Annotated in this window: 58 protein-coding genes and 4 pseudogenes (2 of these 62 only partly in view); 29 read left to right on the top strand and 33 right to left on the bottom strand. The window is 62.5% G+C overall.

Annotated elements, in window-relative coordinates; genetic code table 11:
* The 3 genes from hemW to DEIPE_RS08545 form a co-directional block, all read right to left on the bottom strand.
* Positions 1-249, bottom strand: partial view of a radical SAM family heme chaperone HemW gene (gene hemW, locus DEIPE_RS08555; protein WP_015235573.1) — the beginning only. It extends 927 nt beyond the left edge of the window; only the first 249 of its 1176 coding nucleotides appear in the window; it begins with the start codon at positions 247-249; its stop codon lies off the left edge, out of view.
* Positions 246-737, bottom strand: a complete 492-nt coding sequence (locus DEIPE_RS24915; RefSeq protein ID WP_015235572.1) for a hypothetical protein — start codon at positions 735-737, stop codon at positions 246-248. The genes hemW and DEIPE_RS24915 overlap by 4 nt, the downstream gene beginning before the upstream one ends.
* 88 nt (positions 738-825) lie before the next feature.
* Positions 826-1512 carry a gamma-glutamyl-gamma-aminobutyrate hydrolase family protein gene (locus DEIPE_RS08545; RefSeq protein WP_015235571.1) on the bottom strand — a complete coding sequence of 229 codons (687 nt, stop codon included), beginning with the start codon at positions 1510-1512 and terminating at the stop codon, positions 826-828.
* A gap of 135 nt (positions 1513-1647) precedes the next feature.
* Between DEIPE_RS08545 and DEIPE_RS08540 the strand changes: the two genes are divergently transcribed.
* Together DEIPE_RS08540 and DEIPE_RS08535 are read left to right on the top strand one after the other, a co-directional pair.
* Positions 1648-2409: a metallophosphoesterase family protein gene (locus tag DEIPE_RS08540; protein WP_041231325.1), complete on the top strand. Its 762-nt coding sequence runs from the start codon at positions 1648-1650 to the stop codon at positions 2407-2409.
* Positions 2406-3338 carry an ATP-binding protein gene (locus DEIPE_RS08535; protein WP_015235569.1) on the top strand — a complete coding sequence of 311 codons (933 nt, stop codon included), beginning with the start codon at positions 2406-2408 and terminating at the stop codon, positions 3336-3338. Before DEIPE_RS08540 ends, DEIPE_RS08535 begins: the two co-directional genes overlap by 4 nt.
* Before the next feature lie 67 nt (positions 3339-3405).
* Here the strand turns inward: DEIPE_RS08535 and DEIPE_RS25375 are convergent, their stop codons facing one another.
* Positions 3406-4869 (bottom strand): PRC and DUF2382 domain-containing protein, encoded by a 1464-nt coding sequence (locus DEIPE_RS25375; RefSeq protein WP_015235568.1) that lies wholly within the window; start codon positions 4867-4869, stop codon positions 3406-3408.
* A 440-nt stretch (positions 4870-5309) separates the two neighbouring features.
* Between DEIPE_RS25375 and DEIPE_RS23050 the strand changes: the two genes are divergently transcribed.
* The 5 genes from DEIPE_RS23050 (at position 5310) to DEIPE_RS08505 (ending at position 9615) form a co-directional block, all read left to right on the top strand.
* Positions 5310-6434, top strand: coding sequence for a PRC and DUF2382 domain-containing protein (locus DEIPE_RS23050; RefSeq protein ID WP_015235567.1), 1125 nt, complete (start codon positions 5310-5312; stop codon positions 6432-6434).
* Between the two features lie 86 nt (positions 6435-6520).
* Positions 6521-7063 (top strand): YsnF/AvaK domain-containing protein, encoded by a 543-nt coding sequence (locus DEIPE_RS22145; RefSeq protein ID WP_015235566.1) that lies wholly within the window; start codon positions 6521-6523, stop codon positions 7061-7063.
* The gene (locus tag DEIPE_RS08515) at positions 7060-7854 is read left to right on the top strand and encodes a hypothetical protein (protein ID WP_015235565.1); all 795 of its coding nucleotides are present in this window, start codon (positions 7060-7062) and stop codon (positions 7852-7854) included. Before DEIPE_RS22145 ends, DEIPE_RS08515 begins: the two co-directional genes overlap by 4 nt.
* Positions 7855-7907: 53 nt before the next feature.
* Positions 7908-8852, top strand: coding sequence for a TIGR04086 family membrane protein (locus DEIPE_RS08510; RefSeq protein ID WP_015235564.1), 945 nt, complete (start codon positions 7908-7910; stop codon positions 8850-8852).
* 127 nt (positions 8853-8979) lie between these two features.
* Entirely contained in the window at positions 8980-9615 is a 636-nt protein-coding gene (locus DEIPE_RS08505) for a phosphoribosylanthranilate isomerase (RefSeq protein ID WP_015235563.1), read from the top strand.
* A 489-nt stretch (positions 9616-10104) separates the two neighbouring features.
* Here the strand turns inward: DEIPE_RS08505 and DEIPE_RS08500 are convergent, their stop codons facing one another.
* The 6 genes from DEIPE_RS08500 to DEIPE_RS08475 form a co-directional block, all read right to left on the bottom strand.
* On the bottom strand, positions 10105-10683 hold the full coding sequence (locus DEIPE_RS08500) for a biotin transporter BioY (protein ID WP_015235561.1): 579 nt from the start codon (positions 10681-10683) through the stop codon (positions 10105-10107).
* 28 nt (positions 10684-10711) lie between these two features.
* The gene (locus DEIPE_RS08495) at positions 10712-11605 is read right to left on the bottom strand and encodes a biotin--[acetyl-CoA-carboxylase] ligase (RefSeq protein WP_015235560.1); all 894 of its coding nucleotides are present in this window, start codon (positions 11603-11605) and stop codon (positions 10712-10714) included.
* A gap of 196 nt (positions 11606-11801) precedes the next feature.
* Positions 11802-13916 (bottom strand): glycoside hydrolase family 52 protein, encoded by a 2115-nt coding sequence (locus DEIPE_RS08490; protein WP_015235559.1) that lies wholly within the window; start codon positions 13914-13916, stop codon positions 11802-11804.
* A 166-nt stretch (positions 13917-14082) separates the two neighbouring features.
* Entirely contained in the window at positions 14083-15327 is a 1245-nt protein-coding gene (locus DEIPE_RS08485; RefSeq protein WP_015235558.1) for an ABC transporter substrate-binding protein, read from the bottom strand.
* A 413-nt stretch (positions 15328-15740) separates the two neighbouring features.
* Positions 15741-16229: a hypothetical protein gene (locus DEIPE_RS08480; RefSeq protein ID WP_015235557.1), complete on the bottom strand. Its 489-nt coding sequence runs from the start codon at positions 16227-16229 to the stop codon at positions 15741-15743.
* A 418-nt stretch (positions 16230-16647) separates the two neighbouring features.
* Positions 16648-17190, bottom strand: coding sequence for a hypothetical protein (locus DEIPE_RS08475; protein ID WP_041230793.1), 543 nt, complete (start codon positions 17188-17190; stop codon positions 16648-16650).
* Between the two features lie 214 nt (positions 17191-17404).
* On the opposite strand from DEIPE_RS08475, the gene DEIPE_RS08470 reads away from it, so the two are divergent.
* A complete protein-coding gene (locus DEIPE_RS08470; protein ID WP_015235555.1) occupies positions 17405-17944 on the top strand; it encodes a DinB family protein in 540 nt (179 codons plus the stop codon).
* Between the two features lie 479 nt (positions 17945-18423).
* Here DEIPE_RS08470 and DEIPE_RS08465 read toward each other — a convergent pair whose 3' ends face one another.
* Entirely contained in the window at positions 18424-19044 is a 621-nt protein-coding gene (locus DEIPE_RS08465; RefSeq protein ID WP_157448818.1) for a histidine phosphatase family protein, read from the bottom strand.
* A 339-nt stretch (positions 19045-19383) separates the two neighbouring features.
* Here DEIPE_RS08465 and DEIPE_RS08460 point away from each other — a divergent pair, with 339 nt between their 5' ends.
* Positions 19384-20124 (top strand): glycerophosphodiester phosphodiesterase family protein, encoded by a 741-nt coding sequence (locus DEIPE_RS08460; protein WP_015235553.1) that lies wholly within the window; start codon positions 19384-19386, stop codon positions 20122-20124.
* A 222-nt stretch (positions 20125-20346) separates the two neighbouring features.
* Here DEIPE_RS08460 and DEIPE_RS08455 read toward each other — a convergent pair whose 3' ends face one another.
* From DEIPE_RS08455 to dinB, 7 genes are all read right to left on the bottom strand, one after another.
* Positions 20347-21303, bottom strand: a complete 957-nt coding sequence (locus DEIPE_RS08455) for an aldo/keto reductase (RefSeq protein ID WP_015235552.1) — start codon at positions 21301-21303, stop codon at positions 20347-20349.
* 64 nt (positions 21304-21367) lie between these two features.
* Positions 21368-21688, bottom strand: a complete 321-nt coding sequence (locus DEIPE_RS08450) for an SDR family NAD(P)-dependent oxidoreductase (protein WP_245557614.1) — start codon at positions 21686-21688, stop codon at positions 21368-21370.
* 72 nt (positions 21689-21760) lie between these two features.
* Positions 21761-22387: an SGNH/GDSL hydrolase family protein gene (locus tag DEIPE_RS08445; protein WP_085931710.1), complete on the bottom strand. Its 627-nt coding sequence runs from the start codon at positions 22385-22387 to the stop codon at positions 21761-21763.
* Positions 22388-22491: 104 nt separating this feature from the next.
* On the bottom strand, positions 22492-22893 hold the full coding sequence (locus tag DEIPE_RS25500; protein ID WP_157448817.1) for a transposase: 402 nt from the start codon (positions 22891-22893) through the stop codon (positions 22492-22494).
* A 182-nt stretch (positions 22894-23075) separates the two neighbouring features.
* Positions 23076-23690, bottom strand: coding sequence for an HD domain-containing protein (locus DEIPE_RS08435; RefSeq protein WP_015235549.1), 615 nt, complete (start codon positions 23688-23690; stop codon positions 23076-23078).
* A 166-nt stretch (positions 23691-23856) separates the two neighbouring features.
* Positions 23857-26373, bottom strand: a complete 2517-nt coding sequence (locus DEIPE_RS08430) for an excinuclease ABC subunit UvrA (RefSeq protein WP_015235548.1) — start codon at positions 26371-26373, stop codon at positions 23857-23859.
* Positions 26374-26872: 499 nt separating this feature from the next.
* Positions 26873-27988 carry a DNA polymerase IV gene (dinB, locus tag DEIPE_RS08425; RefSeq protein WP_015235547.1) on the bottom strand — a complete coding sequence of 372 codons (1116 nt, stop codon included), beginning with the start codon at positions 27986-27988 and terminating at the stop codon, positions 26873-26875.
* Between the two features lie 412 nt (positions 27989-28400).
* On the opposite strand from dinB, the gene DEIPE_RS22140 reads away from it, so the two are divergent.
* The 3 genes from DEIPE_RS22140 (at position 28401) to DEIPE_RS08410 (ending at position 30296) form a co-directional block, all read left to right on the top strand.
* Positions 28401-29303, top strand: coding sequence for an alpha/beta fold hydrolase (locus DEIPE_RS22140; RefSeq protein WP_015235546.1), 903 nt, complete (start codon positions 28401-28403; stop codon positions 29301-29303).
* Positions 29304-29532: 229 nt separating this feature from the next.
* Positions 29533-29892 carry an IS6 family transposase gene (locus DEIPE_RS23895; protein ID WP_052326665.1) on the top strand — a complete coding sequence of 120 codons (360 nt, stop codon included), beginning with the start codon at positions 29533-29535 and terminating at the stop codon, positions 29890-29892.
* Entirely contained in the window at positions 29889-30296 is a 408-nt protein-coding gene (locus DEIPE_RS08410; protein WP_041230792.1) for a DDE-type integrase/transposase/recombinase, read from the top strand. Before DEIPE_RS23895 ends, DEIPE_RS08410 begins: the two co-directional genes overlap by 4 nt.
* A gap of 263 nt (positions 30297-30559) precedes the next feature.
* Here the strand turns inward: DEIPE_RS08410 and DEIPE_RS08405 are convergent, their stop codons facing one another.
* The 3 genes from DEIPE_RS08405 to DEIPE_RS22135 form a co-directional block, all read right to left on the bottom strand.
* Positions 30560-31327 carry a DUF5602 domain-containing protein gene (locus tag DEIPE_RS08405; RefSeq protein WP_015235545.1) on the bottom strand — a complete coding sequence of 256 codons (768 nt, stop codon included), beginning with the start codon at positions 31325-31327 and terminating at the stop codon, positions 30560-30562.
* 176 nt (positions 31328-31503) lie between these two features.
* Complete coding sequence (locus DEIPE_RS25495; RefSeq protein WP_015235544.1) at positions 31504-31950, bottom strand: cupin domain-containing protein; 447 nt, start codon at positions 31948-31950, stop codon at positions 31504-31506.
* A 135-nt stretch (positions 31951-32085) separates the two neighbouring features.
* The gene (locus DEIPE_RS22135) at positions 32086-32526 is read right to left on the bottom strand and encodes a cupin domain-containing protein (RefSeq protein WP_015235543.1); all 441 of its coding nucleotides are present in this window, start codon (positions 32524-32526) and stop codon (positions 32086-32088) included.
* A 124-nt stretch (positions 32527-32650) separates the two neighbouring features.
* Here DEIPE_RS22135 and DEIPE_RS23045 point away from each other — a divergent pair, with 124 nt between their 5' ends.
* Positions 32651-33277 (top strand): TetR/AcrR family transcriptional regulator, encoded by a 627-nt coding sequence (locus DEIPE_RS23045; RefSeq protein WP_015235542.1) that lies wholly within the window; start codon positions 32651-32653, stop codon positions 33275-33277.
* A 603-nt stretch (positions 33278-33880) separates the two neighbouring features.
* Here the strand turns inward: DEIPE_RS23045 and DEIPE_RS08385 are convergent.
* The 4 genes and pseudogenes from DEIPE_RS08385 to DEIPE_RS08360 all read right to left on the bottom strand — a co-directional run bounded on the left by DEIPE_RS08385 (position 33881) and on the right by DEIPE_RS08360 (position 36900).
* Complete coding sequence (locus DEIPE_RS08385; protein ID WP_015235540.1) at positions 33881-34138, bottom strand: hypothetical protein; 258 nt, start codon at positions 34136-34138, stop codon at positions 33881-33883.
* Positions 34139-34645: 507 nt separating this feature from the next.
* Positions 34646-34975, bottom strand: a complete 330-nt coding sequence (locus DEIPE_RS08375) for a cupin domain-containing protein (protein WP_015235538.1) — start codon at positions 34973-34975, stop codon at positions 34646-34648.
* Positions 34976-35085: 110 nt separating this feature from the next.
* A pseudogene (locus DEIPE_RS08370) lies at positions 35086-36286 on the bottom strand (IS3 family transposase).
* 284 nt (positions 36287-36570) lie between these two features.
* Positions 36571-36900 (bottom strand): sensor histidine kinase, encoded by a 330-nt coding sequence (locus DEIPE_RS08360; protein WP_157448815.1) that lies wholly within the window; start codon positions 36898-36900, stop codon positions 36571-36573.
* 98 nt (positions 36901-36998) lie between these two features.
* Between DEIPE_RS08360 and DEIPE_RS08355 the strand changes: the two genes are divergently transcribed.
* Positions 36999-37199 carry a hypothetical protein gene (locus DEIPE_RS08355; RefSeq protein WP_041230790.1) on the top strand — a complete coding sequence of 67 codons (201 nt, stop codon included), beginning with the start codon at positions 36999-37001 and terminating at the stop codon, positions 37197-37199.
* Here DEIPE_RS08355 and DEIPE_RS25490 read toward each other — a convergent pair.
* A pseudogene (locus DEIPE_RS25490) lies at positions 37185-37274 on the bottom strand (hypothetical protein); the annotation flags it as partial. The gene DEIPE_RS08355 and the pseudogene DEIPE_RS25490 overlap by 15 nt on opposite strands.
* Before the next feature lie 15 nt (positions 37275-37289).
* Here DEIPE_RS25490 and DEIPE_RS24900 point away from each other — a divergent pair.
* Together DEIPE_RS24900 and DEIPE_RS08345 are read left to right on the top strand one after the other, a co-directional pair.
* The gene (locus DEIPE_RS24900; protein ID WP_041230789.1) at positions 37290-37808 is read left to right on the top strand and encodes a hypothetical protein; all 519 of its coding nucleotides are present in this window, start codon (positions 37290-37292) and stop codon (positions 37806-37808) included.
* Positions 37809-37866: 58 nt separating this feature from the next.
* Entirely contained in the window at positions 37867-38967 is a 1101-nt protein-coding gene (locus DEIPE_RS08345) for an IS4 family transposase (RefSeq protein ID WP_015231253.1), read from the top strand.
* Here the strand turns inward: DEIPE_RS08345 and DEIPE_RS08340 are convergent.
* From DEIPE_RS08340 to DEIPE_RS08330, 3 genes and pseudogenes are all read right to left on the bottom strand, one after another.
* On the bottom strand, positions 38944-39276 hold the full coding sequence (locus DEIPE_RS08340) for a hypothetical protein (protein WP_041230788.1): 333 nt from the start codon (positions 39274-39276) through the stop codon (positions 38944-38946). The genes DEIPE_RS08345 and DEIPE_RS08340 overlap by 24 nt on opposite strands.
* Positions 39245-39847, bottom strand: coding sequence for an MHYT domain-containing protein (locus tag DEIPE_RS08335; RefSeq protein WP_015235536.1), 603 nt, complete (start codon positions 39845-39847; stop codon positions 39245-39247). The genes DEIPE_RS08340 and DEIPE_RS08335 overlap by 32 nt, the downstream gene beginning before the upstream one ends.
* A gap of 616 nt (positions 39848-40463) precedes the next feature.
* A pseudogene (locus DEIPE_RS08330) lies at positions 40464-42160 on the bottom strand (bifunctional diguanylate cyclase/phosphodiesterase).
* Positions 42161-42285: 125 nt separating this feature from the next.
* Between DEIPE_RS08330 and DEIPE_RS08325 the strand changes: the two are divergent.
* Positions 42286-42474, top strand: a complete 189-nt coding sequence (locus DEIPE_RS08325) for a hypothetical protein (RefSeq protein ID WP_041230787.1) — start codon at positions 42286-42288, stop codon at positions 42472-42474.
* A 24-nt stretch (positions 42475-42498) separates the two neighbouring features.
* Here the strand turns inward: DEIPE_RS08325 and DEIPE_RS08320 are convergent, their stop codons facing one another.
* Positions 42499-42744: a hypothetical protein gene (locus DEIPE_RS08320; RefSeq protein ID WP_041230786.1), complete on the bottom strand. Its 246-nt coding sequence runs from the start codon at positions 42742-42744 to the stop codon at positions 42499-42501.
* Between the two features lie 317 nt (positions 42745-43061).
* Between DEIPE_RS08320 and DEIPE_RS08315 the strand changes: the two genes are divergently transcribed.
* Together DEIPE_RS08315 and DEIPE_RS08310 are read left to right on the top strand one after the other, a co-directional pair.
* Positions 43062-43334, top strand: a complete 273-nt coding sequence (locus tag DEIPE_RS08315) for a hypothetical protein (RefSeq protein ID WP_245557612.1) — start codon at positions 43062-43064, stop codon at positions 43332-43334.
* A gap of 123 nt (positions 43335-43457) precedes the next feature.
* Positions 43458-44447 carry a Gfo/Idh/MocA family protein gene (locus DEIPE_RS08310; RefSeq protein WP_015235533.1) on the top strand — a complete coding sequence of 330 codons (990 nt, stop codon included), beginning with the start codon at positions 43458-43460 and terminating at the stop codon, positions 44445-44447.
* 85 nt (positions 44448-44532) lie between these two features.
* On the opposite strand, the pseudogene DEIPE_RS25485 reads toward DEIPE_RS08310, so the two are convergent.
* A pseudogene (locus DEIPE_RS25485) lies at positions 44533-45223 on the bottom strand (DDE-type integrase/transposase/recombinase).
* Between the two features lie 584 nt (positions 45224-45807).
* Positions 45808-47040 (bottom strand): NAD(P)/FAD-dependent oxidoreductase, encoded by a 1233-nt coding sequence (locus DEIPE_RS08290; RefSeq protein ID WP_015235532.1) that lies wholly within the window; start codon positions 47038-47040, stop codon positions 45808-45810.
* Between the two features lie 241 nt (positions 47041-47281).
* Here DEIPE_RS08290 and DEIPE_RS23885 point away from each other — a divergent pair, with 241 nt between their 5' ends.
* Complete coding sequence (locus DEIPE_RS23885; RefSeq protein WP_157448814.1) at positions 47282-47449, top strand: hypothetical protein; 168 nt, start codon at positions 47282-47284, stop codon at positions 47447-47449.
* Positions 47450-47484: 35 nt separating this feature from the next.
* Here DEIPE_RS23885 and DEIPE_RS08285 read toward each other — a convergent pair whose 3' ends face one another.
* On the bottom strand, positions 47485-48807 hold the full coding sequence (locus DEIPE_RS08285) for a carboxypeptidase-like regulatory domain-containing protein (RefSeq protein ID WP_015235531.1): 1323 nt from the start codon (positions 48805-48807) through the stop codon (positions 47485-47487).
* A 987-nt stretch (positions 48808-49794) separates the two neighbouring features.
* Between DEIPE_RS08285 and DEIPE_RS08275 the strand changes: the two genes are divergently transcribed.
* The 9 genes from DEIPE_RS08275 to DEIPE_RS08240 all read left to right on the top strand — a co-directional run.
* On the top strand, positions 49795-50073 hold the full coding sequence (locus DEIPE_RS08275; protein WP_041230781.1) for a hypothetical protein: 279 nt from the start codon (positions 49795-49797) through the stop codon (positions 50071-50073).
* Positions 50074-50642: 569 nt separating this feature from the next.
* On the top strand, positions 50643-51203 hold the full coding sequence (locus tag DEIPE_RS08270; RefSeq protein ID WP_015235528.1) for a histidine phosphatase family protein: 561 nt from the start codon (positions 50643-50645) through the stop codon (positions 51201-51203).
* Between the two features lie 65 nt (positions 51204-51268).
* A complete protein-coding gene (locus DEIPE_RS08265) occupies positions 51269-52111 on the top strand; it encodes an amidohydrolase family protein (protein ID WP_015235527.1) in 843 nt (280 codons plus the stop codon).
* A 101-nt stretch (positions 52112-52212) separates the two neighbouring features.
* Positions 52213-53175: an alpha/beta hydrolase family protein gene (locus DEIPE_RS08260; RefSeq protein ID WP_015235526.1), complete on the top strand. Its 963-nt coding sequence runs from the start codon at positions 52213-52215 to the stop codon at positions 53173-53175.
* A gap of 89 nt (positions 53176-53264) precedes the next feature.
* Positions 53265-53435 (top strand): hypothetical protein, encoded by a 171-nt coding sequence (locus DEIPE_RS24465; RefSeq protein WP_015235525.1) that lies wholly within the window; start codon positions 53265-53267, stop codon positions 53433-53435.
* Entirely contained in the window at positions 53425-53751 is a 327-nt protein-coding gene (locus tag DEIPE_RS25370; RefSeq protein ID WP_041230780.1) for a hypothetical protein, read from the top strand. The genes DEIPE_RS24465 and DEIPE_RS25370 overlap by 11 nt, the downstream gene beginning before the upstream one ends.
* A gap of 441 nt (positions 53752-54192) precedes the next feature.
* On the top strand, positions 54193-54774 hold the full coding sequence (locus tag DEIPE_RS08250; protein WP_174311256.1) for a hypothetical protein: 582 nt from the start codon (positions 54193-54195) through the stop codon (positions 54772-54774).
* Between the two features lie 164 nt (positions 54775-54938).
* Positions 54939-55208 carry a hypothetical protein gene (locus DEIPE_RS24670; protein ID WP_217218467.1) on the top strand — a complete coding sequence of 90 codons (270 nt, stop codon included), beginning with the start codon at positions 54939-54941 and terminating at the stop codon, positions 55206-55208.
* Between the two features lie 38 nt (positions 55209-55246).
* Positions 55247-55573, top strand: the 5' end (the start) of a protein-coding gene (locus tag DEIPE_RS08240; protein ID WP_015231360.1) for an IS4 family transposase. It continues 774 nt past the right edge of the window; 327 of the gene's 1101 nt are visible here — the first part of the coding sequence; it begins with the start codon at positions 55247-55249; the stop codon falls past the right edge of the window.

Raw genomic sequence — 55573 nt, 5'->3', positions numbered from 1 at the left:
GAAGGAAGGCGTGCCCCCGCCCAGGTAGACGGTCTGCAGATCTACGCGGTAGGTTCGCGCGATTTCGGCGGCTTCCTCGCGCAGGCGCTTCAGGTACGCCTCGACCTGCCCGGCGCGGCGCGTCAGCACGTGAAAATCGCAGTACGGGCAGATGGAAGGGCAGAACGGCACGTGCAGGTACAGGTGGCGCACGGCGGACGTGGCCGGATCGGTGACCTGCGCGGCGAGGTTCGTCCGGGGAGTGTTCACACGTGGGCGAGGCTGTGCGGCGTCTGGGCCCACCACATCTGCAGGGTGCGCGCGAGATCTTTCACGTCCGCGCTGACCACCGGGACGCCCTGTCGGGCGCAGGCGCTCGCGGGCGGGCAGGCACCGCGCGCAGCGTCCAGCCGCAAGGCGGACGTCCATTCAGGCAGATCGCCGCCTTCCTGGTAAGAAAAGCCCGGCTGCAGGACGGTGCGTGGAGGAAGCTGCAACGACGGGCCGCCGCTGAGGGTTTCACCGACCACCACAGCGCCACGCGGACTCACTTCCCGCAGCGCGCTTTCCAGGGGAGTGAGGTCCTCGGTGACCAGCAGGTACACCGCGCCCTTGAAGCGCAGCGCGTCGAGGGCGCCGGCCACCTGTCCGACCAGGCGCGGCGGGGCCACCACCAGCCAGGTGTGGCCGCCCGGAAGACCGCTCCACAGTGCCCGTGGGCAGCCGTACAGATCCGACCAGACGCGCTCCGGGCTCATGACCGTTCCTGACGGCACAGGTTCTGGGCGCGCAGGGCGCTCGCCCGAGACGGCCCGCCTGAGCGCTGCGTGAACCTACTGTTTCTTGTCACCGGAAAAGCTCCATGTAGGCCTTGAACGTGCCGTTCGTGTCCGGTGCGCTGTGAAAGGTCGCTTCCGGGTGCCACTGCACGCACACCACCCCGTCGCCTTCCAGGGCTTCGACCAGGCCGTCGTCCGTTCTCGCGGCGACCCGCAGGGTCGGTGCCACGGCCTTGACGGCCTGATGGTGGTGCGAGTTGACGCGGGTGAGCTGCGGATGATGCCGGGCAAGCAGCCCGTCCTCGAAGTGCACGTCGTGCGTCGTGTCGGTGTAGTGGTGTCCGCGCGCACTCTGGCTGTGCCCGTCGAGGTGCTGGTGCAACGATCCGCCTTCGAACACGTTGATGACCTGCAGGCCCCGGCAGATGCCCAGCACCGGCAGGCCGCGTTCACGCGCCGCGCGGTACAGCTCGACTTCGGTGGCGTCGCGCAGTTCGTCCACTTCACCCAGCTGTTCATGAGGCTCCTCGCCGTAAAAGCGGGGATGCAGATCGACCCCGCCGGAAAGCAGCAGGCCGTCGAGGCGTTCCATCAGTTCACCTGCCGCCTCGGGAATGAGCGGCAGCAGCGACGGCGCGGCGCCCGCCGCCCACAACGCCTGCGCGTAGTGCTGCGCGGTGCCTTCGTAAGGACGGGTCACGCCGGGAAGGGTGAGAAGCTGCCCGATGGAAATGCCGATGCGCGGTCGAGTCACCGGAAAAGAATAGGGAAATTGCCCGGCGCGTGGTAGGAGGCAGCTCTCGATTGAGCGCGGAGCAGACCGGGTGAGTGCGGAGCAGACCGGGCCGGGTTTTTGTGCGCCGGGGAGTGGGCTCGCTATCATCTGCTGGTGCGCCTCTTGCTGCTCTCGGACATTCACGCCAACCTGGCCGCCCTGGAAGCCGTGCTGGGGGACGCCGAGCGGCAGGTCTATGACCGGGTGGTGTGTCTGGGCGACGTGCTGGGGTACGGCCCGCAGCCACGCGAGGTGCTCGCGCGCCTGCGTGACCTGAACGCCCGGTGCATTCTGGGCAACCACGACCTCTGGGCGCTGCAACTCGCGCGGGGAGCGAACCGGCAGGCTCAGGACAACGTGGTGATGCAGGTGTTGCACTGGCAGCTTCAGCGTCTCTCGAGCGCCGACCTGAACGGGCTTGCGGCCTGGCCTGAGGTGCACGACGAGGAGCTGGGTGGTTTCACGGTCCGTTTCCGGCACGGTTCGCCGCTTTCGCTGCTGGCGTACGTCAGTTCGCTGGCCCGCGCCCGTGAGGCATTTGCTGCCTGGGAAGGCCAGGTGTGCTTCGTGGGGCATACCCATCTTCCCGGCGTGTACGCCACTGTGGACGCACCTCCGGGAGAGTGGGTCAAGCATCAGTCCCTCAGCGCGGGTGGGCGTTTTTTATGGGCACCCCGCGCGCGCCTGATCCTCAATCCGGGCTCGGTCGGACAACCGCGCGACGGTAATCCGCAGGCCTCGTACGGCCTGTTTGACATCGAGCAGCACACCTTCGAGGTGTTCCGGGTGCCTTATGACGTGGGCTTCACCCAGGCCGCCTTGCGAAGTGCCGGGCTGCCCGCGTCGCTGGGAGCGCGGCTGGCGGTGGGAGAGTGAGCGCCCCCTTCGGTCTGATCGGGCATCAAGAGGTCGTGGATACCGTGCGCGCCTTCGCCGGACACGCCCTGCTGCTCTACGGTCCGGCGCGGGTAGGCAAACGCCCCACGGCGCGCCTGCTGGCCGCGCTGATGAACTGCGAACGTGGCGTGGCCGTGGGGCCGTGCGGAGCGTGCCGTTCCTGCCAGGGCGTCCTGCACGGAGCGCATCCCGACTTGCTGGAGATCGAGCCGAGGACCACTACCGCGACGGGCAAGACCGCCCGTCGCCGCCTGATTCCGGTCGCCGCCATCACCGAGAAGCGTGACGACGGACGGGAGTACGAGCAGCACGTCATCGAGTGGCTGGAAACGGCGCCCACCTATGCCCGCAAGGTGGTGATTGTCGACGGTGCCGAGCACCTCAACGAGGAGAGTGCCAACGCCCTGCTGAAAGTGGTGGAGGAGCCACCTCACCGGGCGCTCTTCGTCTTTCTGGCCGAGGAGGTGCAGGCCGTTCTGCCGACCATCGCGTCGCGTGCCGCCCGCCTGGGAGTCAGCGCCGTGAGCGACGAGGTTCTCGCCCGGGCGCTCGTCACGCTGGGCGAAGAGGACCCTGAACTGCTGGCTTTCGCTGCCGGACGTCCCGGGGTGATCGTCGAGCGCGCGAAGGCCCGCGAAGCGCTGCATGACGCCCGCGTACTGGTCGAGGCACTCTCGCTGGGCATGCTGGGCGCGCTGGAGGCCGCCGAAGGTCTCGAAAAGCGCTTCGATCCCCGCTGGCACCCCGAGGCGCTGCAGTTCGTGCTGCGCGGAGAGGAAATGCATGTGCGCGCCGCCGCCGACCGTGCGTTGCAGCGCACCCTCGCGGCTTTGGAGCAGTACGTCAGTCCCAGCCTGGCCTTTCAGCTGCTGGCACTCGAACTTCGTGAGGCTCTGGGCGCGGCCTGACAGCAGAAAAAAGGAAGGCGCCCACCGTGGGCGCCTTCCTTTTTGCAGTATGTCCAGGGGGTAATGCTCAGGCGCCGTGAAGCTCGCCGCCGTGACGGCGCAGCACTTCGCGGGCCTGGCCCATGTCGACGCCGCTGGTGTTTTCGACGGCAACCAGCGTGCCGCCCTGCTCGACGCGCCCACCGTAGTAGTCGGCTTCTTCACGGCTGTAACCGGCGTCCGCCAGGGCGCTGGTCAGGCCGCCGATGGTCCCGCCGACGAGGGCACCCGCCGTGGCGCCGCCCCCCGCCGCGCCGAGGGTGGTCGCCAAAGCGCCCGCCGTGATGAACGGACCCACACCCGGAATGAAGGCTGCCGCCAGACCGAACAGTGCCCCCAGGCCAGCGCCGGCGGCCACGCCCCCGGCAGTGTTCTTGGCGCGCCGCTCGCCGGAAGTCTCGGTGCCTTCACCGGTCATGCCCGCGCCTTCACCCCGGTGATGGCCGATGAACGACAGGTGCGCGTCCGTGACACCCAGGCGGCGCAATTCGGCCACGGCGGCTTCGGCCTGGCTTTCGGAGTTGAACACGGCCGTCAGGCGCGACGAGGTCTGAGCGCTGTCCAGCCCCTGCCCGCCAAGGCTGCCCACCGAGCGCTGCGGCGTGGTGTCGCGCAGGTCGGAGTCGTTGCTCAGGTTGGTGTCTCCGCGCATGCCCCTGTCGCCGCGCTCCTCGACATCACCGGTGCGGTTGACGTCGAGGACTTCACGGCCCACGGTTTCGTTGAAGGTCCGGGTTTCGGTCTCGGTGCGCTTGCCGATCTCGACTTCCTCGGTGACGTAGGCCTGCTTGCTGACGTCGGCGCGTTCGGCCTCCAGGTCCACCCGCAGGGTCTCGGAGCCCGATCCCAGCGTGACGTTGCCTTCGACCGGACGGGACTCCGTCACGGGACGGCGTTCGATCACGACTTCCTGATGGCTGAGGTTGACGCTGACCTGCTGCTCGCGGTTCTCGACGTGCTTGCTGACCTCGACGCTGCCGGTCCGGTAGCGTTCCTTGTCGACGACCAGACGCTCTTCGAGCAGCCGCAGCCGGTCGGGAGTCTTGAACATCCGGTCTTCGGTGTCCTCGTCACGGTAATTGAAGGTTCCGGCGCTGCTCACACGCGCATCGTTGCCCATGCGCGTATCGCTGCCGCGCAGCACGCGTTCGTCACTCATCTGCGCGTCGTCGTCGTAGGACTCGCCGTAGCGGTATTCGCGCATCTCCTTGACCTGGTCTTTGGTGAGGTTGTCAAGGTACACGGCGTCATCCTCAAGGCGAACCATGCCGACGGGCAGCAGGACTTCCTTGCTGGTGAACCAGCCACCGACGTCGGCGATCAGGTAGCGCAGGCGGCCGGTGGTGGGCTCGACCATTGCGCCGCGCACGGTGCCGATCTTATCGCCGTCGGCGGCATAGACGGCGTCTCCGGTGGGATCGTAGATGCCCTCGCTGCGAAAATCGTAGTTGTGGTCACGCATCAGGTCCGAAAGTGGAATCAGTTGAGCCATGGTGAATGGTCCTTTCCGGCCCAGGGGCCTTCGGTTGCATTGTTGATGCTTTGTTTCCAGCATTTCTGGGAAGTCCACCAAGAAAAGTTGAATAAATTGGTCCAGGAAAGGCTGGTGTTATCAGATGAGTGCCTTAAACATCGGCTGCACATCTCTTCATGGGTTGGTCTGATTTTGATTGCGGGGTGTCGGTCTTCATAAATTTTATGTTCGCGGTCATGATTCGAGGTGCGCGGAAAGCGCGTTTTGTGCTGCGGGGTGGTTCTGCCGGGCAGCTCTGTATTGAAAAAGCGTGATACTCCCTTCATCAGACCGGTTGGCCGTGTGAGAGGGACCTGTCTGTGCGCAAAACGTTTGGTATGTGCGTCTTAGCACCCTACAAACGCTTGAGGACCGTGCGTTTTTTACTGTGGAATCAGCCTTGTGGAGGAGGCACGACCATGACGACACTGATTCCTTTGTCTGACCTGACCCGCGACCGCAACTACGATTTTCGCAGCGAGGGCATCTACGATCCCACCGGAGACGCCGTCTACGGCTCTGACAGCAAGAAAATCGGCACCGTGCGCGGCGCGATGGTCGAGCCCACCACCGGCCGCCTGCGCTACCTGATCATTGACGTCGGTGGCTGGTTCACCAGCAAGGAAGTCCTGCTGCCCGTCGGCATGGCCCGCCTCGAGGATGACGCCGTGTACCTCGACAACCTCACCAAAGACCAGGTCAAGGAGATGCGCGAATACCGCTACGGCGAAGAGTACTCCTATGACGCGCAGACAAGTGACGAACGCGTGCTGCGTGGCGCGGACTACGGTGGAAAAGTCGGCTACCGCAACGACATGGATCAGGACATGATCCCCACCGATTCCGACACCACCACCGACCGCGATCTCAGCGTGATGGGCGGCGATCTGCGCAACGAAGGCACCACCGGCATCGGCTACAACACCGCCTCCTCGGCAACCATGTCAGGGGACCGTGCGGCCGGCGGCGTCAGCGGCATGACCGACAGCCGCATGGATGCCGACATGCGTACGGGCATGAGCGGCAATGCCGGCATGGATACCGCCAGCATGGGCCGCCGCTACGACTACCGCGACGAGGACACCGAAGACCGGATGTTCAAGACTCCCGACCGGCTGCGGCTGCTCGAAGAGCGTCTGGTCGTCGACAAGGAACGCTACCGGACCGACAGCGTCGAGGTCAGCAAACACGTTGAAATGCGTGAGCAGCAGGTCAGCGTCAATCTCAGCCACGAAGAACTGGTGATCGAACGCCGTCCCGTGACGGAGTCCCGTCCGGTCGAAGGCAACGTCACGCTGGGATCGGGCTCCGAGACCCTGCGGGTGGACCTGGAGGCCGAACGCGCCGACGTCAGCAAGCAGGCCTACGTCACCGAGGAAGTCGAGATCGGCAAGCGCACCGAGACCGAAACCCAGACCTTCAACGAAACCGTGGGCCGTGAAGTCCTCGACGTCAACCGCACCGGTGATGTCGAGGAGCGCGGCAGTCGGGTGAACGACGACCTGGACCGCCTTGACGGCAAGACTGACCGCGACCGCCGCTGAGCGCCCGGCGCAACAAACGGTGTGAGACGGCAGGGGCGGTGTCTTCCGCCCCTGCCTGACTGCCAGAGCAGATTCAGGAGGCTGATGTGAACGAACGCCGCGAGCAGGGAGTGCAGGGACAGGTGGGGACCGAGGGCACCGGTCTCGTAGAAGAGGTCGCCCGTTTCGAGCTTCTCGAAGAGCGGGCACTGGTCGAGAAACGCCGTGAGGTGGCAGGCCGGGTACAGATCCGGCGGATGGTGGAGCGTCATACCGAGACGCTGACCGTGGAACTGCTGACCGAAACGCTGGTGATCGAGGTGGCGCCCGGATCGAGCGGTGTGACGATCGACGGCGAGGCGCTGCTGGAAGGCCAGACCCGCGAGATCGTGACGTACCGCGAGGAAGCGGTGGTGACCAAACGCCCGGTGGTGAGCGAGGAAGTACGGCTCTTCAAGCGCGGCGTTACCAACGAAGAGCGCTTCAACGTGGAACTCGGCCGGGAAATCCTGCGTGTTCACGAGGTGGACCTCCAGACGGACGCCGTGATCGGGCGTCACGAGGGAGACAGCACCGAGCGCGACAGTGCCGGGCGGGGCCGTATGAGTGGTGAGCGTTTGACGGGTGATTCGGGAGGTGACTTGAGATGATCAACTTGAAACAGCTGAAAATCGGACGTGAGCAACGCTCCGTACGCCAGACGGTGAAGGGCGCCGCCGGGACGGTGGCCGGGACCGTGCAGGAAGCCTTGGGTGCGCTGGCCGGAAACCTGCAGGGTGTGGTGACCACGGCTGCAAGTGCGGCCGTACCCGTGGCCGGCAGTGTGGCGTCGCTCGCGAGCGGGGCGATCAGCCAGGGCGCGAGCACGGTGCAAGACTGGCAGCACGGCGGGCAACGCCTCCTGAGCGACGGCCTGCAGAGTGTGCGCTCGGCCAAAAAGGACGCGTTGCGGGAAGCCCGTATGGCGCAGAAAACGGCAGAGCTGGCCGAGCGGCGCGCCGATCTGCAGGCTGTGCGGATGTTGGCGCGACATGAGCGGAAACTGCGGCAGCTTGACGCCCGGGTGTCACGCCTGGTGCGCCATACGGGCAGCAGGGGCAGCGGGCGCACCTGGTGGCTGACGGCAGTGCTGGGCGGTGGTTACTACCTGGCCCGCCACCCGCAGGCGCGTGAACGGGTACTCGACTTCGTGGGCAACTACAGTCCGGCCACGCGTGAGCGCCTGCATCAGGCCGGACAGCGCGCCTCGCAGCTGATGGGTCAGGTGTGGATCGAGCGCGAGGCCACCCCCTCGCCGCTCGTACAGCAGGCGCAGCAGGCTGGCCGGGACGCGTCCAGCGGCATCGAGAACACCACCAGGGACATGAAGATCGCCACACAGGACGTGGCGTCAGTTGGCCGTGACCTGCCGCGGGACACCGGCCGCAGCCTGAAAGGCTGAAGCACTCGACGGAGAAACGCGAGCGCCGTGCGTTTCTCGCCCAAGGAGGTTTTATGCTGGTTGAACGGGGAACAGTATTACAGCGTCTCAGCTGGACGGGCATCCTGGCCGGTCTGGTGGTGGGCATCGTGACGCAGCTGGCGCTGACGGCCCTGGGTGTGGCGCTGGGTGCGGCCACCATCGATACCGCACGCGGGCTTGCCATTGGCACCATTGCCTGGCTGGCGGTGTCGCTGGCCATTTCGGCCTTTCTGGCCGGCCTGACGGCGGCGCGTGCGGCGGGTTACCTCACGCCTGCCCAGGGCCGCTTCAACGGGCTGCTGACCGGCATGTTGCTGGCGCTCGGCCTGACCTTGTTTTCCTACAATGCCCTGATGGGCGGCATTCGCAGCGCCATCGGTCTGGCGCAGGGTGCGACGGCGGCGGCGTCCAGTGCGGCCGGTGCGGCCAATCAGGCAGGCGCGGCCCAGAGCGGCCCGGTGCAGCAGCTGCTCAGCGGCCTGACCGACGAGCAGGAACTCAATGCCCTGATCGCCGAGCAGTCACCGGAACTGAGCAACGAGCAGGTCGCGGCGGCCAGCGGCGTGGTGCGTGGTGTGGTCAACCGGGCCGTCAGTCAGGTGGACCTGAGCAACCTCAGCAACCTGAACGAAACCGTTCCGCAGCGTTTTGACGCGATCCAGCAGGCCCTGACGGGTGAGCAGCTCGTGACCCGTCTGCAGCGTCAGGGACTCTCGGAACCCGAGGCGCGCGAAACCGCCACGGTTATCAGCAGCCGTGTGCAGGAAACGCGCCAGCAGGCCGAGCAGAGCTTGCAGCAGGCCGAGCAGGTCGCCCGGCGTACTGCCTCGACCGGCGCGTGGAGCTGGCTGCTGGCCACCGGTCTGATTCTGCTGTTCAGCACCCTCGGCGGTGGCCGCGGTCATGACGTACCGCAGGCTGGTGCGACCCTCACCCCGAACCGCGACGACGAACAACTGCGTGGTCGACGCACCTGAAGCCGTTGTTGGCAGGACTGGTGTGAAGGGCAGGAACCTCAGGTTCTTGCCCTTCACATCATGAGGTGGCCCATGCGTACTTCCTGACACGCTTGGTGCTTTGCTGCGACTGCTATAGCCTGAAGCGGTGAGTCGTACGCGCATCAAGATCTGTGGCACCACCAGCATCAAGGATGCCCTGCTGGCGCGCGACGCTGGCGCTGACGCCATCGGCCTGATCTTCGCACGCAGCCGCCGCCGGGTGGACGGTCCGACGGCCAGGCGTATCAGCCTGGCCGTCGGACCGTCGCTGGCACGGGTGGGCGTCTTTGTGGTGGGGGAGGAGGGGGGCGCGCTCGACGAGGTGCTGCGCACGGCCGACGTCGCACGTCTCAGCGCCTTGCAGTTGCACGGCGTGAGCGGTGCGGCGGGCGACCTTTACTTGCAGGCGGCGCTGCGCTACTATCCCGTTCTGCAGGTGGTGCGTCCGGGAGACGAACTGCCGCAGCCCCACGAGGGTCTGGAGCTGCTGTTCGATGCTGCGCAGCCTGGCAGCGGGATGACGCTGGACTGGCAGGCTTTGCGGACCAGGTTTGCGACCGGCTCCTGGCTGGCGGGTGGTCTGGGTCCTCAGAACGTCGGACAGGCGCTCCGGATCTTGCCTGCCGCTGGAGTGGACGCCGTCAGTGCCCTTGAAGTGTCCCCGGGAATCAAGGATCCGGACCGTGTATATGCCTTTGTACGGGCCGTGTCTGCCGCAGGACCGCGAAATGATCATGAGTAAAATGAGAGAATCCGAGTCGCCGAGACCGAGTTATCCACAGTGAAACGTGGCCCTGTGGATAACTTTTGACTCACGGTACCAGGCTTGCGGGAAGACACCAAAAAGACGCGCCAGGTGGTCTTTTTGCAGTGTGGCCATGGAACGTATCCCTCCTCCGGGAAGATGATTTCCAGAGGGGCCCTGTGGATAACTTTGTGGATAACCCGGCGGTTTGTCGGCCCAGTGTCAGTGAAACATGAGGATGGACAGTAAGCTGTCCATCCTCATGTTTCACGCTGACGATTCAGGGCGCCCGGGAGTGATTTCATCCCAGGGTACGTTGACTGCTTCGCTCAGTTGTCAACGCCCAAGACGCGGGCAGGCGGCTGATGCCGTCCGTTTTGCCCAAGACAGTAAGTGAACTCAACCATCGGGCTGCGGCAAGAAAGGAGCACCTGAGGGGTTCTCAGGTGCTCCGAAATACACGCCAGTTCGTATCAGCTGCTGACTTCAGCGACGCAGCCAGCGCCAGACACCGGGCAGCAGCAGCGCCGCCAGGAGCAGCTTGAGAGCGTCACCCAGCAAAAAGGGAGTCAGGCCTGCGTTCAGCAGCGCCTGGCCCGAAAGCCCGGTCACCCGGCCCAGCCACATCAGCCCCAGCGCGTAAATCACCACGTTCCCCAGTAGCATTGCGCCGGCAGCTCCCAGCACCCGGCGGTCCAGGGCGAAACGCTCGACCAGCCAGCCCACCGTGTACGCCGCCACGGCAAATCCCAGCAGATATCCGCCCGTCGGGCCCAGCAGCTTGGTCAGGCCAGCCGCTCCGCCCGCCAGAACTGGCAGTCCGAGCGCTCCTGCCCCCAGGTAAGCCAGCACGGCCAGCAGCCCACGGCGTGATCCCAGCGCGGCGCCCGCCAGCAAGACTGCCAGCGTCTGCAGTGTGACCGGAACGGGCCACAGCGGTACCTCGATTCGGGCACAGAGCGCGATCAGGGCCGCGCCGCCGAGCACCAGCAGCGTGTCGCGGGCCAGCGAAGCCTCGGGGGAAAGGGCCTGGGCCAGGGTGGGGTAGGTCAACGTCTTGTTCATAACACTCCTTTCAGATTCGGGCAGCACCTTACGGTGCAGACCGCGTGGAAACCAGCTCGACATCACCGGAAGCGATACGCGCGCTCCCGCCTGCCGTGTCGAGCAGCAGGGCGCCGTCGTCGTCGAGGTCGCGGGCGACGCCGTGCACCTCACCTTGCAGCGTCGTGACGCGCACCTCGCGTCCCAATGTGACGTTACGCGCCCGCCAGGCCGACAGCACCTCGGCAGGTGGGGCCGTGAGCCAGCGCTCCAGGCTGTCCAGCAGGTCCCGCAGCACGTCAACTCGCCGTGCCGGACGCAGCTCACTCAGCGCGGCAGCGCCCGGCGGCGCCTCCTGGACGTTCAGGCCGATGCCCAGCACGGCCCTGCGGACCTCCTCGCCGCGCACGTCAGCCTCCAGCAGCACGCCGGCCAGCTTGCGGCCATCGGGGGCCAGCAGGTCGTTGGGCCATTTGACTCCCCCGACACCACAGGCGTCCTGCAGGGCGACTCCGGCGGCCAGTGGAAGAAGCGCCAGATCGGCGAGTGAGCGCCCGTCGGTCAGCAGCAGCGAAAAGGTCAGCGCGCCTCCACGGCTGTGCCAGATCCGCCCGCGCCGTCCGCGCCCGCCGGTCTGCCGCTCGGCCAGCACCACGGCCCCGTGAGGCGCGTCCGACCAGGACCGCATTTCGTCTTGGGTGCTTCCCACCGTTCCCAGGTAGCGGTACGCCCCACCAAAGGTGCCACGTGGCCGCAGTTCCCCCGGCGTGGGCGTGCCACTGGCCAGCGCGTACCCGGCGCGGGCCACCTCGACGGGAAACCCCTGGGCCAGCAGCATCTGGGCACGGTTGTGTACGGTCACGCGCCCCACACCAAGCTGCCGTGCCAGTGCTTCACCGGATTGAGGAAGAAAAGTCAGCAGATTCAGCAGGCGTTCCGGCACGTTCAGCAGTGTGACTCATAACGCTGAACGAATGCAACACGAACGTTCGTTGGCTGACCGAAGTGCACTCGCCCGATCTCGAAAAGGGTTGGAACCCGCGAAGTGACAGGCAGCCAGGGCACGCCTTCGCTGCCTGCTCCGGGAACGACGAGGTCATTTCGAGACACGAGAACTGAAGGCTCTGGAGTTCTCGAGCTCAGGTGGCGCGCTGCAGCTCCTGTGGCGAAGCAGAGGTCCTGTCGTGCGCGCCCCCCCTGCGTGGCAGCCACAGCACGCTCGTCACGAGCCGTGGGTACAGGCGGCTGCCGAGGTCACGCCCGTCGTCGGAGCGCACCTGATCGGTCGGACCGTGTGCGGCCGAACCCAGCTGCTGCCAGCGCACGTGCGCTGCGTCCCAAGCGGGATTCACCGGTACGCCGAAGAGTTCCTCCGCGACGAACTGGCACAAAAAGATCTTGGAAAGCCAGGTGTTGTGACTGGTGCTCGACAGCTTCCAGCCACCCGACTCGGCGTCCAGGCACACGCCCGGCTGCAGGGCGGTGCCCAGGTGACGACGCAGTGAACTGACCAGCGCACCGTACGGCCCCTCCTCGCTGACGGCCTCGTTCAGCCCGAGCAGCAGCGGGTAGGCCAGCGCCTCGATCGCGGGAATGATGCAGGCGTCGCTTCCGCCTTCCAGCAGCGCGGGAATGTATCCGCGCTGCTCGTCGAAGCCCTCGGTGATTCGGCGCGCCGCCCTCCCGGCGCGCTCACCGGCGCGCCGTCCATCCAGCCCGAGGACGCGCAGGGCGTGCTCGAGACACACCAGCGACGCCCAGGTTTTGACGGCCAGATACAGATTGCCGCGCGCCTGCCCCAGGCTCGCGTCGAGGCTGTCATAGGTGGTGATTTCCGCGCCACCTTCCGTGCGGGCACTGTCGGCGTCCATGACGCCGTCACCGTCCACGTCGCGTGCGAGCAGTGAGTCCAGGCAGGCCTGAAGCCGCCCGGTCTGCGCGCGCAGCCACGGGATGTCGGAAAGCAGGCCGTACAGCGTCGCGCTCAGCACCCAGTTGGTGAGTTCCTCGAAGGTCATGTGCGAGAAACAGCCGTCGAGGTTTTCGGTTTCGTAAGCGGACTGACCGGGCGGTGCAAAGACGTTCGCGACGCCCATGTCGTGCGTGAAGCTCAGGCCTCCGGCGCGACGTTCCCCGGAATGTTTGACCTCGTCCGTAAAGGAGTAGCGCTCTACAAACAGGTCCAGCACGTTTCCGGTCGTCCATGGATGGTAGCGCAGCTCCCAGAACAGCTGATCGACGGTCAGATCGAGGGTGTTCATCATGCGGTACTCGCCTTCGTTCACCACCCACAGCGGACTTCCGTCTTCTCGCAAAAGCAGCTGGGTGCTCGCGAGGTAACCGTGCGTGGCGTGCGCCAGCAGGAAACGCCGCTCGCTGCTCAGGCCGCTTGCGGCAAGTTCCGCGTCGCGCAGTCGCGCTTCTTCACGGTACTCCCCGGCGTTCTCCAGTGCGAAGGACATGGCCTCCTCCAGCTTGCCGAAGTACCGGGTGTAGTAAAAGCGCGTGTCCAGGCCGGTCGTAATGATGCCCGCCTGGTACGTGCCAAGGGCCAGCACCAGTCGTCCCACCTCGCCGGCACCGACGGTCAGCATCACGCCCCCGGTGTTGCCGAGACGACGCACGCGCGGCCTGCGTTCTCCAAACGTCGCGCCGATCACGTCGAAGTCCTGCACTTCCTCGACGCCCTTGCCTGGCAGGGCCGCGACGCCCCACGCGCTGCCCGACGCCACCCCGAGAAGCTGGCCCTGCGTGCTGTCCGACAGGGGCCGGTTGATGCCTTCCAGCGCGAAGAGCAGCTCGGCGGGAGCGCCACCGTTGCGGTTGTCGAGCTCCAGTTCGGCCAGTACGACCGGGCAGACGGCCTGCTTCATGGCCGCTTCGTCCGATCCAGGTGCCGGCACGTCTCCGAAGGGGCTCAGAAGACGCAGACGCAGCGGCCCGTGGCGCCACTCGTCGGAAGCCCAGCCGAGTTCACGCTCGAGCTCGTCGGCGCTCACCATCTGTACGGCGACGGCCTGGCGTGCCTGTCCGTCCGCTTCGGCCTGAAAGGCGAGCTCGCCCATCCCGATGGGGGCCGTCAGAAACGGCAGCACCCGCACGGCCTCCTGGCCCTGGCGATACGCCACATACACGCTGCGCTGTGGCGAGTGCACGTCGGACAACGCAAAACCACCGCCCTTTCCGATCGTCCCGAGAACGAACGAGGCGTAGGCACCCCAGGCGGCATGGTGGCTCAAGTAGAAGTCAGGCATAAGGTCCTTTCGGTCTGGGCAGGAACGGTGAATCCCGCGCCGCCGCGGCAATGGCAATTCACGCTTCAGGGACTTGGCAGCGTCACAAAATCCATGCAACACCCGGGAAAACCTGGATGTTGCATGGATTTACCGTGCTGTGGCGGTCGGGCTTTGGGGGCGATCCTCAGCGGCGAGCGCGACGCTCGATCAGGGTCCTCGCTTCGTTGAGGGCGCTCGTGCAGTCCTTGGTACCGTCGAGCACCGAACCAACGGCGGTATTGACGATTTCTTCGGCCACCGGGTCGAGTTTGTTCACCTCAAGCGGCTGAATGCGAGAAGCCGCGGTGCGCCAGAGGGTGCGGGCCTTCTGGTTGGCGAGGTACGGCACGCCTTCGTTGAAGAGCGGGGCGTCACTGGCGGCCTTGAGGGCCGGGAAGGCGCCGGTGGTCTTGAACGCCAGGATCTGCTGGTCTCTGTCAGTGGTGAGGTAGCGGATCAGCTGCCACGCGGCGGTTTTATTCTTGCTCTGGGTGGGAATGGCGTAGAAGGAGCCGCCCCACGAGGCGAAGGTGCCGCCGGGCAGCTGCTGGGCGTTCCACTTACCTGAAAAGTCCTTGGCGAGCCAGTTCTGCAGGTGACCCGCGAGCCAGGCGCCACTGAATTCGGTGGCGAGGTTGCCCTTCTGGAAGGCGGTGGTCCATTCGGGGCTGAAGGCACCCCCGGCGCGGGCGTCGAGCTTCGCGTCACGTACGCGCTTGGCGGTGGTGCAGGCGCTCATGAAGCGGGCGTTGTCCGCGCCCACCAGAACCTTGTTGCTCTTGTCGAAGTACACGCCCTGTCCGGCAGGAATGTTGGTGCGGATGATGATGGAGGAGACGGTGGAAGCGTCGGGAATCAGGAAGGCGCCAGGGTTGGCGGCGACGACCTTCTTGCCGTTTTCGATGTAGGCGTCCCAGCTCTTGTTCAGGTCAGCGGGCTTCACGCCGGCTTTCTGGAGCATGTCGGTGCGGTAGAACATGGTGCCGGGGCCGATGTCGGTGGGGATGGCCACGAGCTTGCCTTCGTGGGTGGCCTGCGGAAAGGTGTAGCTGATGAACTGGTTCTTGAGGCTGTTGCCGTTGTAGGGGGCGTTGGCGAGGTTTTCCAGGCCCCCGCCTTCCGCGAAGCGGGCCACGTAGCCGAAGTCGACTGCCACGACATCCTGCGCGCCACTGCCGGTCGCGAGCGCCGTGGTGAGGGCGGTGTGGTGGTCAGCCCACTCGAGGGTGACGAGTTTCACCTCGATGTTGGGATGTTTTTTCTGGAAACCGGGAATGGCAGCTTTCACCACGTCGTCGAGGTTGGGGTAAACCCCGATGGTGACGGTGGTGCGCTGCGCCAGGGCGCCGGAGGCGAGGGCGAGGGCGACCAGTACAAGTGCTTTTTTCATGCGCTTCTCCTTGAAGGCGAAAGGGACCGGTGGGCATTGCACGGTACAGCCGACAGTCGGGCATATTCTGCCGAGCGTCCGCTGGAAATTCTGCCCTGGGAATTTCTGCTTGATTGCTGAGTTATCGCTAACGTAGCTACGTTAGCACATTCTGGGCAGCCCCATCGAGTTGTCTAGCCGGATGAAGAAGCAGGCCTTGGGGTCCATCCGACGAAACTCACCGCAAGACCGTCGGGTACAGGAATAAGCCGGACGGACGCGCCGAAGGCAAGGTGGTGGGCCCCGCTCAGATCGAGCAGCTCCGCCAGCGCGTCCAGGCTGGGAGAAAAAAGCCGTCGTGGCCCGAGAGTTCGGTATCAGCCTGGAAACGTTTTACACGTACTTGTGATCCTGGCCTGAAGCACCTGGTGTCCTTAACGTTCGGCCGGGCGGCAATCTTTCGGAGGCTTCACTCCCAGAGAAACAGGCCGGCAGGGACCAGATGGCGTTGGTGTACGGTTGACGTACGTCATGTTCGGTCGGCACAGCGGCACGATAAGACCACTCACGTTGGGAAGGACGCAGCCTCGAGTGACGACCACACCTCCATCGTGCCAGGTCACGAAGATTTGACCCTCCGCTATCGTGGCGTTCCACTGGCTTCTAGCTTCATTGGAAGTGTAGAAGGCCACGTCGGCCGGGGCCAGCATCGGAGTGAGAAACTTCTCGACGTCGGGCTGACGGAGGGTGCTGATGCCACACTGCACGCGCACCTTGTGGAGGCGCGTCACGCTTTCCGGGCAATCCACTTCCTTGAGGAGCAGTCCGTCCACACTGGTGATGGTCCGCTGGGTGTTCACTGTCTGCGCGGTGGCACTTGACCCCAGGAGCAGCACGATGAAAACCAGGCCTTTGACGTTCATGGTCCCACCTTAAACGATCCGCCGCTACCGCGCGGTAACGAGGGCGTTACTCAACCGTCGTCCGGACCCTATGAACCTTGGGCGCGAGTTACTCAGTTGGGAGTTCCTATCGTTCATCTGGCGCTTTCCCCGCCCCGCGCGGCAACGACTTGAGCGCCTCGGTGGCTTTCCGCACTTGCGCGTGATCGTTTTACGGAGTGACAAGAAGCGCGGCCGTACCCGAAGAGCTGTAAGCGGAGCCTGATGGTCCTAAAACGACGAACGCCGCCTCTCGGGCGGCTATAAAAATAAGATAGCGTCGAATTCGAATATGCGCAAGCCTATGCGCTGGAAGGTAGTGGGTTTTTGGTGATGACGGGGATTGAATGAAACATGAACGGTCCAGCACGTCTCGCGAACCGATTGGGAAGCGTCAGGGCTAATTGAGTTCCAGTGACGAGCAACCAATCAGCGAATTGTAGAAGCGCGCGTATCGCTCTCCACCCGCCAGCGCCGTACATTCCCTCACCATCCGGCGGGCTTCCAGCTGGTCGGACGCCAACGACCTGCCGAAGAACTGAGCGCTGCGCAGAAGGGCGTCGAGGAACTTGTCGCCGCTCTCAGCGCATTCATACAGCGCGTGCCCTGTTGTGCCCAACTCCATCAGGAAAACACTTCCGTCTGACGCCCGACGTACCAGGTCATCTCCCGCGTAGTGCCCGACGACACATCCCCATCGACCGCACTCGACCTCCTTGGGGAACGTCACATCCGCGAGATGGAAGTTCGAGAGGTCGTAGTTCTCAATCAGCCTCACCAGTGGGTCCTGCATCCCTGACGCCACAATCCGCGACTTCGGATGGATGGAATATCCCCTGATGACCTCTGAAGCCAACTCCGCTGACAAGCCACGCGACACGAGGTCATGGACACTCGGCGTCACCTGCCTCAACTGCCTGACGAATTCACCTTCGTGCATCATGCCTCCAGCTTGTGAAGGCCATCGTACTGGAAGGCGGTCCTTCCATAACAACCAAACCCTCAAGTAAGGACCTCCATTGTTGATGCTGTCCCGTCATCGCGATGAACCCACTACCCGCTGGAAGCCGGACGAAAAACTGAATATTCGCTTCCGATGGACGTTTCGCACGCACCACCCCTCAAACGTCAAGTAGTGAACCCCAGATAATGGCAATGTGTCCTTGAATCTCCGAATCCTGCCCCGGGACGGCTACACACCTAAAATCGCCGACCTGCTCGCCATGCTGGAGTACACCCGGGAAACCACTCTGAAAGCCGTTCAGGGGCTTTCGCGCGCGCAGCTCGACTTTCATCACGGGATCCGCGGCAACTCCATCGGTGCCTTATTGGCGCATATCGCCGCGTTGGAGGCCGCGTATCAAGTTCGAACTTTTGAAGGGCGCGAGCCCAATGACGCCGAGAAAGCAAGGTGGCTTCCAGCATGGCTACTGGGAGAGAGAGCCCGTCAGGCGTATCACGACCATGACCTGGCGTTCTACGTTGATTTGCTATGCGAGGTCCGCAAACACACCTGTGAGCAGTTGTCGCGACGGGATGATCACTGGCTGCTTCAGGAGTTTGACTTCCCCAACGGGAAGCTCGTGAATTACCACTGGGCGTGGTTTCACGTGTTCGAAGATGAACTGAGCCATCGTGGTCAGATTTTGCTGATTCGCAATCACCTCCTGCCAAAAGGTGCGACAGCCAGTGCCTGAAGAGTCACACGAACACGAACTCGCTGCCAAAGTCTGTTTCCACATACGTATACAGAATCAGAGGAGACAGCCCTCGGTTCAGCACGTTGAGCGTACGTGTGGGGCGTGCTTCTTACGCTCAAATGGATTTTGTCCGCATCTCAGTATGCAGGGGGTAGTGGTTCTTGGCGATGACAGGTGCCACCAAAGATGAAAGTAAACTTTGCAGGTGGCGGTCCTGCTCTCACCTGGTATAGCGGTCGCGTTGAGCGACGCCGTGTATATCCCTTCGAATCCCGATTGCGTTGACACGGCTCTCGTGCGGCTTGGTGTTGAGCCCTCACCGACATTCGTGGAATTCTGCCGGCGTCGCCTGGGAAAGGACTGAAAAGCACCTTGACGCCGTCCAGTGCCACATTTTTTGCAGATCACTCCTGCTCTTTCAGGCACGGTAAACCAAGCAATTGGTCAGATTGCCGATACAGCAATGTCGTGTCGATCTACCTTGCCAACGGGTGGGATTCTGAAGTCAGGTGCGGCTGCTGATTCACCCCGAGCACCCGTAAGCTTTCCGTGGGTGGATGGTAGGCCACCGTGGTGAAGCCCGTGTCACCGAACGCAAACCGTACCCGATCATTGCGAGTCAGCTCGTGCAGCGCGGCATTCAGAATTCCCCCGTGGGCCACGACCAACACGTGCTCACCGCCACCCTGCACGACCCGTTCCAGTGCGCTGCTCGCGCGTCGGTGAAACGACGCCTCCGATTCTCCACCATCGGCAGTCAGCGCGTCAAAACGTCCTCGCGCCGCAGGAATCGGGTAACGCGCGAGTGCTTCCTCACGGGTGAGGCCAGCGAGTGGGCCGTTGTCAAATTCCATCCAGTCCGAATCAATGCGTGGTTCGAGCGCCAGCGCCGTGCCAAGGATGCGGGCCGTTTCGAGCGCACGCTGAAGCGGACTGCACACCACTTGATCGAAGTTCGGCGGGTTTGTTTGCCAGTACCGTGCGAGCAGCTGGGCCTGCTCACGGCCAACGTTTGTGAGCGGGCTGTCGTAGCGGCCTTCGTGGACGCCTTCATCATCCGCGCGAGACCGGCCGTGCCGCAAGAAGGTGATGTTCACACGCTCAGCGTACCGGATCAGGGTGGCCTGCTCAGGGCAGGCCACTTCGGCGCGATCGACGGAGACTATGCACAAACCCATCAGGTCAAAGTTGTTGCACCGGACTGTTGTCCCCCTCCAGGGTGTATGGCATTGAAGTTGCTTCCCGCCCTCCTTAACCAACCTTTCCCTGATTGGCTTGCGTATGCTGGCGTTCCGAATGGTTCGGAGCGCGCCACCCATTGCAGGCAGCTGCAGGACCTGCCAGAGCGGTCACGGAACTCAAGTACGATGGCATCATCCGTGCCTGCCTCACGGCGCCAAGGACCCCTCAACAAAATGAGCACCCAGGGAGTTTTTATGGTGAAGATCATCGGTCATCGTGGTGCACGCGGCCTTTGGCCGGAGAACAGCCTCGAGGGTTTCCGCAAACTCATCACGCTCGGCGTGGACGGCGTCGAGTTTGACGTTCACCCCACGCTCGACGGTGCGCTGGTGGTCATTCACGACGCCACACTCGATCAGACGACCTTCGGCTGCGGTGCCGTCAATGCCAGGACGCTGGAGGAACTGCAGGCCACACGCCTCCGTGGAAGTACCGAGGGTATCCCCAGTTTTGAGCAAGTGCTGGAGGTATTTCGGGACAGCCCACTGGAACTGCACATCGAACTGAAGACGGACGCGTCCGGCAACCCGTACCCGCAGCTCGAGGCCAGCGTGATCGACACGATCAAGCGCCATGACATGCAACACCAGGCGATTCTGACCTGCTTCGTCCCGGAAGTGCTGGAGAGGGTGCGGCAGATTGACCCGTCGCTGCCAGTGCTTGCGTCCCTGGAGGCCCGGTCGGTCGAGAAGCTCGGAGGGCTGGAGGAAGCTACACGGCGGCTGGACGCTATTCCTGGCGTGTACATCGCCGTAGAGAAGTCACTGCTGAGGCTGGAGAGCGTCTGGTTCTCCACGCGCTTCGGTGACGAACGCCTCGGGGTCTGGGTGCCGAACGAGGAAGTGGAAATCGAGTACTGGCTGAGCCAGCCCATCCGGCAGATCACGACGGACCGTCCTGACCTCGCCCTGCAAGCACCGAAGCAGCGGGCGTAAGGTTTTGGCAGGTTGTTGAGGGAGGGTGACGCAATGCTGGGCCGTCAGGAGCTTCCCGGCTGCCAATTCCGCTCGCCATCACTGGGTACGCCGTCTGTTGAAGAAATACGACATGCCAAAAGTCATCCACACGGTCAAGCGGTGGCGCTTCGAAAACTCCCCATGCTTCGCGGGGGTACGTTCACCCGCCCACGGTGGGATTGCGGCGATACGTAGGGTCCTTTATGCGGGTTGGGGTGTGGTGATGCGCTGAATTTCGGTGAGGTCTTCGGGCGTGAGGGTCCAGGAGGCAGCACGGACGTTCTGCCGGACCTGTTCGGCGCTGGTGGCACCCGCGATGATGCTGCTCACCTGGGGGTTGGCGGCGAGCCAGCTGAAGGCGAGGTCGAGCAGGGAATGCCCGCGGTCCTCGGCGAAGGCGCGCAGGTTCTCGACGGTCTGCCAGTTCTCGTCGGTGAGGACCCGGTCGGCGAGGCGGGGAGTGGTAGTGAGGCGGGCGCCTTCCGGGAGAGGTTGCCCGCGTTGGTACTTGCCGGTGAGCAGGCCACTCGCGAGAGGGAAGTAGGGGAGGAGGCCGAGCCCGAGGTGTTGCATGGCGGGGAGGAGTTCGCGCTGCGGATCGCGGACGAGCAGACTGTATTCGTCCTGGCAGGAGATGAAGCCCTCCAGGCCGAGGGAACGGGCGGTCCAGTGGGCGTCCATCACCTGCCAGGCGGGGAGGTTGGAGCAGCCGATGTACCGAACCATGCCCTGGCGGATCAGGTCACCCAGGGCGCGCAGCGTCTCCTCGATGGGGGTGTGCGGATCGGGCCGGTGGAGCTGGTACAAATCGATGTGGTCGGTGCGCAGGCGTTTGAGGCTGGCGTGCAGGGCCTGCAGAATGTAGCGGCGTGAAGCGCCTTGTTTCGTGCCCTCGTCGTTCATGGGGAGGGCAAACTTGGTGGCGAGGACGACGCGTTCACGTTCGCCTTCGAGCAGCTCGCCGAGGATTTCTTCGGAGCCGCCGCGATTGCCGTACACGTCGGCAGTGTCGAAGAGGGTGATGCCTTCGTCGAGGGCGGCGTGGACGACTTCGCGTGACTGGTCGAGATTGAGGCGCCCACCGAAGTTGTTGCACCCGAGACCGGTCAGTGACACTTGCAGGCCGGACGGGCCGAGGTTTCGTTGCGTGATGGTCATGCTCCCAACGCTACACCGGGTAGCGTTGGCGCGAGCGTGAAGGAACGCTCGGTGGTTCCACCGGTCATTTCCCGCCGTCCACGCTGAGCACCTGCTCGGTCACCCAACCCGCGAAGTCCGACGCGAAGAACAGCACGGCGTGCGCGATGTCTTCGGGAGAGCCAAGGCGTTTCAGGGCGACGTCCTGCAGCAGGCGCCGTTCGCCATCCTCACCGTAACTTTCCCATTGCTTCTCGGTGGTGGGGTTGCTGCGCACAAAGCGAGGCGCGACGTTGTTCACGGTGATGCCCCACTCGCCGGGTTCAGGCGCGAGTTGCCGCGTGAGGCCGATCTGCGCGGCTTTTGCAGACGCGTATGCCTGAATGCCGGTGAGGCTGATTCCCAATCGCGCGCCGCTGTTGCTTCATCGGCCACGGGCGAGGGTGGTCTTGAACGTCTCGTCTATGACGCTCACCGGTCACGATCCGGAGGCGAGGATCGCGTGAAGGAAGGCGCGGCGAACTTCAGAAGCGCCGGTCAGGCTTGGCTCGATGACGCTGGTGAACCATGATGGATCGCCGCTCAGGAAATGAGCGTGCAGATCGACCGTACCGCCATACCGTTCTCCCAGCTGAGTAATGACGGTATTGACGCGTTTGTGGTTTCGGCGAGCAATTCCAGCAGGGGTGGACAGGAAGTTCTGGCGGTCATCGCCAAAGGTCGGGTCGTACACGGTGCCGAGGAGGACCGGCCGAATGGGCAGGCTTTGCAGGAAGCGGTCGAGTTTTTGCTCGAAAGCCTCAACTGCTGGCCCTGTGTCTGCTGAGAGGCCCCGAATGAGGTCGTTTCCACCAATGGTGAGGAGGGCGACGGCTGGGCCGTCGACGGTGAGTCCTCGTGTCTGGCTGGGAAGGTCGTCGACGGTGGCACCGTCAACGGCCCGGTGTTCGTAGGTTGCAGGGAACCTGCTGCTGAGGTCCTGACCTTTGAATTCAGGGAAGTGAGTGTCGTTGTTGTGGACGATCAATTGAGCTGGATGGATGTTGTACGGGTTGTAGCGCCCACAATCGAGGATGGAGTCGCCGAAGGTGTAAACGGTGAACATGTCCGTCCTTTCTTTTGGAGTCCGCAGGTAACGAGCGGCGGCAACTGCTGCCACTCCACCGGCGAGGATCTTGAGGACTCTTCTGCGCACTGCGGTTTTTGTGTTCACGGTATCGTCCTGTTGAGAGTCGACGGGGCCTGAGAGAAGTGACCCTGATGATGACGAGGGTTTGCGTGATAAAAGTTGGCGGAAGGTGATCGTGTGGTGTCCTCATGGGCGTCCGTCCTGCCCAGGACATACCGCGGCTTTTCTTGGAAATTTTCCTTCCTGCCGCAGAAATCGTTTTCCTGCCTGAGTCGCTTGATTTCTTCCTGCTCACCCGAGAGTTGGCGGCCCTGCCCAGGGAAGGCCTGCATGCCCTGCCGCTGGGAGGCTTTGATCCACTTGCGCAGTACAGCGTCGCTGACCCCGAAGTCTCTGGCCGTGCCAGAGACGTGACCCGTGTACTCGGCCCGGTTGATGGCATCCCGTTTGAATTCGGCGCTGTGCGTTTTGCGGCTCGTCACGGTGGTGCCCCCTATCTTCGGGCTGATTGCCACCTGCACAAAAGCGGGTCAACCTCATCTGCCTTGCTTCATCACGCGAATTGAGTCAATGAAACAGACGCGCCGCACTTTTGGACACTGCGGGCTATCGCGGGCGTCAGGAGGCTCAACAGAAGGGTGAGCAGCAATGCCGGGCGCCTCCCTCAGGCCCTTACCTCTGACATGAGGGCCTGCACAGTCCGTGCGAGTGCCGCAGTGAGGTGGGTGTACCCGGCGCGGCTGCCGTCATCGGTTCTCTGGAAGGTCTCCACCAGCGCCTGGTAGTACCAGAGGGTGCCGTCCCGTTTTCCGGTAAAGCGGTCGAAGACGGTCTCCCCATGCGTGAGGTAGTCGAGCAGGATCGAGCGGGCGTTGTGGAGCTTGTCGCAGGCGGACACGAACCGGGCGGAAGCATCTGCATGCTGCAGATGTTCGATGTACGCCTGTTTGCGGTCCTGCCAGGCGGGCTTCTTCTGACCGGGCAGGGGCTCGGCATCGGTGCAGCCCTGCACGACCGCCAGGACCTTGCTGCCGTAGCGGTACAGGATGTCGGCCTTGATGTCGGCAGGCGTCCGCCTGGTGTTCTCGGGGCCATCCTCGATGGCGTCGTGCAGCAGCGCAGCAATGGCTTCGTCCTCGTCCGCTCCGAACTCAAGGGCGATGCTCGTGACCGCCAGCAGGTGCGCGACGTACGGGATGTCAGCGCCTTTGCGTTTCTGCGGAGCGTGCAGTTGGGCGGCGTAACCGAGGGCCGACTCGAAGCGTGCTGACAGTGGCATACAAGAAGGCTACAGGTCGCTGCGCTTCATGGCGGCCGGGACCGCCTGTCACTTCACCGCGCACCCGAACCCGAGTCCAGACCACCGCCATAGGACCGATACTGCCGATTTCGGAAAGAGGTCCAGGGGCCCGTGTGTCCGGGAAGCCATCTCACGCTTGCTGGCGTCAATCAATACCGAGGGCCTGAGCCAGGTAGGGGGCAGTGCGGCTTCGTCGCGCCTGCGCCACTTCCCGCGGTGTTCCCTGCGCGACGATCTGCCCGCCTTCGTCACCGGCTCCGGGGCCGATGTCAATCACCCAGTCGCTGCTGGCCACCACCTGCATGTCATGTTCGACGGTGATGACCGTGTTCCCCGTGTCGACCAGCCGAGTAAGCTGGCGGATCAGGAGTTGCACGTCAGCGGGGTGAAGTCCGGTGGTTGGCTCGTCCAGGACATAGATGCTCGTACCCCGACCGTTGCGCTGCAACTCCGTGGCGAGCTTGATGCGCTGCGCTTCACCACCGGAGAGTTCTGTCGCGGGCTGCCCGAGCCGCAGGTAACTTAGCCCCACCTCGCGGAGGGTGTTGAGTGTCCGGAAGACCAACGGGTCGTCTCTGAAAAAATCCCAGGCGGTGTCCACCGTCATGCCGAGTACCTCCGCGATGTTTTTGCCCTGGTACTCGACTTCAAGGGTCGTGGCGTCATAGCGTGCCCCGTGGCAGACCGGGCACGGTGCATATACGCTCGGCAGGAACAGCAGTTCCACCATGACCCAGCCTTCACCCTGACAGTGCTCGCAGCGGCCACCCTTCACGTTGAAGGAGAAGCGGCCAGCGCTGTACTTGCGCTTCTTCGCAAGTGGAGTGGCCGCGAACAGCTTGCGGACGTGATCCAACAGACCGGTGTACGTGGCCATGTTGCTTCTCGGCGTTCGACCGATCGGCTTTTGATCCACCCTGACCAGACGAGCGAGAGAGGCCAGGTTCCCGCCAAGCTGCGCGACGGTCACCGGTGAGGTGTCTTCGGCGTCCTCCTCGTCCTCTGATATGACTTTCTGACCGAAGTGTGCCATCAGGGTATCGACCAGCACCTGACTCACCAGCGTCGATTTGCCTGAGCCCGAGACACCCGTAACGGCAGTCAGCACGCCGAGTGGAAAGCGGACACTGAGCTTGCTCAGGTTGTTGCGTGTCACCCTGCTCAGTTCCAGCCAGCCGGAAGGTGCGCGGGGCTCGTGTAGTTCAGCACGTTCCTCCCGAAAGAGGTACCGGGCAGTCTGGGATGTCGTCACTTTGCGCAAGCCCTTTGGCGGTCCGCTGTAGAGAATTTCACCGCCCTGCTCCCCTGCGGCGGGCCCCACGTCGACCAGCCAGTCCGCCCGCCGAATGACGTTCAGATCGTGCTCGACGACGAACAAGGAGTTTCCGGCAACTTTCAGGCCGTCCAGCGCCGCGAGCAGCGCTTCCGTATCCGCCGGATGCAGTCCCGCCGACGGTTCATCAAGGACATAGACGACGCCGAACAGATTGGAGTACAGCTGTGTCCCGAGGCGCAGGCGCTGCAACTCCCCGGGCGAAAGGGTCGGCGTCGAACGTTCAAGCTGCAGATAGCCCAGCCCAAGGTTGAGCAGCACCTCGAGGCGGGCGGCCAGATCCTCGGCCATGCGTCTCTGCGCGATGACCTGCTCGGGATGACGGTCGGCGCGCTGGGTGTGGCCGCGCTCCTTTCCTTCGACGTACGGGCGCAGGAGCTCGGCCACCTGCTTGAGCGGCAGGCGCGAGAATTCAGTGATGTCATAGCCCGCAAACGTGACCGCCAGGGCTTCGTGCCGCAGTCGCTTCCCGTGACAGACCAGGCATTGTGTAGCGATCATGTAGCGCTGCACGCGCCGCCTCATCGCCGCGCTCTCGCTGTGCGCGAAGGTATGCATGACGTGCCGCCGGGCGCTGCTGAACGTGCCCATGTAGCTGGGTGAAAGCTTGCGTTCGGCAGCCTGCCGGGTTTCTTCAGGAGTCAGGCCGGGGTACACCGGCACGACTGGTTGCTCGTCCGTGAACAGAATCCAGTCCCGCGTCGACTGCGGCAGGTCCCGCCAGGGCACGTCCACGTCGATGCCGAGCGTTACCAGGATGTCGCGTTGATTCTGTCCGCCCCAGGCTTGCGGCCAGGCCGCCACGGCCCGCTCGCGGATGGTGAGTGACGGATCAGGAACCATCGAAGCCTCCGTCACTTCATAGACGTGGCCGAGACCGTGACACCCCGGGCAGGCTCCTTCCGGGGTGTTGGGTGAGAACCCCTCGGCGTACACGATCTCCTGCCCTTCCGGGTACTCCCCCGCACGGGAATACAGCATCCGCAGCAGGTTTGACAGGGTGGTGACACTCCCCACCGAGGAGCGGGCAGTTGGTGCACCACGTTGCTGTTGCAAGGCGACGGCAGGAGGCAGGCCATGAATGGCGTCCACGTTCGGTGCGCCCACCTGATGAAACAGGCGCCGGGCGTAAGGTGAGACGGATTCGAGATAACGCCGTTGTGCCTCGGCATACAGCGTTCCAAAGGCCAGGGAGGATTTCCCTGACCCGGACACTCCGGTGAACACCACCAGGGCGTCACGTGGAATGCTCACGGAGATGTCCTTGAGGTTGTGTTCCCGCGCACCACGCACCTGCACGAAGCCGGAAGACTCGGGAGAGAACGTCATCACCTCGCAGTATCCGCTGGCTCGCCGGGTGCGGCGTGAAAGTCGTAAGGTTGGCTGAACCCCGTCTGGCGCCCTTTTTCCTGTCCGGTAACCGGCCTTGAGTGGCTGGTCGCTTGATGACTTTCAACCCATTCCATTCTTTGAGTGCGCGCTTCTCAGCTTCCTGTTCTGTTTCTGTGCTTCTCGAATTTCCCGTAGGCGGGCGTAGGAACCAGTGAGACACCGCGCTCGTGAGGCACGATCAGATATTTGCTCTGGCTGCTTTCCTCGGAGCGAATGGACAGGCCAACGAACACCGCTGCCGGCTGCCTGTTTGCTGCAAAAAAGGCTGACCTGGCTTGATTTTCACCCCAACCGGGGTATTCCTCTCACAGCTGCGCAGTCACCTGACCCCCAGATGTGAGCCTTGGTATGAAGTGGCACGTCAAGCCGCCTGAAACCTGAGAGACTCGCGAGCAGTACGGCCCTCCGTGCCGTTCCAACAACTTGACGCTATCGATCAGAACAGTTCAAAGAGTGGCAACTGGAAGGTGCGGCTGCCGTTTTCATCTTCCAGGGCACTCACGCTGATGCCCAACAGCCGCACCGGCCGCCCGGCCAGCAACTCCTCGGTCAGTAATGTCGACGCGACCCGCAGGACCTCACGGGCGTCCTTGACGGGCACGGGCAGCGTCACCCGGCGCGTGAGCAGCTCGAACGAGTGAAACTTGACTTTCAGTGTCACCACCCGGCCCGCCAGCGCGTGCCGGGCGAGCCGTGCCTGCACCCGCCCGGCGATGGGCGCCAGAGCCAGGTGGAGCTTCTCCAGGTTTCCTTCGTCCTGATCGAAGGTCTCCTCGGCACCGACACTTTTGCGGTCATCCCTTGGATCCACCGGGCGTTCGTCGATACCCCGCGCAATCTGGTAATAATGCTCTCCGCTCTTGCCGAAATGCGCCAGCAGGTCCTGCAAACTCACTCTCCGAAGGTCCGCGCCGGTCCGCACTCCCAGGGTTGCCATCCGCTCGGCGGTTTTCGGTCCGATGCCGTAAAAGTCACTTACCGGCAGTTTCGCGACCAGCTCGTCCACCTGTTCGGGCACGATCACGGTCAGGCCGTCGGGTTTGTTCATGCTGCTGGCGAGCTTCGCGACGAACTTCGAACTGCTCACGCCCGCCGTGACGGTCAGGCCATCCGTGCGTTTGTGCACTTCACGTTTGATGTGTTGCGCGATGCGGGTGGCAGATGGACCGCCTTGTCGGGGATGGGTGACGTCCAGGTAGGCTTCATCGAGTGACAAAGGTTCCACCAGATCGGTGTACTCCAGGAAAACGCCCTGCATGAGGCGGCTGGCTTCGCGGTAGGCGTCCATGCGGGGTTCGACGACCAGCAGGTGCGGGCAGCGTGCGAGGGCCGTCCGGAGCGGCATGGCGCTGCGCACGCCGTACTTCCTGGCTTCATAGGTGGCGGTGGTGACGACACTGCGCGGGCCTTTCCAGGCGACCGCCAGCGCCTGGCCTTTCAGTTTTGGGTTGTCGCGGACTTCTACGGAGGCGAAGAAGGCGTCGGCGTCGGCGTGAATGATCTTGCGGGGGCGACCTCGATCTTGAGGAGTAAGCTCCGGCCACTCATTCATTCTGTTGCTATCATAATGGATCTGTCGCGTCCCCAACCCCCGCTTCGACTGCGGCACCTCACGATTGACCGATTGCGTCAATCTGCGTCAAGTCGGGTGTCTCGGTGCGGCATGAACGTCAGCCACGAGACTGTCGCTCGTGGTGTCGACGGTTCTATCCCAACTCGCGCCCGTGCTGGCAGACGACGTCGCGGGCCGCTTTGTTTCGGAGGGCTTCACGCTCCGCGAGACATCGTCCAGGTCGTGTCGCATCGCAGGGCCCGTGGGACCTCGCGCGCTTCTGACCAGACCTCCACACTGTGCCCCCGCAGGTTGCGCGCGCCTGAGGAGGTTCACACTGAAAGCCATCGAGACGACAACCGATTCGATCGCCTTTCGGGACGTTGGTACGGCACATGAAAGAAGGAGCCGCGTGAACCGAAGAATGCTGAACGTTCTGCTCAGCGTGACGCTCACGCTCCTCCTGACCGCGCCTGCAGCGGCAGTGAGAAGCGCGGGCCACGTCGAGGGATGGTATGACGTCGGTGGGTACCGCTTGTGGATCACGTGCGCGGGACCGCACACGCAAAACGCTGCTGTTATCCTCGCGGGTGGGCTCACACGCGGGTCCGCGACATGGGACACCGTGTTTCCCGCGCTGACTCGTACCTCCCGGGCGTGCGTGTATGACCGCTCCGGCGTCAACCTCAGCGATCAAGGGCCGTTGCAGGCGAACGGGTACGCGGGTGGCGTGCGCGAGCTGCGCGCCTTGCTGGGACGGGTGAATGAGCGTGGCCCGTACGTGTTGGTGGGCTTGGAGTACGGCGCGGAGATCATGCGTTACTACGCGCAACAGCACCCACAGGAAGTGGCCGGGATGGTCCTCATTGACGGCGGCGTGCTGCGCCGAGAGTTACTGGCCCGCTACCGCGCCGCGCTGCCCCAAATGCAGGCGAACGAACCGCTTGTGGTCACGCACTTGCGCCGCGACGTGCGCGGCCACGACCCCGGCTTTCCTTCCACCGAGGATGAATTCAACCGGTTGCCGTTTCAGGGCGTGCTGGGTGGCAAACCGCTGGCGGTGGTCACGGCGGGCCGCTCGGAATGGACGGAAACGGCGAAAGCGTATGGCGGTCGGCAAGACTTGGCGAAACTCGAAACGGCGCGGCGCCGGGCATACCGGGCGCTGCTGGGAATGTCGTCCAACGCCAAACACGTGATCGCCCCGCACCGGACGGCCGGGCTCGTGGGCTGGCCGCAGGAAGACTTGCGGCTCACACTGAGCGTGATTCGGGCGGTGCTCGATTCCGCGCGTTCAGGCACCAATTTGAAGTGAGGGTGTCGGGAAAGCCGCGCGAGCCCGTCTTGGCACAATGGCAGGACTGAAGACGGACCACAAACCCGTGCGCGACCGCACTCCAGAGATCATTGCGGCTGGACGACACGTGTACGTCAGTACTGTTCAGCCTGTACTTCTGGACCATTCAGCGAAGGTCCATACCAGAACTCGCGTCCTGCTTCGGTGGAGTAGCGTACACCGGGGCATAACAGAGGGGGCATAACAGTTGCGTCAAGTTGTTGAGGGCTACGGTCACTCGAAGACGGTCAGCGCCCACGCGGTTTACCTGTACCACCGCTTCACCCTGTCCTACCGAGATGTCCAGGAACTGCTCGTCCAGCGCGGCGTGGACGTGAGCCACGAAACCGTGCGCTCTTGGTATCAGCGGTTTGGCCCCCAATACGCCGACCTTCTACGGCAGCGGGAAGTGTGGCGCGGTAAGACTTGGCACATGGACGAAGTGCGCGTGGTGCTCGGCGACACAGTGCATTGGTTGTGTCTTGGCCAGAACGGACGGCATCAGCCGCCTGGCCGCGTCTTGGCCAGAACGGACGGCATCAGCCGCCTGGCCGCTGGCGGGCGGTGAACGAGCACGGCGACGTCCTCGACGTGTGGCTACAGAAACATCGGGACACCAAAGCAGCCATGCGCTTTTTCCATCGGCTGCTCAACGAGTACGACGCCCCTGAGCAAAGGGTCATGGACGAGCTGTGGAATTACGGCGCGGCAGTGCGCGAAGTGCCCGGCTTGGCACGAGCAGAGCACGTCCAAGTACGGGCGGACGCGAGGAAAAACAACTTGATCGAGCAAAGCCATCGTTCCACACGGGATCAGGAACGGCAGCGGGCAGGCGTCCTGAAGGGCGTCCGTTCTGCCCGAGACGCAGGCAGGCGTCCTGAAGGGCGTCTTGCGCAGAGCAGCCCTCAAAGCGGTTTGAGGGCTTGCGCGCGTCCGTTCTGCCCAAGAGCAACGATGTTTTCGAAATATTGACTGCACGCAGCGCTTCCTGGTCACCCACGCGCCTCTCGAACCTGTTTCGTTGTACACGTGCTCGAACACCCGCCAAGACGCGCCGTAGCACCTTGATTTTAGGTGTGCGAACTTGGTACGAAGTGGCACGACGAACCGCTTGAGGGTTGAGTAATCCCCGAGCGGTATGGCCTTCAACCTCTTCTCCCTTGGCCACAAACAACTTCACGCAACCCTGAGGAGGTCAGGCGTGACCGGTTGCAACGCCAGAACCCGAGTCCTTGTTACCTCGCCATACGGAAGTCGCTGAGCACGAAGTCGTACACCTTCCGCTGGGGATCGTACACCGCATTGAAGCGCGTCGGGACGAGCGTGTTGTGGTCGATGGTCTTCAGGCTTGGGACGGGCAGCGTGAAGTTCTGCTTGCGCAACAGAGCCTCACGGGTCACCATCGGCTCAATGAAAATGATGCTGCCGTGGTAATCACCGACGATCATCACCCTCTCGAACAACCCAGGCTGGAACTGGCCGGGACGAGCGAACTCGGTGGCCGGGAGGCTGTGGAAGCCCATAGTGGGTACACAAACAGCCTGCGCAGGTACGCCTGGAGGCACCGCCGGCAACCAACCTTTCGGCACCTTCGACGCGTTCATCACCGTGAGGTCTTTGCAGTCGATAGCCCTGACGGCTGCCTTGTCGATGGTGTAGTAGTGCACGTCGAAGTGCGGATTTGTGTAGCGGCCTGCGGGTTCATGCCCTTGCGGATTCCACTCGACCGTGACGTTATACAGGAACGTCGCTTGCTGTACCTCGGCAGGAAAGTTCGCCTGCATCATCGTCATCTTGTTCGGGGTTCGCTCGACGGCTGCCAGGGGGAGGGTGACGCCCACCTGAATGATCTCGCCATTTGAGCCGAGTTTCGCCCAGGTGGTGACCTTGGCCCCGTTGAAGCTCACTGTTTCACCCTGAACTGCACGTGTGTTGTTCCCTCCGGCCACCGCAACCGGGAGGAGGAACATGGTGAGCATGATGGCCGCGTGTCGTTTCAGCATAATTCCCTCCAGCTTGTATTTCTGATGTCCTTCAGGCGTGCGGGCAGATATATGGTCCGGGAAGCCGGGAGCGGGGCACTCCAGCTGTCAGTTGCACTCTCGGTGCGGCGTTGCTGTTGTTCACGGATAGCGTGATCGATAGCCGAACGCCTGACCGAACGGTGCGAGCAGCCAGGTCAGGGCACGAAGGCACCACCACGGGGACGGCTCGGTCCTCGGCCGCATTTCCAGCTGGTAGGCCCGCAGCAGCGCCGCGGGCTGAAGAGTGATGGCAGGCCGTTTCCGCGAATTTTGTGGTTGTCTGTGAGGTAAGTGTACGTTTCGAAGAAGGCTCGGGTGTTGAGTGCGGGAACAAATTCCTGAATTGCGTACGAGTCTTCGGACCCCGGCTTCCAGAAGAAATGCGGAGTGTCCGCTGGAATGCAGATCCGCTCGCCCGCGCTCAGCTCGTGGCGTTCACCGTTGAGCATGAAGATGAGGTGGCCGGAATGTACTGCGACGCGGCTTTCCTGGACTGGATGCACATGCTCCGGTTCTTGCCGGTGCGCAGCGGTTGGAGGATTGATGGTGTGAATCCGGAGCAGGCTCCCGTAGGGACGCTCCCAAGGCGGCTCGAAACGCATCCCTTGTGCTGTCCTCATGTTAAGAAGTTCGCCCGGGCTGCCTGGCTCGTTGCCGCACGCTGCTTGGGCTGGCTGGAGTGCAGGGGAAGCGTCAGGACCTCAAAGACTCAAAGGACGTGCCTGATCCGGGTGCGGTTATGCGAGCGCAGGGTCGGGCTCTTCAGCTGAAGTGGGTGTGACGAGCACCCGACGGCTGATGGGCTGGACGGGCGAGTCGAAGGTGCTGATGACGGTGGCGCTGGAGAAGAACCCAACGGCACGCGCGGTTGTGTTTGACGTGTTGTGGAAGCTGTGTGGGACCATGGCTGGAATCACGACCAGCTGTCCTGTGGTGAGCTCGGCTTGCTCGTTCCCAATGGTGCCCTGCAAGGTGCCTTCGAGGACCAGCACGATTTCTTCGGCGCTATCGGTGTGACGCTCCAGGAGGAAGTCAGGGTCGAACTCCATGTAGACGACGGCCGTGCTTCGAGCGCCTACAGCGGAGTGAATGGGAAAGCTGGAGGCGATCAGCGCGTCCGGATTGCGGTCGAACCAGACGCGGTAGTTGTCAAGCTGGTTGAGGTCGGCGGTCAGCATGCAGGGGACTTCCTTTCTGGCGTGGGTTCGGAATCTAATTTCAACGTACAGGTTTGTACGTTGAAATTACTGTAATGGCCCTCAGGAAAAAAGTCAATTTTCACTGTACACTCCCGTCAGTGAAATGACCCGCAAATACCAGCAGAAGCAACGCGCACAACGCACCGCAGAAACACGAAACCGAATCGTACAAGCCACCGTTGATCTGCACGGCACACTCGGACCCGCGCAGACCACCGTCAGCGCCATCGCCGAAAAAGCTGGCGTACGCCGAGCCACCGTCTACGAACACTTCCCAGACGAAAAAGCCATCTTCGAAGCGTGCACACAGCACTTCCACGCAGCCCACCCACCACCGGACTACCGAACATGGGCCACAATCCCAGATCCCCTCGAACGCGCTCGTCTCGCCCTCACCGACACGTACGACTATCACCAAGCCACAGAGCACATGATGACCCTGGCGTTGCGCGACGCATCCCTCAAGCCCGTCATGTGGGAAGTATCAGCGACGCAGAACCACATCCGGTACTGGCAGGCCGCGACGGACACCGTGCTCGAACCATTCAGGCCGCAGGTGCTCGTGACCGCTGCTCTCCAGCATGCGATGGCCTTTCAGACCTGGCAGTCCCTGGTGCGCGCTCAGCGACTTACGAACGCCCAGGCTGTCGAAGTGATGACCGCCATGTTGCGGTGCATCTCGACACGTCAGTTTGAGTCGGGTAGCTCGGATGCTGGGGGAGGCAGATGAGCCGGGCCAGATGTGTGGTGAGTACTTCAATGACCCCTGGAAGCCAGCACCCGGATCTCAGTGTCACGCAATTCCAGGTGAAGCCGGACGTGACCCTGGAGCGGTATGTGATGGCGCACTGCTTAGGCTGCGGGAATGAGTGGAGCCTGCGTGGCCTGACGAGCATCCGAGTGTGAAGTACTTACAGCTCCCTGCGGCCGTGGTTCAGGAGTTCCGATGTACCTTCTGGATCGCGCCTCGGCTGCCTCCCAAGTGCTTGCTCGTTAACCGGAATTTAGCGGACGCTCCACTCATCGCCGTGATGCGGGCGCAGCACATGGTGTCACGCTTCAGTCACTGAGGGCGTTCGTGTGGCAGCAAGTTGCTGGCGCACTGTCTCAGCTTCTCGCATGCTCCGAACATTTCGGCCTCGGCCTTCACGCCTCGGTCTCGCCGTGTACTGCGAGGCGGGCCAGGGGCGCCGCTTTGCCTCCGCGTTTGTCCCCGCTGCCTCGAGTTCGTGCAGCGCCTTGTATGGCACTCGTTCAAGGTGCGCTTCATACCGGGTGACGCGCTCGGCTTCTCCGCCCGGCCTGGCGGCGAGGGCGAGCAACAGCGCACACTTCACGCGGTAGGTGTGCGCGGCCGTGCGAGCTTGTTCGCCACGATCCACGTCTCGGACGCGAGGAAGCTCAGCTCATTACCGGCCTGGGAGCTCCAGTGCACGCGGGCGAGCGCGACGAGGCGCGGCAAGCACGCGGCGTCAAGTTGCAGTTCCGTGACTTCCACGTTGGCGAACTCGCGCACCTCCGCCTTAATCGGCGACGCCGCGCCATCCGAGCCGCGCGCCAGCAGCTCGTCGAAATCAAGGACACACTGCATCCTCCGATTGCCACGCGCGACTCCCCTGTGTCTCGGTGGTGCTGAGATCTCAGCGAAAGCCAGGTCATTCGCCTGTCCATTCGGATCCTTCACGATCAGCTGTTCAGCGTCTTTCTTCACTGGTCAACGGCGGCCGTACTGCTTCCCACTCTGCGAGGGCAGACTCTCCTGCAGGCGTGAGCTGGTAGGAAGCGACGACCCGACCTGAACTGCCCTCACGCTGGATTAAGCGTGCTGCTTCCAGGCCTTTCACCAGCGTCACGCTGAGCCAGCGACCATCTAAGGTGTAGTACGGGCCGCGCTCTCCACGGGTGTGCATGACCAACAGCCCACCAGCACGCAAGGCCTTCAGAACGCGGACCTGGTGTTCGCTTGCCTTCACGCTCATTCCGTGAGCTTAACCCAGTACTGCCCGTGCCACTCAGACAGCGGACGCTTGTTCACAGGGGGTCTCCACGCTGCAGCCTGCCGGCTTGACCTGCAGGACCCGGGGGGCGGGAATGTGGCCTATTCGTTGCCGGGGCGCTCCTTCAGCTCAACCACAACATTCCGGTACGCTTCGTTTCCCACGTTCACCAGCCGATGATGCACCAGGCCCACGCCTGCTTCGAGAAACACCACATCATCAGACGCGTAGTGCACGTCCACATCCTGTCCGGAGTCACTTGGGTGGACATGACGCAGGTGCCCGCCCTGCACGACGATGAAGCAGAAGTCCAGGTGATGCACATGCCCTTCAAGCGCTTCCCCTGGGGCGAGCACCAAGTCCCATACACGGATGCGGTCATTTTCGAACATCAGCCGGGTGCCGACCCGGTCGCTGGAGGTTTGGGTCATGCCGTAGCCTACGGCGGATTGCGTCAAGTTGTTCGAGTTGAAGGAACACCAGGCTGTTCTTGCCACACGAACAGAAGGACTGGGGTTGGGTCGGTTTTACGTAGGGGAAGTTAAGCGGCTTGAGCATGGCAGTCAGCCTGGTGTGGTGTCAAGTAGCCAAGGCCAAGGGTCGAATGACGGCGCTGGCGGTTGTAGAAGACTTCCAGGTACGAGAAGATGGCGGCCCTGGCTGCTTCTCGTGACTCAAACGGCTCACTATCTAGCAGCTCTCGCTTGAGGGTGGCGAAAAAACTCTCTACGCAGGCATTGTCCCAGCAATTTCCCTGCCGACTCATGCTGGCTTGCGCTCCGATCTGCTGGAGTTCAGCCTGGAAGAGCCCACTGGCGTACTGACTTCCCCTGTCGCTGTGATGAATCAGCCCTGGAGGCGGTGACCGGCGCTGGACAGCCATCTGCAAGGCCGCCACCGGTAGCTCGGCAGGCATACGGTCGCTCATCGACCACCCCACGATCAACCTGGAGTACAAGTCCAGCACGACTGCCAGGTACAACCAGCCTTCCTTGGTGGGAATGTAGGTGATGTCTCCAGCCCAGACCTGGTTAGGCTGCTGAGGTTGGAAGTCGCGTTGCAGTAGATTCTCTGCCACAGCCAGTTCGTGATTGCTGTCGGTGGTGACGACATGCTTGCGCTTGCCTTTGGCCCTCAGACCAGCCGTCCGCATCAGACGAGCTACGCGCTTCTTGCTGCACTTCAGGCCCTCCTGTGCGAGTTCGATGTGCAGGCGGGGAGCACCGTAGCGGCCCTTGTACTGCTCGTGCAGTGCTTTGATCCGCAAAGAGAGAGCTGCGTCGTGGAACTGGTGTTGCGAGATTGGCCTTCCTCGCCAGGTGTAGTATCCGCTGATCGCCACCCCGAGCATTCGGCACAAGATGTCCAGGCGGAACTCGTGTCGGTTGTCGTGGATGAACGCGAAGATCAGCGACTTTCTTTGGCAAAGAAGCGGGCAGGCGTCCTCATGGGCGTCCGTTCTGCCCAAGACAGGCAGCCGCCTTTTTTAATATTTCCCGTTCTTGCCGCAGGATTTCGTTTTCCTGTCGGAGCCGCTTGATCTCTTGCTGCTCCGGCGTGAGGTGCTGACGGCCCTGCCCAGGAAAGGCTTGCATGCCCTGCTGGGCCGCTTTGATCCATTTTCGCAGTACGGAGTCGCTGATCCCCAGGTCTCGGGCTGTGCCCGCGACGTTGCCGGTGGACTCGGCCAGGTTGACGGCATCTCGTTTGAATTCGGCGGTGTACACTTTGCGGTTTGTCATGGTGGTGCCCCCTATCTTTGGGCTTATTCCCACCTGCGCAAAATCGGGTTAATCTCAGACTGGTGGTGAATCAGAACGCCGACAATGTTGCCCAGCCGTTCAGATTCAGCATGGTGGCTCAAAAAGGTTGAAGGGCGCGTCAAGAAACCGTGAAGCAGGCGACCTGAACTTCGGGTTGTCCATCTGGCCGCAGCCCCTCAGTTGCCTTGAAGCCAACAACTCGCCACAACCGGAGGAACAACCCACTCACTTCCGCATCAAAAAGTTGAGTGACATCAAGCCGTTCAGTCCTGACTGCCCGCTTTCTCCTCCCCCGCGAACGAATCAGCGAACGTCACCGGCGGATGCTGAGCTTGCGTGTTACGGTCATTCTTCCGTCTGGGTAGCGTAAAGGCGAACATCGCGCCCTTGCCCACTTCGCCTTCTGCCCAGACCCGACCGCCATGCCGCTCCACGATCCGTTTGACGTTCGCCAAGCCGACACCGGTCCCTTCGAACTCCTCGGGGGTGTGCAGCCGCTGAAACACCCCAAACAGCTTCGCGGCAAAGCGAGGATCGAATCCAGCACCGTTGTCCCGCACGAACACTGCCACTTCAGCCGGGTTCGTTCGCACCACACCTCAATCACGGCGAGTGCTTCACGTGAGGTGTACTTCACAGCGTTCCCCAGCAAATTTACCAGCACCTGCCGCAACAGACCCGCGTCACCCCAATGTTCACCCAGCGGTTGCAGGCGCCACTCCAGCTGCCGTTCCGGGTGGGCGAGCGTGAGTTGCTCGCTGATCTGCGCAACCAAATCGTCCAGGTTGACGCTTTCCCGATGAAGTTCCATCCGGGAAAGTCGCGCGAGGTCAAGCAGCTTATCGATCAACACCTGCATCTGCGTTGCAGATTGATCAATCATCTCGAATGACTTCTGAGCGCGTAGGGAAAGCTCTGAAGGCAACTCACGACGCAGCAGCTGCGCGAAACTGGCGATGTGACGCACGGGCGCGCGTAAGTCATGCGAGACGGTGTACGAGAACGCTTCGAGTTCTTCGTTCGCGCGGGTGAGTTGCAACTGACGCTGCTGCAGACGGTGAATCAGGTGCACGTGCTCCTCAGCGATGGCGAGACCACGAACAACTGCCTGGAGAACCATTCGCTCACGTTCCCTCCAGGTGTCCTGCGCGGGCACCGCCAGGAGATACCCACGCACTTCGCCCGCCACCACCACGGGCAGTACCGCGTGCGCCGCTCTGTCACTTGCGGCATTGACGAACACAGGATCATGGGTTTCCACTGCCTGCTGCAGCGAAGCGTGATGCGCTTCCTGACTCAAATGATGATGGCCGAACTCCACGCATTTCACCCAGTGGGAGCGTCGATGCTGGAAGTACGCCAGATAAACATCAGCAGTGGCTGTTTTCAGGGCCTCGATGGCCGCCGCAGCGAGTTCTTGCGTTTCACTGGCCGTGCCTACAGTTTCTGTATACACAGCAAAGGCTTTGAGGCTCAGTACCCCACAACTTGGTTCGGGTAACGTCCTGAAGGGCGATTTGATCGCAGCGTAGACACAAGAAGAGCGGCATCAAGGGAGTGTGTCGCTCCAAGAAGCCGCTCTGGCTGATCCTACCAAGCTCGGCGAGGTCATCAAGCACCATCTGCCATTCCTACGCCGAGATACCCTGCAACGCCTCGCCGACGTCGTCACCGCCCTGATTCAAGCTCGCTCGACCAAGCACGCCCAGCTTGCCCTCCATCTGCCCGGCACAGTCGGTGCCGTCAGCAAGCTGCGCCGAGTCGAGCGCTGCCTACACGACCCTCAGCTCGATCGCGACGTTTTCTTGAAGCTCCTCGTGCCACTGCTGCCCGACGAGAAGCTGGTCATGACCATGGACCGCACGAACTGGGAACACGGCGAAGCCGACCTGAACCTCCTTGTGCTGGGCGTAGTGCTTGAAGGCTTCACCTTGCCCCTCGTGTGGATGGCCTTGCCGCACGGGGGTAGCAGCGACACCGGAGTGCGTGAGCGTTTGGTCGCTCAACTTCTCAAGGTCTTGCCCGCGAAGCGGTGGCGTGTTCTGGTTGCCGACCGTGAGTTCGTCGGGGCGGCGTGGTTCACGTTTCTGAGGCGGCGCGGCATCAAACGCTGCCTGCGCATCCGAGGTGACGCTCGGATCGACGACGTGCGGCTCGACGAGGGCTGGGGGTACGTGCAGCCCGGACAAGTGGTCGCGCTGCTCGAAAAAGCGAATGTGTACGGCAACGTCATGCAACTGGTCGTCACCCGCACCGACGCCGGGGAACTGCTCGCCCTGGCGACCGACCTGAAGATCGACGAGACGCGGGCGGTGTATCGTTTGCGCTGGACCGTGGAGTGTACCTTCAGCACTCAGAAATCCAGAGGCTTCGACCTGGAGGCGAGTGCCATGACCAGGCCGGATCGGCTGGAACGCTTGTTCGGGGTAGTCACGCTGGCTTTGGCATGGTGTTTGCGTGTCGGCGTGTGGTGTCACCAGCAGCGGCCCATCAAACGCAAAAAACACGGACGCCGTGCAGTGAGCCTCGTCAGGTACGGCCTGGAGCTTCTTTCCGCTTCTTTGCGTTGGGACACGAGTGACTGCCTGACACTTTTGGCGCTTGTCATGCAGCCTTTTCCCGCTCCAGCACACCACTCAATCCAAGTTGTGGGGTACTGAGGCTTTGAGGGCATCAGTTTCGGCTTGCAACTCTTCATTGCGCCGTTGCAGCAACTGGGTTTGATAGTGAAGCTCACGGGTGCGTGCCGCGACGCGATCTTCGAGTTCCTCGTTCCGCCGTTTTGTATGCGCTTCCCGGGCGGCCATCAATGCGGCGCGTTCGTTGATGGTCACTGCCCAGATGCCAGCGATCAGCACGACCGTAGCGACGAGGGCTGCACCCCAGCCGAGCGAGCGGACGCTCAGGAAGTGCCCTTGAAGGACATCGTTGACGCCGTCACTGTGAACGTGGAACGTCGCGGCAAGCATGGCGACGTAATGCATCCCGGCAATCGCGACGCCGAGCAGGAAGGCACCCAGGACGCGCATCGTCTCCACCTGTGATGACCTTGTGAAGCGCCAGCTGCAACGCGCCCCATGAGGCACTCACTGCAATCAGGATGGACAGCGCGACCAGCGCGGGATTGTATTGAACGCTGGCGTTCACGTGCATGGCGTGCATGCCGAGGAAATGCATGCCGTTGATCGCGCCACCCATGATCAGTGCGCCTTGCCCGAACGTGAAGCGGGTAGGTTGTGGCCGGCTGGCGATGAAGAGAGCGTATCCGGACGCCAGGACAGCTGCCAACCATGAGAGGATCATTCCGGGCACGTCGTACGTGACGGTTTCGGGTAAGCGGAAGGCGAGCATGCCGATGAAGTGCATCGACCAGATGCCAAATCCGAGGAGGACTGCGCCCAGGGCAATCCAGAGGGGTGTGCGGGTTTTGTGGGTGTGGACTTGCGAGACGAGGGTGAGGGTGGCGTAGGACGCGAGCCAGGCGACGACCACGGAGCACGTGACGAGCAAGGGGTCGAAGGAGCTGGGCAACAGCGTCATGATGGTGTCTTTTATCCTAACCTGCGTCGTTGTGGGCTAAGACATTGTTGCTCTTGGTGTTGCATTGATGGGTCTTGTGGTTGGATTGGTTGCGCACTGATCGCCTGATGGGCCTGGAACTCCAGGCAAGCGTTCAGCAGGAACCAGCCGGGCGGAGGTCTGGGTTGTGACCTGGGCGGCTTGTTCGGGATGATGGGGGTGCCTCTCTGTTGCAGGGTGGTTTCCACCTGGGATGAACGGCTTTCAACAGCAAAGCCCAATGGGTAGCCTGAGTGGGCTGCTGCACGACTCCAATGCTGCGTGGTGGGCTGGTGAGTCTGGCCGGCGTGTGATCGGTTCACCGATGCTCAAGCGTCGATTCGACGGGCGTGACCGGACGGTGTTGCGGCACGACGCTGATGAGCGGATGTACACGCGAAAACGCGGGAAAATCACCTCAAGGTGAAACACTGACGTGTCACTGACTTTTGCAACACGAGAACGCCGTATTCACCGCACACCCGCGGTCGTTGCAAAACCCTTCGTTTTCGTGTCGAGACATGTGATGAAGTTGCCCGGTCGGCTGCCTTCGAAACGAACGTTGTTCAGGTTGCTGCTGTCCGGCCTGATTCAGGCATCAAGTCCTGATGTACTGGCTTTCGATACCATCAGGCGGTACCGGCCGACCGAGCAGGTACCCCTGCCCGACATCGCATTCCAGCTCGCGCAGTACCCGGAGTTGCTCCTCCGTTTCGATGCCCTCGCCCACCACCTGCGCGTCCAGCCCATGAGCGAGCGTGATTGAGGAGCGAACGAGCGCCTTCTCTGTGCTCCCGCCGGGCAGGGGCTGCACGAACGAACGGTCGAGCTTCAGCTGATCGACGCTGATGTGGCGCAACTGGCTGAGGTTCGAGTACCCCGTCCCGTAATCATCCACGGCCAACTGAACACCCAGCGTGGCGAGCTCCTGCGTCTGTGACCGCACGCCCTGCGGGTCCCGAAGGAGCACGCTTTCCGTGGCCTCCAGGATCAGGCAGGAGGGTGGCAGTCCGGTGTCCAGCAGCACCTGCCTGACGGTTGGGAGGAAGTTCGAGTGTTCCCATTGGCGTGCGGAGACGTTCACCGACACGCACCACTCCCGCTTCCCCCGCTCACGCCACCGAGCGAGCTGCGCACAAGCTTCACGCAGCACCCACTCGCCGAGCGGCACGATGAGACCGCTCTCCTCCGCCAACGGAATGAACTGAAGGGGGAAATAACCGTCCCATCTTTTTGAGGCCAGCGCAGCAATGCTTCCAGACCGCCGATTTCTCCGGTGCGCAGCTTCACCTGCGGCTGGTAGTGCAAGATGAATTCCTGCTGCTCCACCGCACGGGCCAGGCGGCTGCGCAACTGGAGTTTCTCCTGCGCCGCGCGCATCATGGCTTCCTCGCAGAAACGGTAGTGCCCTTTGCCGGTGGCTTTCGCTTGATACATGGCAGTGTCTGCCGCGCGCAGCAGAGTCTGCGCGTCCTGACCGTCCGTGGGATACACACTGATGCCGGTACTGCACGTCACCTCAAGAGCGTGACCGTCCACTTGAACGGGCTCCCTCAGTGCCTCGTAAAGTTTGTGCGCCACGCGTGCCGCGTCGAGGGTATCGTGCAGTTCGGGCAGCAGGACCACGAACTCATCCCCGCCGAAGCGCGCGACGGTGTCATCCTCACGCAGGGCACCGCACAGCCGCTCGCCCACGGTTTTGAGGACTTCGTCCCCGACGGTGTGCCCGAGGGAGTCGTTCACCGTCTTGAACTCGTCGAGGTCCACGATCATGATGCCGACGGGCGAGCCATGCCGGCTGGCGTGGTGAAGGGCTTGCTCGGCACGGTCGAGGAAACGCAGACGGTTGGGCAGTCCCGTCAGCGCGTCATGGTGAGCGAGGTGTTCAGTGTGCTGCTGTGCGTCACGCCAGTGCTGGATCATCAGGCGTAACTCCAGCTCGTCTATCACGATCGCGGCGAGGTCCGCGAGCAGCCTTTGCTCTTCCGGGGTGAATTGGCGTGGCGCGCGGTCGTACACCGCGAGGGTACCGATGCTGAAGCCGTCCGGGGTGGTGAGGGGCGCGCCGGCGTACGAACGGGCCCCTTCGAATTTCACCATCGGGTCGTCGAGGAAGCGAGGGGTGGCGTGAAGGTCATCCACCACGAACACTTTCTGCTGCATGACGGTTTCGGCGCAGCAGACACTATCGCGGTCCATTTCGTGGATGTTGGTGCCCTCGCTGGACTTCAGCCACGCTCGTTTTGCGGCGATGAAGTTGATGATGACGATGGGGACGTCCAGCAGGCGTTTCACGAGGCGGGTGATGCGGTCGAACGCCGCTTCAGGTGGGGTGTCGAGAACGTGGTACCGGTGGAGCGCTGCGAGGCGTAGCTGCTCGTCTGGGGGGCGCACGTGCTTCACCCTTTCACCTTAACCCCGTGACCACGCTGCGCAACGCCAACCCCGTGACCACGCTGCGCAACGCCGGACCTCACCGTCCGCGTACCGAGTACCTTCACGGGCAGGTTAGTCAGGTGCAGGGTGAAATGCCGTTACACTTCAAAGCTGCTTTTCAGTGGGCAGGTCACTTCAAGGTGAAGGATTCAATGAAGGATTCAATGCGGTGAGGCTTGAATATCTGACCTTGACCTTCAGGCGGACTCGTGGAAGTGCTGGAGTTCCTGATAGGCACGCTGCTCCACTTCACGCAGGTGCTCTACCACGCTGTTGTCACGCTGAATGACGTAGTCGTGAAGGCACTCTCCAACCTCGTCACTCAGCACTTCGAGTCGTTCCCACACCTGAAGTAAAGTATCGGTGTTCAGGTCATTGCGGCGGTTGGCTTCGTCCCAGACTTGACGCTGCACGCCGTAGATGGAATGAATCAATTCAGTCATTTCCGGGAGCATGCAAGAACTGTACGCGCGCCTACTGTGAAGAGCGTGCCGCCTTGCCCGCTCAGTGATTCACCTGGTCTGAATCGTCAGCCTGCCATGGCGCTGTGATGCAAGCAGGAGGGCGCTTTGGTGACTTTTTCGCTGGAATAGCGCGGTTCAGCTGCTGGGCGTGCACAAGATGGTGGTGAAATTCACCGCCTGTCTGAAGAACTGACCAGCCCTTCATCCCACCGCCTGCTCAGCACGCCATGATGTCGGTAAAGCAGCCCTCACGAAAGGCGTTCATCCGCTTCAACCTCAAGAGGTTCAGTGAGGGAATGACGCCAACCGAACCACCACTCGAACCGTGGGCTGAAGCGCTCAGTGAAGCCCAACGGGAGCAGTTGCAGTGGTTGCGCTCGCAGAAGTGCGTCGTCATCGCCACGGAAGCCGCCGAGGAACCCCTCGCGGGCTTGCCCGCTGGACTGCTGATCGAAGTGCACGTGAATCAGCACGTCGTCATCAAGGAACGCGGATCGAACGTTCCTGAGCTCTTCCGGCAGGTGTACGAAGCCGCGAAGCTCTTCCTGGCCTTTCCCGACCCGCAATAATCTTCCCTGTTGCCTGGGTGAATCAGCGCGCCGGGGTCGACAATACCAAACTGGTCAACAAACGCAATCAGCAGCGGCAATCGGCCTGCTCAAAGCGCGGTGAGGAAACGTATACTCCGAGGTGTGAACGTCGCCCTGATCGGACACGGCTCCATCGCGGAAGATCACGCGTGGGTGCTGCGTGAACTTGCGAAAGACCAAAACCAGCCCGTCACGCTCCGCGCGGTGCTGGGGCCAGAGCAACAAGCCGCCGATGAGTTCGCGCGCCAGCATGGCGCCCTGTACGCCACCACCGACTTCGATCAGGTATTGAACGACGAGCACATTCACGCCGTGATCATCTGCTCTCCGAGCGACATGCACGCTCAGCAGACCGAGCGCTGCTTGCGTGCAGGAAAGCATGTGCTATGCGAAATCCCCCTCGCGCTGTCCTTGCCTGAAACTGACCGTTTGCTCGCGATCGCCGACCAGACCGACCGCCGGTTGATGGTGTGCCACACCCAGCGGTACTGGCCGTCCAGCCGGGAAGCCCGCCGTCGTGTCGTGCATGGCGAACTGCATCCACATGCCTTGACCGGCCGCTATCTGTTCAAGCGGCGTGAGAACGTGAACTGGAAGGGTCGCCAACGCGACTGGACAGACAACCTGTTATGGCACCACGCGTGCCACGCCGTCGACCTTGCCATGTGGCTGCTGAACGCGCAGGCAGTGAGCGTGACCGCGCAAGTCGCCCTGCCCAGCGAACCGCTCGGTATCCCCATGGACCTGACGATCTCGCTGCGCACACCCCGCGATCAGCTCGCGACCGTGGTCATGTCGTACAACACGCACATGGCGCTGCACGACTACCTGGTCATCGGCGAGGAGGATACCTTACTCGTCATGGAACGTGAGCTGTGCGACCAACACGGACCGCTGCTCTTGAGAAGCGAGCACGCCCCGATTCTCCAGCAGGACGCCGAGTTTTTCGCTGCGGTGCGCGAGGAGCGTGAACCGGAGGTCTCGGCTCGGGCGGTGCGCCCCGCGATGGCAGTGCTGCAGGCGGCTCAGGAGCACTTGGACGCGCTTCTGGCTCAAGTTGGGCGGGACGCATGCCATCCTCGTCTCCCGTAATGACCTGGTTGGCCTTCCTGGGCATGGCAGATTGTGCTGCGTTAAGCGACCCCAAGGGAGATGGAGGGCAGGGGTGGCCTGAGTCTCAGGCCACCCCTGCGGCGACTGTAGACCACGTTGCAAACGCATGTGTCTGATTCTTGCTGCTGGCGACCGTGGAAACGCTGGTGAACATGGTTGATTCGGGCGTGAAGCCCCAGGAATTCCTGCGCACCTTTCCTTTGCCTGAACCCCAGTCGGCTGCGCTCCTGACGCCGTGTAGGACGGTGGAATTGCTCGATGACTTTGTGACAGCGCGCGGTGGAAATGACCTGTTGGTGATTGACCCGTCCAGACGAGGAAGCTGATCGGTGTGAATCACCTGTGGAACGTCGTATTCGCTGAGTAGCCTGGTCAGGAAGGTCTTGGGCAGCCTCAGTAGCCCGGTGTCGTTGAAGCAAGATGTCAAGCACGGAGCTGTGCTCGTGGACAGCGCCCCAGGGCTACTGTTTGACCCCAAGGGTCTTCACCGCCATCTCGTTCAGGTGCCGGTGGAAACCCCGACGAAGGTCTTCCGCGAACAAGGGATCGCAATTGATGCACCACCCGCGCAGGGTGTCGTGGCTCACCCGAAGGCCGTGCTGGTGCAGCAATTCCCGCTCGTCCCAGGAGCGGCCAGGTATCGTCGTGCACGCTGTATTTGCCAAGAAGCGCAACGGACATCGGTGGTACAGCCAGACCGCGTGCTCGATGATGCTGATGGGAGTTCGGTGGCGGTACGGTTTCGAATCGGTCACGGCGGGTCAGCCTAACCTCTTGCCGTTACGGCAACACAACCCTCACAGGGATCTTTCAGGCAAAATCAGCCTTCACGCCTTTGTTTCAGTGGTCAGACCGACGACGTCTACTGACCGCGTTTCCGAGTCTGCTCACTGACCATCTGCAGGTAAGCTTGCGCGATCGGAGCGAACTTCGCGAACCCATCCGCGGAGTACTGGCTCGGCTTGGCTTTCGCTGGTACTTCTGGGCTTCCACTCCCAGGATTGAGCAGAGCTACCGCCCGACGCGAGGTCAAGAGCGACAGGAGCGATGTTTTCAGAACGCGAAGCGCACGCGGCACGCGAGGCTTCCTGGCCACACGTGCTCGCCTCTCGAACTTCTTTCGGCATACCCGTCCCCGAACACCCGTTGAACAGTGCCGTCAAAACTTGATTCCCGGCTTCTGGGCTGGCACGCATTGACGCAGCGCGCCAACTGAGAGCGGGAAAGCCTTGAGCCCCACGGTCTTCAGCTCACAAGTTTCAAAATAAGTTGATGCAAGCCATACGCCGACTCATTGATACTTTACGGCTGATTGACGTGACACCGCGAGCTGAGCGGGTTACACCCCCGCCTCAATCCTGCGGTGCTCGCTCGACTGCACGTCATCAAGCGGTACACCGCGTCGGACACGGTCATAGTCGAAGGGGCTCAGGTCAAGCGAAGTGTACCGTCCCTCGGTGAGCAGTTCAGCGATACCCCGACCAATTGCTGGGGCGTGCATCACACCATGACCACTCAGCCCACAGGCGAGCAGGAAGTTCTTCAACTCGGGGTGGAAGCCGATCACTGCATTCTGATCAAAAGTGTTCATTTCGTAATGCCCCGCCCAGGCCTTCACCCGCTCGAGATGCTCGAAGCCCCGCACGCGCCGTGCGAGCGCGGGTTGAATGACCTCGCCGAAGAGCGCCTCATCCACGGTGAAATCGTGCGTGTGGGGATCGTCCCGTGGGTCCGGTGACGTGACCGCCATGAACAGGCCCTCGTTTGACGTACCGAAGGAGCGTGCGAACACGCCGCGTGACGCGAAGGTCGGGTCGATCAAACAAGCGAAGTCTGCCGGGGGATGCGGAGCGCGAAACACGAACACCGTGCGCTTGCGGGACTCCACCGGGACGTGCACACCGGCGAGACGCGAGACTTCTGCCGCCCACGGTCCGGCAGCATTGACGACGATATCCGGCTCAAGTTGCGTACCGCCTTCCAGATGGACGCCCGTGACACGCGCATCGTGTACATCGATGCCCACCACGCGTGCTGGCAGATACGTCACGCCCAATGACTCGGTTTTGCGTCGCAGGGCGCTCAAGGCGGTAAGGGGTTCGAACCATCCTTCGCCACCCTGCCCGAGGCAGGCGGCGCCAATACCGTCAACCTTCAACCAGGGCACGCGCTCCGCGAGCACTTCCGGTTCAAGGAAGGCAATGTCAGCGCCTGCCTGTATCTGCCGGGCGTGGGCTTCACGAAGACGCGCCACACCAGCGGGAGCGGCCAGCACAAGGTAAGGTCGTTCGACGAAGCCGATGTCGACACTTTCACCGTGAACCTTCAGGTGCTGATCGGCATTGCGGTAAAAACTGTACCCGAAGCGGGACATCTCGACGTTCAGGCCCAGGTTGTACTGCTGCCGGATGGCCGAAGCAGAACGCCCCGTCGAGGAGCGATGGTATGTGGCGTCCGGTTCGAGGACGGTGACGCTTTCAGCGCGGCCCGCGAGGGCCAGGAAATGGGCGATGGCGGAGCCAATGATGCCCCCGCCAATGATCAGGAAGGTGCTTCGCGAGGGAATGTTCATGCTTCTTGTTCTCCTGCCGGAACCGTAACACAAACACTCGCACTGAACTTTCCGGGCACCGTTATGGCTGGCAGCGCAACGTGTGCTGTGTCAGCCTGACCTTCTGATACGTATTCCTCGTATTTTGCAGCTGCATAGCAGTTGAAAAGGACTGAATACGAGCGGGAATTTTAACTTTTCAGCCACCACGGTTCCGAGTGATGTTTCAGGCTGCCACGGTAGAGCGGCCATCCTCAACCGCTTGCCCTACGAAGCAATGCAGGCAGCTGCAGAGCGCCTTGATGGCACGTTGGAAAGTCTGCTCGTCTTCCAAACCCTGCAGATTATTCTGCGGCAGCGGCTCTTGCTCGAGAAGCACGGTGATCAGGTCGTAGCAAAACGGATGCCCACTTGGGAACACCTTGCCTGAGTTCTTCTTGTCCTGGGTTGTAGAAGTAGCTTCTGTTACCGATCAGGGTTGATGGTTACGTACACGACCTTCCCGCCGGACTCCCGATAACGCTCGCCAGGCATCCACCGCAACTGCACTTCGCGGCCTGCAGTACCGTCGGACGGCCGCAACTCCACCTTGCGGCCCGCGCCGTGTGCAGAGACGATCACCGCACTCACGCGGTAAGCGCCGGGCGTGAGGAGCGGGATGTATCCAGTCTCCGCGAGTGGGCGGCTGTCGTCCAGCATATTGCCAGCCCGAATCTGCCGGAGTGTCCGCCGCACCACCTCATCCCGGCCACCGTCGAGTGACGTGAAGACTACTTCTACGACAGCGTCCTCAGGAGTGACAGCGTAATCTTCGAGGACCAGCAGCACGTTCCCAGGGTAAGCGAATGGTGAGTTCACATGCCCCCGAATCAACTCTGCTGAAGTCTTCGGCGCTTGTGCCACTGGAGGTGCCTTTGGTGCTGGAGAACCGGACGTTCCGGCGTCGTCGAGGTGAGCGTACAAGTTGAACACCTGTGTGCCCGAAACGCTCGGGGACGGCCTGAACTCCACCGTGATCGATGGGCCAGGCGTGTTACCGTCCCTGCTCAACAGGATGTTCTGCGGTGTACCACCTGGTTTCTTCACGGTTGCTGTGGCTTTGTAGGCGCCTAACGGCACGTCCGGCAGCACCTGCGTCTGGTCGAGGTCGAACCCGAGGCCGGTGTCGGTGTTCAGGTGCTTCGCACTGCGACGGAAAATGAGCGTCTTGCCTTTCGTTCCATCGGCGAGAGAGCCGACCGGCGTGAGTTTGAACTCCAGCATCGTGCCCTGGAAGTCCATGGAAGAGCTGCCTCCCCGCAAGTGTGCGCGGATCAGTTGACCGTAGTAATTGGTGGGTTCGCGGGGATCACGCGACACGTTCGACTCGACCGCTTTCAGGCCGCTGAGGCGGAGCTCGAAATTTCGGGTGATACCGCCTGCGTTGCTGACCGGTACCTCGAAGTTCCGTTCGAGTGGGTGCAGGCGATGATCAACCACGCCGAGCGCGGTCTTTAGAGGGGCGAAGGCGTTGCTGACGCCATACAGGCCACCGGGGGGCAAGTTGACCGCGTAGATGCCGTCCGCGCCGGTCCGGGCTGTGATCCTGACCTGCTCCCCTGCCTTGGTAAACCCGAAGACGTTGACCACTGCGCCAGCTAGGGGCTTCCCGGCGGTCGTCGTGATGCGTCCTGTCATCATGCCAGGTTTAGCCTTCACTGACGACGCGCTGGTGGCGTCGGCGGAGAAGCACAGTCCGGCGCTGAGTAAGGTGAGGGGTATGAAGGCCAACGCACGGTGGGAAGCCATATCAGATAGCTTACTGCCAGCATGGATGGCAGAGAGGTTTGTAGACCTCCGCATTGGACGCCAGTTCGCAGAATCAAATGGTGCTGGACATGATGCAGACGCGGCCGTTTGCGCTAGAGGAATTCAAGGGGCTGAGTGTATAAGTTGTTCCTTGGTGCTTGTCAAACCAGCGAAGGATTGAGGAGTCGAGGAAACGTACTTTTTCCCCTCCAATACGGCACTTATCGAATCCTATGCAGCTGCAAAAAGTGAGTATTCCTGAAGTGCGGTCTTTCAGCCCGACTTTCATCCCGAGTACCGGTTTTCCCGCAGCTTCGCTTGCCTCCTGTCAACAGTCGAGCGGCATACGGGCACGGCCATGCGGAAAACTTCAGGGTGTCCTGATGGTGAAGAGCGGGCAGTAAGTTCAGCTCATGCCGGAGAATCAGGCATGCCGAACACCCCAGCCAGTGACCATGCCTTGCGCGCGAGCTGTGAACGCCACCTGAATTTGAATCGTCCCCTGAGTCCGCGGCAGTGGTTCGCGCGAATGTCCGCTTCGCAGTACGCGCAGTTGCCTTACGACCAGTACGATGAAGGGGAAGCCGTGCAGCTGCTCGAGCAACGCGTGGCGAAGCTGCACGGCAGGCCCATGGCGGGCGGTGTTAGTTCTTCCGTGCTGGGAACAGCACCCAGAACGACAGAACCCAGCGGCAGACAGGCTTCCCCGACTCGCCTCCGCTCGCCCCACGTTTTGGGAGAACACCAAAACTCAAGTGGGAGGGACTTAAGCGGAGGGTGACGGGGCAATAGCCCTGCTTATAAGCGCAGTGATGAAAGAAGGGTACCAACGGCGGCGTTCTGCAACTTCGTTGAAGTGGTGAGAACTGTCGGATTTCTTTTGAGAAGGACTGGGATCAAGCGACGAGATCCTGCCGGATCGGATGCCTGTTTGATGTCTTCTTGGGATTAGCGTGTGGCTGCAGGTAGCCCGAGCACAATAGAGGCATGCCTCAGGTGACCGCAATTTTTGAAATGTCCGAAGGTGCTGAAGCGGCAGCCGTTGAACTACAGCGGATGGGTTTGAGCGCCGAGCAGGTCAGGTCGACAGTACGCGAGGATGATCCGGCGCAGGCTGGCCAGTCCGGTTCGGATACTCGTCCAGTGGCCCTGCATGACGTGGCCCGGCCGGTGAATGGGCGTTACTGGCTTGAAGTTGACGGGGATGGGCTGTCGATGTCGGCCATCGTGGACGTGCTGCAGCGTCATGGCGGTCATATCCACTGATTCCTGCGGGGCTTCGTGACGTGGACGGCATTGCGCGTGAATGGCGTTCTGTCGCTTGCGCTTCGCACACTGCGCGGCCTTACGTTCATGCAAGACAGGCAGTCGAGGTTGGCATGGTTGCCTGGCTTCCCATGCCGGCGCTCCTGGAAAGTCGGTATGTCGAGCGAAGCGCGCACCTGACGTGCACGCCCCGCGAAGCTGCGGAAAAATCAGGAGACCGGGAAACACGGCCTTGAAGGCACGTTCGGGAAGCACACACCAACCGCGAAAGAGAGCTTCCACCTGCAAATCAGCAGGCCAGGAGTTCGGACCTCCTCGGCTGCACCGACAGACCCACGCCGAGAGTGGGTTTTACTCGTGTCCTGGGTCGGGATGCTGCACAGGCCTTTCGTGCCTTTCGTGCGCCCATTTCCCTGGAAGCAACTGCAAGCAGGGGCATCGACCTCAAGTGAGCCGCTCGCATTGCCACCGGGCAGCAACGTTTATTGCACTTGTGACAGGACATTACGGCGCATGATTTGCTTTACGCTGGCAGGACACCCACCCACTCCGCACGCGCAGGAGGCCGTATGACACTGAAGCGACGAATCCTGACGGGCTGGCTGATCGCTCTTGGCCTGGGCACGCCCTCCATCGCCAGCGCCCAGAACGATTGGCGTGTCCTCACGAATGGCGCGGTCGTGCTCTTTCGTCACGCCCTCGCGCCCGGCACAGCAGACCCACCGGGCTTTCGCTTGAACGACTGCCGGACACAACGCAACCTGAACGCCGAGGGGCGCGCACAGGCCCGCCGCATCGGAGAGGCGTTCCGTGCGCGGCGCGTCACGGTCACACGCGTGCTGACCTCGCAGTGGTGCCGCGCGCGCGAAACGGCCATGCTCGCCTTTCCAGGCGTCGCGCGCGATGAAGCGGCGTTCAACTCCTTTTTCGGCGACAGCGAGAGGGAAGCCGGGCAGACAAGCGCGGCGCGAGGCGTGCTGTCGCGGTGGAATGGGCCGGGCGTGCTCGTCGTGATGACACACCAGGTCAACATCACCGCGCTCACGGGTATCGTGCCCGCCTCGGGGGAAGGGGTCATCGTGCGTTTCGAGGATGGCCGCCTCAAGGTGCTTGGACGTGTGACGCCGTGAAGCACGCCGCAGGCTGTTCTCAGCGATCGTGACGTTCACGCTTGCCGCCGCGAAAGGAGATCGGCATGGACATCGTAGACGCTCAAGTGCACTTCAACCTCCTCGACAGCCTGAAAGCCGGCATGACCGCCATGGACGCGGTCGGTGTGAACGCCGTGCTCTACGACGAGTACTGGGGATTCGACGAGCACTCGCGCATCCTGCCCGGGTATGAACTTCCGAACGGCGCGTTCCGCCATGTCTTCCCCTTGGCCGAGGAGGCGGCCCTGCGGTTCCCGGAACGCTTCGCGTACCTGGTGCGCTTCGATCGGCGCGATCCACAGCTCGAAGACCTGATCGCCACCATCGGGAGAATGCCACAACGCAAGGCCCTGCGGGTCGTGCCCTGGACGGAGGAAGGCTTTACGCAGTTCGCGCAGGGTGCGGACGAGCCGGTGTTCGCTGCAGCGCAGAAGCACCGGGTGCCGGTATTCGTGCTGCTGCCCGGACGCACGTCCCTCCTGCGGCCGTACCTGCACAAGTTTCCCGACGTGCCGGTGATCATCGACCATTGCGGAGTGCAGCTTCCCATGGGAACTCCACCCGCTGACCGGTTCGCGGGGTTCGCGGACGTCCTGGCTTTGGCGGAATTTTCGAACGTGTCGGTGAAGTGGAGTCACGCGCCGCGCCTGTCCCGCGAAGGGTATCCGTACCCGGATGTCCTGGCGATGCTGCTGCGCGTCGTCGAGGCGTTCACGCCCCAACGGGTGATGTGGGGGAGCGATCACACGCAAAGCAAGGACCACCATTCCTGGGCGGAGTCCCTATACTACATTCGCGACACCGGCGAGCTGTCCAGCGAGGAGAAAGCCTGGATCCTGGGCCGCAGCCTCCGCACCACCCTGAATTGGCCCGCCCCCACGCGATAGCAGGCGTGAGAGCTTGAAACGTCCAGAGCGCCAGCATGCCCACGAGGAGCGTCAACAGCACGTTGCGCCAGCGCCACGCCACCCTGCAATAATGACGGACCATGCCCCACCTGCTCCGCCGCGCCCTGCTGCTCATCGTGCTCGTCAGTCCAGCCGCGCTGCACGCCCAAGCCGCTCGGGGTCACACGGAACCGCTCTCCATCGAACACATGCGCCAGCGCAGTTACCCCGGGAGTACCCTCACCACCCGCGAGATCCTTCCGCGCGGCGCAAACTACCAGCGCCGCATCGTGTCCTACCAGTCCGACGGCCTGCGCATCAACGCGCTCCTCACCGTTCCCACCGGTACACCGCCTAAAGGCGGCTGGCCCGCGATCGTCTTCAACCACGGGTATATCCCACCCGACCAGTACCGCACCACGGAACGCTACGTCGCGTACATCGACGCGTTCGCGCGCGCCGGTTTCGTTGTTCTCAAACCCGACTACCGCGGTCATGGCAACTCCGAAGGGCAACCTTCTGGCGCGTCCTACTGGGCGCCGGATTACACAATCGACGTCCTGAATGCCTTTGCCTCGCTGCAACAGCACGCAAACGTGAATCGCGCGCGCATTGGCATGTGGGGGCATTCGATGGGTGGCCACATTACCTTGCGCGCCATGATGATCAATGCGCACGTCAAGGCGGGCGTCATCTTCGCCGGCGTTGTCGCTCCGTACGACATGATCCTCAACGACTTACCCCGCTGGGGCAGTTCGAGCGGGCCAGGCACACGTTCGGGCATGCTCGCCCGGTACGGTACGCCGAACAGCAACCCGCACGTCTACCAAATGATCTCCCCGAACAGCTTCCTGGCGGACCTCAAGGGGCGGCCCTTGCAACTCCACCACGGCACGGGGGACACGCACGTGCCGTACAGCTTCACGAAGTCACTCGCGGCAGGACTCCAAGCGGCACGGCAACCGCATGAGTTCTTCTCGTACCAGGGAGACGACCACAACCTCAGCAGGAACCTCACCGTGGCGCTCAGGCGGTCCGTGGCGTTCCTCAAGAAAAAGCTGTGACGCTGGCGGCTTGATCTGACACGTCGGCCTTACGGAAACCAGCGGTTGCTTTTCATGCCCACTGGTTTTGCTGAAGCGTGGAGGAAAGCATGACAGACGACAAGACGGACCGCATACCCGAACACGGCTCCACCGCACAGTTCGAAGAGGACGAGGCGCGTCGTGAACGCGTTGAACAGATGATCAACGACAACCAGGAAGCCGAGCTCTCCCAGGATGACTACCAGTTCGCGCTCCAGCACGGCTTGATTGAAGGGTGAGCAAAAGCGCGAAACGCAGCAGGTCCTGCGCGTCCGCCCCTTGCGCGGGCACCACGTCCGTCAAGGCGGGCTTGCCTTCCGTGAGGGTTCCCGTCTTGTCGAAGACCACGGTGTTCACGCCGGCGGTGGCTTTCAGCGCGGTCGCATTTTTGAACAGCACGCCTTCGCGCGCGGCCTGGCGCACGCCGATCGTGATGGCCGTCGGGGTCGTCAGCGCCAGGGTGTCCGGGCAGGCGATCACGATGTCGCTCACCGCGGCGATCAGCGCGAACGTGGCCGGCGCGAGTTTCAGTTGTCGCACCGCGCGGACGCGTGATGGTCGTAATCGTCTCGCATGTTGTTCCCCTTCCATTCAGGTTGTGAGGAGTGGACCTCCGGTACGGGTGCAGGCGACCGTTTGATCCGTGCTTCGTCTCACCGCACGCCGCTTGTGTTAAGCGTCTGTTTTGCAGGGCGTGACCATCCTGCGGGGGCCCGCCAACAACTGTCGCGTAGGGGAGAGACGAACCACGATGGCAACATGCTGACGTTCCCTAGGGGCGGCTCCTACCCGCCGGCAGCGGGGCGGTGTCCAAAGAGGGCCATCCCTCAAAGGCTGACCGGCAAGGCGTGCCGACGCCCGCTGCGACCTTGCGTCGGCCACTCCGTCACAGCAGTCCTCTTCGGGAATGGCTGACGGTCTTCATGAGATGGTGCCCACCTAGATCGCGGTACAGTGCTTAACCAAAGCTTGACACAAGGATCGTAATGTACGCACGTGAGCCCCTCTTCCACCTCGGCTGCTCCAGCCTCGCCGTCCGCTGTTTCCGTCTCGATCCGCCGGAACATCCTCTTGCCGTTCCTCGCGTACTTCCTGCTGCTGGCCTCCACCAGCTTCATTGCGGGCGGCATCGTGCACCTCGGGCTGGGCGAAAATACCACTTACTACCTGGCGCTCGCCTTTGTCGGCGTGGTGTTCTTCACCCTCGGGAACTACCTGCAAGAGTTCGTGCTGCGCAAGAACGCCCGCTCCCTGAACCTGGCTGCCTTCCTGCTGGTGTCTTTCGTGCTGTCCGTCGGGCTGGGTATGATCACCGGTGGCGTGCAGCACTTCCTCGATAATCCTGCGTACTCCACCGTGCTGATTCCCACTGGCGTAGTGCTCGCAGTGGGCGCGTACGCCTGGCGGGAAGGCCTGCGACCCGGCGGGCAGTACCGCAACATGATGCTTGGGACCGTCAGCTTCGCCGTGCTGCTGTTTGGTGGTCTTTCCGGCCTGTCCGCAGTTCTCGGCGGGGAAGGCGGGCACGCGCACGGAGCCGCACCCGCGGCCGAGCCTGAAGGCGGTGACCACCACTAAAATCATCCAAACCCCACGGCAACAGCGGAGCAGTGTGCCTTGACACCACACTGCTCCGCCTTCACTTCACGTACAATTCGCTGTTCTCATGATCAAATGCTGACCATTCAGTTGAACTTGAGACTTGTGGGCGTTTTACACGGGCTTAACAATTTACTCCAAGCATGAAGCACACCCGCGCCGTGAGGTGCGGCCCGCGCCAACGAGAAGATCACGTGAAGCACACGAAGTCAGGAGGGGACATTTTGAGCAATTACAGCAGGTTCGCTGCGATGATCGCCACGTCGACCATCATCATGTTCGGCCTGATGTACGTCACGACTTACCGTTGGGATCACGTCTTTTTCAGTTTGACCCGGTTTTACATGGCGTTTGTCATGGGTGCCTCAGTACCCCACAACTCGGAGTGGGTAACGTCCAGAAGGGCGATTTGATCGCGGCATAAACGCAAAAAGAGCGGCATCAAGGGAGTGTGTCGCTCCAAGAAGCCGCTCTGACTGATCCTACCAAGCTCGGCGAGGTGTTCAAACACCATTTGCCCTTTCTGCGCCGAGACACCCTGCAACGCCTCGCCGACGTCGTCACCGCTCTGATCCAAGCGCGTTCGACCAAGCACGCTCGGCTCGCACTTCATCTGCCCGGACACGCCAGCAGTTCAGTCAAGCTGCGCCGCGTCGAGCGCTGCCTACACGACCCTCAGCTCGATCAGGACGTTTTTTTGAAGCTGCTCTTGCCGCTCCTCCCTGATGACAAGCTCGTCATGACGATGGACCGTACGAACTGGGAGTACGGCGAAGCC

The organism is Deinococcus peraridilitoris DSM 19664 (assembly GCF_000317835.1).
GTDB lineage: Bacteria > Deinococcota > Deinococci > Deinococcales > Deinococcaceae > Deinococcus_A > Deinococcus_A peraridilitoris.
The sequence above is the reverse complement of the archived record's forward strand: the minus strand, read 5'-3'. Positions and strand labels throughout refer to the sequence as shown.

Coding starts and splice junctions, on each gene's coding strand:
- DEIPE_RS24915 (WP_015235572.1), bottom strand. CDS start 737: ATGAGCCCGGAGCGCGTCTGGTCGGATCTGTACGGCTGCCCACGGGCA.
- DEIPE_RS25375 (WP_015235568.1), bottom strand. CDS start 4,869: ATGGCTCAACTGATTCCACTTTCGGACCTGATGCGTGACCACAACTAC.
- DEIPE_RS23050 (WP_015235567.1), top strand. CDS start 5,310: ATGACGACACTGATTCCTTTGTCTGACCTGACCCGCGACCGCAACTAC.
- DEIPE_RS08515 (WP_015235565.1), top strand. CDS start 7,060: ATGATCAACTTGAAACAGCTGAAAATCGGACGTGAGCAACGCTCCGTA.
- DEIPE_RS08510 (WP_015235564.1), top strand. CDS start 7,908: ATGCTGGTTGAACGGGGAACAGTATTACAGCGTCTCAGCTGGACGGGC.
- DEIPE_RS08500 (WP_015235561.1), bottom strand. CDS start 10,683: ATGAACAAGACGTTGACCTACCCCACCCTGGCCCAGGCCCTTTCCCCC.
- DEIPE_RS08490 (WP_015235559.1), bottom strand. CDS start 13,916: ATGCCTGACTTCTACTTGAGCCACCATGCCGCCTGGGGTGCCTACGCC.
- DEIPE_RS08485 (WP_015235558.1), bottom strand. CDS start 15,327: ATGAAAAAAGCACTTGTACTGGTCGCCCTCGCCCTCGCCTCCGGCGCC.
- DEIPE_RS08480 (WP_015235557.1), bottom strand. CDS start 16,229: ATGAACGTCAAAGGCCTGGTTTTCATCGTGCTGCTCCTGGGGTCAAGT.
- DEIPE_RS08475 (WP_041230793.1), bottom strand. CDS start 17,190: ATGATGCACGAAGGTGAATTCGTCAGGCAGTTGAGGCAGGTGACGCCG.
- DEIPE_RS08460 (WP_015235553.1), top strand. CDS start 19,384: ATGGTGAAGATCATCGGTCATCGTGGTGCACGCGGCCTTTGGCCGGAG.
- DEIPE_RS08455 (WP_015235552.1), bottom strand. CDS start 21,303: ATGACCATCACGCAACGAAACCTCGGCCCGTCCGGCCTGCAAGTGTCA.
- DEIPE_RS08445 (WP_085931710.1), bottom strand. CDS start 22,387: ATGTTCACCGTTTACACCTTCGGCGACTCCATCCTCGATTGTGGGCGC.
- DEIPE_RS08435 (WP_015235549.1), bottom strand. CDS start 23,690: ATGCCACTGTCAGCACGCTTCGAGTCGGCCCTCGGTTACGCCGCCCAA.
- DEIPE_RS08430 (WP_015235548.1), bottom strand. CDS start 26,373: ATGACGTTCTCTCCCGAGTCTTCCGGCTTCGTGCAGGTGCGTGGTGCG.
- dinB (WP_015235547.1), bottom strand. CDS start 27,988: ATGAATGAGTGGCCGGAGCTTACTCCTCAAGATCGAGGTCGCCCCCGC.
- DEIPE_RS08405 (WP_015235545.1), bottom strand. CDS start 31,327: ATGCTGAAACGACACGCGGCCATCATGCTCACCATGTTCCTCCTCCCG.
- DEIPE_RS25495 (WP_015235544.1), bottom strand. CDS start 31,950: ATGCGTTTCGAGCCGCCTTGGGAGCGTCCCTACGGGAGCCTGCTCCGG.
- DEIPE_RS22135 (WP_015235543.1), bottom strand. CDS start 32,526: ATGCTGACCGCCGACCTCAACCAGCTTGACAACTACCGCGTCTGGTTC.
- DEIPE_RS23045 (WP_015235542.1), top strand. CDS start 32,651: ATGACCCGCAAATACCAGCAGAAGCAACGCGCACAACGCACCGCAGAA.
- DEIPE_RS08385 (WP_015235540.1), bottom strand. CDS start 34,138: ATGCAGTGTGTCCTTGATTTCGACGAGCTGCTGGCGCGCGGCTCGGAT.
- DEIPE_RS08375 (WP_015235538.1), bottom strand. CDS start 34,975: ATGACCCAAACCTCCAGCGACCGGGTCGGCACCCGGCTGATGTTCGAA.
- DEIPE_RS08355 (WP_041230790.1), top strand. CDS start 36,999: ATGTTCACCCAGCGGTTGCAGGCGCCACTCCAGCTGCCGTTCCGGGTG.
- DEIPE_RS24900 (WP_041230789.1), top strand. CDS start 37,290: ATGCGAGACGGTGTACGAGAACGCTTCGAGTTCTTCGTTCGCGCGGGT.
- DEIPE_RS08340 (WP_041230788.1), bottom strand. CDS start 39,276: ATGCTTGCCGCGACGTTCCACGTTCACAGTGACGGCGTCAACGATGTC.
- DEIPE_RS08335 (WP_015235536.1), bottom strand. CDS start 39,847: ATGACGCTGTTGCCCAGCTCCTTCGACCCCTTGCTCGTCACGTGCTCC.
- DEIPE_RS08320 (WP_041230786.1), bottom strand. CDS start 42,744: ATGACTGAATTGATTCATTCCATCTACGGCGTGCAGCGTCAAGTCTGG.
- DEIPE_RS08315 (WP_245557612.1), top strand. CDS start 43,062: ATGACGCCAACCGAACCACCACTCGAACCGTGGGCTGAAGCGCTCAGT.
- DEIPE_RS08290 (WP_015235532.1), bottom strand. CDS start 47,040: ATGAACATTCCCTCGCGAAGCACCTTCCTGATCATTGGCGGGGGCATC.
- DEIPE_RS08285 (WP_015235531.1), bottom strand. CDS start 48,807: ATGGCTTCCCACCGTGCGTTGGCCTTCATACCCCTCACCTTACTCAGC.
- DEIPE_RS08275 (WP_041230781.1), top strand. CDS start 49,795: ATGCCTCAGGTGACCGCAATTTTTGAAATGTCCGAAGGTGCTGAAGCG.
- DEIPE_RS08270 (WP_015235528.1), top strand. CDS start 50,643: ATGACACTGAAGCGACGAATCCTGACGGGCTGGCTGATCGCTCTTGGC.
- DEIPE_RS08265 (WP_015235527.1), top strand. CDS start 51,269: ATGGACATCGTAGACGCTCAAGTGCACTTCAACCTCCTCGACAGCCTG.
- DEIPE_RS08260 (WP_015235526.1), top strand. CDS start 52,213: ATGCCCCACCTGCTCCGCCGCGCCCTGCTGCTCATCGTGCTCGTCAGT.
- DEIPE_RS24465 (WP_015235525.1), top strand. CDS start 53,265: ATGACAGACGACAAGACGGACCGCATACCCGAACACGGCTCCACCGCA.
- DEIPE_RS24670 (WP_217218467.1), top strand. CDS start 54,939: ATGAAGCACACCCGCGCCGTGAGGTGCGGCCCGCGCCAACGAGAAGAT.